General features: G+C 71.5%; 51 protein-coding genes (1 of these 51 only partly in view). 23 read left to right on the top strand and 28 right to left on the bottom strand.

All coding sequences use genetic code 11. The annotated features are described in order from the left end of the window. Positions 1-366, bottom strand: the 5' portion of a protein-coding gene (locus IEZ27_RS48885) for an FAD-dependent monooxygenase (protein ID WP_189653515.1). 780 nt of this gene lie to the left of the window's left edge; the window shows 366 of its 1,146 coding nt (coding positions 1-366); it begins with the start codon at positions 364-366; its stop codon lies beyond the left edge, outside the window. A gap of 58 nt (positions 367-424) precedes the next feature. Here IEZ27_RS48885 and IEZ27_RS48880 point away from each other — a divergent pair, with 58 nt between their 5' ends. Continuing rightward, the gene (locus tag IEZ27_RS48880) at positions 425-1,003 is read left to right on the top strand and encodes a TetR/AcrR family transcriptional regulator (RefSeq protein ID WP_189653514.1); all 579 of its coding nucleotides are present in this window, start codon (positions 425-427) and stop codon (positions 1,001-1,003) included. Between the two features lie 15 nt (positions 1,004-1,018). Here IEZ27_RS48880 and IEZ27_RS48875 read toward each other — a convergent pair whose 3' ends face one another. Next, complete coding sequence (locus tag IEZ27_RS48875; protein WP_189653513.1) at positions 1,019-1,963, bottom strand: GlxA family transcriptional regulator; 945 nt, start codon at positions 1,961-1,963, stop codon at positions 1,019-1,021. A gap of 70 nt (positions 1,964-2,033) precedes the next feature. On the opposite strand from IEZ27_RS48875, the gene IEZ27_RS48870 reads away from it, so the two are divergent. Further along, entirely contained in the window at positions 2,034-2,990 is a 957-nt protein-coding gene (locus tag IEZ27_RS48870; RefSeq protein WP_189653512.1) for an NADP-dependent oxidoreductase, read from the top strand. A gap of 15 nt (positions 2,991-3,005) precedes the next feature. Here the strand turns inward: IEZ27_RS48870 and IEZ27_RS48865 are convergent, their stop codons facing one another. Then, positions 3,006-3,593, bottom strand: coding sequence for a TetR/AcrR family transcriptional regulator (locus IEZ27_RS48865; protein ID WP_221762648.1), 588 nt, complete (start codon positions 3,591-3,593; stop codon positions 3,006-3,008). Between the two features lie 129 nt (positions 3,594-3,722). Between IEZ27_RS48865 and IEZ27_RS48860 the strand changes: the two genes are divergently transcribed. Next, entirely contained in the window at positions 3,723-5,483 is a 1,761-nt protein-coding gene (locus IEZ27_RS48860; protein WP_189653510.1) for a beta-N-acetylhexosaminidase, read from the top strand. 107 nt (positions 5,484-5,590) lie between these two features. Continuing rightward, positions 5,591-6,526 (top strand): DUF2332 domain-containing protein, encoded by a 936-nt coding sequence (locus tag IEZ27_RS48855; RefSeq protein WP_189653509.1) that lies wholly within the window; start codon positions 5,591-5,593, stop codon positions 6,524-6,526. On the opposite strand, the gene IEZ27_RS48850 is transcribed toward IEZ27_RS48855, so the two are convergent. Continuing rightward, complete coding sequence (locus tag IEZ27_RS48850) at positions 6,519-7,370, bottom strand: hypothetical protein (protein ID WP_189653508.1); 852 nt, start codon at positions 7,368-7,370, stop codon at positions 6,519-6,521. The genes IEZ27_RS48855 and IEZ27_RS48850 overlap by 8 nt on opposite strands. Before the next feature lie 466 nt (positions 7,371-7,836). Between IEZ27_RS48850 and IEZ27_RS48845 the strand changes: the two genes are divergently transcribed. Together IEZ27_RS48845 and IEZ27_RS48840 are read left to right on the top strand one after the other, a co-directional pair. Further along, positions 7,837-8,487 carry a hypothetical protein gene (locus IEZ27_RS48845; RefSeq protein WP_189653507.1) on the top strand — a complete coding sequence of 217 codons (651 nt, stop codon included), beginning with the start codon at positions 7,837-7,839 and terminating at the stop codon, positions 8,485-8,487. 56 nt (positions 8,488-8,543) lie between these two features. Next, entirely contained in the window at positions 8,544-9,095 is a 552-nt protein-coding gene (locus tag IEZ27_RS48840; protein WP_189653506.1) for a hypothetical protein, read from the top strand. A 66-nt stretch (positions 9,096-9,161) separates the two neighbouring features. Here IEZ27_RS48840 and IEZ27_RS48835 read toward each other — a convergent pair whose 3' ends face one another. Beyond that, complete coding sequence (locus IEZ27_RS48835) at positions 9,162-10,268, bottom strand: serine hydrolase domain-containing protein (protein WP_189653505.1); 1,107 nt, start codon at positions 10,266-10,268, stop codon at positions 9,162-9,164. Positions 10,269-10,456: 188 nt separating this feature from the next. Here IEZ27_RS48835 and IEZ27_RS48830 point away from each other — a divergent pair, with 188 nt between their 5' ends. Further along, on the top strand, positions 10,457-11,161 hold the full coding sequence (locus tag IEZ27_RS48830) for a GbsR/MarR family transcriptional regulator (RefSeq protein WP_189653504.1): 705 nt from the start codon (positions 10,457-10,459) through the stop codon (positions 11,159-11,161). 408 nt (positions 11,162-11,569) lie between these two features. On the opposite strand, the gene IEZ27_RS48825 is transcribed toward IEZ27_RS48830, so the two are convergent. Beyond that, the gene (locus tag IEZ27_RS48825) at positions 11,570-12,589 is read right to left on the bottom strand and encodes an aldo/keto reductase (RefSeq protein ID WP_189653503.1); all 1,020 of its coding nucleotides are present in this window, start codon (positions 12,587-12,589) and stop codon (positions 11,570-11,572) included. Between the two features lie 55 nt (positions 12,590-12,644). Here IEZ27_RS48825 and IEZ27_RS48820 point away from each other — a divergent pair, with 55 nt between their 5' ends. From IEZ27_RS48820 to infA, 3 genes are all read left to right on the top strand, one after another. Continuing rightward, a complete protein-coding gene (locus IEZ27_RS48820) occupies positions 12,645-13,271 on the top strand; it encodes a TetR/AcrR family transcriptional regulator (RefSeq protein WP_189653502.1) in 627 nt (208 codons plus the stop codon). A 208-nt stretch (positions 13,272-13,479) separates the two neighbouring features. Beyond that, positions 13,480-14,277: a GNAT family N-acetyltransferase gene (locus IEZ27_RS48815; RefSeq protein ID WP_189653501.1), complete on the top strand. Its 798-nt coding sequence runs from the start codon at positions 13,480-13,482 to the stop codon at positions 14,275-14,277. A 44-nt stretch (positions 14,278-14,321) separates the two neighbouring features. After that, on the top strand, positions 14,322-14,546 hold the full coding sequence (gene infA / locus IEZ27_RS48810; RefSeq protein ID WP_125646029.1) for a translation initiation factor IF-1: 225 nt from the start codon (positions 14,322-14,324) through the stop codon (positions 14,544-14,546). Between the two features lie 18 nt (positions 14,547-14,564). Here infA and IEZ27_RS48805 read toward each other — a convergent pair whose 3' ends face one another. The 4 genes from IEZ27_RS48805 to IEZ27_RS48790 all read right to left on the bottom strand — a co-directional run bounded on the left by IEZ27_RS48805 (position 14,565) and on the right by IEZ27_RS48790 (position 16,663). Continuing rightward, positions 14,565-14,711: a hypothetical protein gene (locus IEZ27_RS48805; RefSeq protein WP_189653500.1), complete on the bottom strand. Its 147-nt coding sequence runs from the start codon at positions 14,709-14,711 to the stop codon at positions 14,565-14,567. A gap of 8 nt (positions 14,712-14,719) precedes the next feature. Then, entirely contained in the window at positions 14,720-15,070 is a 351-nt protein-coding gene (locus tag IEZ27_RS48800; protein ID WP_189653499.1) for a DoxX family protein, read from the bottom strand. 64 nt (positions 15,071-15,134) lie between these two features. Continuing rightward, on the bottom strand, positions 15,135-15,572 hold the full coding sequence (locus IEZ27_RS48795; protein ID WP_189653498.1) for a luciferase domain-containing protein: 438 nt from the start codon (positions 15,570-15,572) through the stop codon (positions 15,135-15,137). A 479-nt stretch (positions 15,573-16,051) separates the two neighbouring features. Further along, positions 16,052-16,663: a TetR/AcrR family transcriptional regulator gene (locus tag IEZ27_RS48790; protein WP_189653497.1), complete on the bottom strand. Its 612-nt coding sequence runs from the start codon at positions 16,661-16,663 to the stop codon at positions 16,052-16,054. Between the two features lie 137 nt (positions 16,664-16,800). On the opposite strand from IEZ27_RS48790, the gene IEZ27_RS48785 reads away from it, so the two are divergent. From IEZ27_RS48785 to IEZ27_RS48765, 5 genes are all read left to right on the top strand, one after another. Beyond that, on the top strand, positions 16,801-17,022 hold the full coding sequence (locus IEZ27_RS48785) for a hypothetical protein (protein ID WP_189653496.1): 222 nt from the start codon (positions 16,801-16,803) through the stop codon (positions 17,020-17,022). Next, positions 17,019-18,584, top strand: a complete 1,566-nt coding sequence (locus tag IEZ27_RS48780) for a carboxylesterase/lipase family protein (RefSeq protein ID WP_189653495.1) — start codon at positions 17,019-17,021, stop codon at positions 18,582-18,584. The genes IEZ27_RS48785 and IEZ27_RS48780 overlap by 4 nt, the downstream gene beginning before the upstream one ends. 256 nt (positions 18,585-18,840) lie before the next feature. Continuing rightward, positions 18,841-19,251 (top strand): hypothetical protein, encoded by a 411-nt coding sequence (locus IEZ27_RS48775; protein ID WP_229825035.1) that lies wholly within the window; start codon positions 18,841-18,843, stop codon positions 19,249-19,251. A gap of 75 nt (positions 19,252-19,326) precedes the next feature. After that, positions 19,327-20,463, top strand: a complete 1,137-nt coding sequence (locus IEZ27_RS48770; protein ID WP_189653494.1) for a sensor histidine kinase — start codon at positions 19,327-19,329, stop codon at positions 20,461-20,463. Beyond that, entirely contained in the window at positions 20,460-21,125 is a 666-nt protein-coding gene (locus IEZ27_RS48765) for a response regulator (RefSeq protein ID WP_189653493.1), read from the top strand. Before IEZ27_RS48770 ends, IEZ27_RS48765 begins: the two co-directional genes overlap by 4 nt. 89 nt (positions 21,126-21,214) lie before the next feature. Here IEZ27_RS48765 and IEZ27_RS48760 read toward each other — a convergent pair whose 3' ends face one another. Both IEZ27_RS48760 and IEZ27_RS48755 read right to left on the bottom strand, forming a co-directional pair. Continuing rightward, complete coding sequence (locus tag IEZ27_RS48760) at positions 21,215-22,123, bottom strand: CU044_5270 family protein (RefSeq protein ID WP_189653492.1); 909 nt, start codon at positions 22,121-22,123, stop codon at positions 21,215-21,217. A gap of 3 nt (positions 22,124-22,126) precedes the next feature. Then, entirely contained in the window at positions 22,127-22,711 is a 585-nt protein-coding gene (locus tag IEZ27_RS48755) for an RNA polymerase sigma factor (RefSeq protein WP_189653491.1), read from the bottom strand. Between the two features lie 64 nt (positions 22,712-22,775). On the opposite strand from IEZ27_RS48755, the gene IEZ27_RS48750 reads away from it, so the two are divergent. Continuing rightward, complete coding sequence (locus IEZ27_RS48750) at positions 22,776-23,102, top strand: hypothetical protein (RefSeq protein WP_189653490.1); 327 nt, start codon at positions 22,776-22,778, stop codon at positions 23,100-23,102. 119 nt (positions 23,103-23,221) lie between these two features. Here the strand turns inward: IEZ27_RS48750 and IEZ27_RS48745 are convergent, their stop codons facing one another. The 5 genes from IEZ27_RS48745 to IEZ27_RS48725 form a co-directional block, all read right to left on the bottom strand. Continuing rightward, positions 23,222-24,151 (bottom strand): hypothetical protein, encoded by a 930-nt coding sequence (locus tag IEZ27_RS48745; RefSeq protein WP_189653489.1) that lies wholly within the window; start codon positions 24,149-24,151, stop codon positions 23,222-23,224. Positions 24,152-24,164: 13 nt separating this feature from the next. After that, a complete protein-coding gene (locus tag IEZ27_RS48740) occupies positions 24,165-25,130 on the bottom strand; it encodes a hypothetical protein (RefSeq protein ID WP_189653488.1) in 966 nt (321 codons plus the stop codon). An 8-nt stretch (positions 25,131-25,138) separates the two neighbouring features. Further along, complete coding sequence (locus tag IEZ27_RS48735) at positions 25,139-33,796, bottom strand: RHS repeat domain-containing protein (RefSeq protein WP_189653487.1); 8,658 nt, start codon at positions 33,794-33,796, stop codon at positions 25,139-25,141. Positions 33,797-34,006: 210 nt separating this feature from the next. Continuing rightward, on the bottom strand, positions 34,007-35,248 hold the full coding sequence (locus IEZ27_RS48730) for an RNA polymerase sigma factor (RefSeq protein ID WP_189653486.1): 1,242 nt from the start codon (positions 35,246-35,248) through the stop codon (positions 34,007-34,009). Next, positions 35,245-35,568, bottom strand: coding sequence for a YciI family protein (locus tag IEZ27_RS48725; protein WP_189653485.1), 324 nt, complete (start codon positions 35,566-35,568; stop codon positions 35,245-35,247). Before IEZ27_RS48725 ends, IEZ27_RS48730 begins: the two co-directional genes overlap by 4 nt. 382 nt (positions 35,569-35,950) lie before the next feature. Between IEZ27_RS48725 and IEZ27_RS48720 the strand changes: the two genes are divergently transcribed. Beyond that, complete coding sequence (locus IEZ27_RS48720; RefSeq protein ID WP_189653484.1) at positions 35,951-37,261, top strand: FAD-dependent oxidoreductase; 1,311 nt, start codon at positions 35,951-35,953, stop codon at positions 37,259-37,261. Here IEZ27_RS48720 and IEZ27_RS48715 read toward each other — a convergent pair. Then, on the bottom strand, positions 37,258-41,991 hold the full coding sequence (locus IEZ27_RS48715) for an NACHT domain-containing protein (protein WP_189653483.1): 4,734 nt from the start codon (positions 41,989-41,991) through the stop codon (positions 37,258-37,260). The genes IEZ27_RS48720 and IEZ27_RS48715 overlap by 4 nt on opposite strands. Positions 41,992-42,260: 269 nt before the next feature. On the opposite strand from IEZ27_RS48715, the gene IEZ27_RS48710 reads away from it, so the two are divergent. Continuing rightward, positions 42,261-43,385, top strand: a complete 1,125-nt coding sequence (locus tag IEZ27_RS48710; protein WP_229825034.1) for an alpha/beta hydrolase family protein — start codon at positions 42,261-42,263, stop codon at positions 43,383-43,385. Here IEZ27_RS48710 and IEZ27_RS48705 read toward each other — a convergent pair. The 3 genes from IEZ27_RS48705 to IEZ27_RS48700 are packed head-to-tail and all read right to left on the bottom strand — an operon-like array spanning position 43,350 to position 45,988. Beyond that, entirely contained in the window at positions 43,350-44,066 is a 717-nt protein-coding gene (locus IEZ27_RS48705) for a response regulator (RefSeq protein WP_229825033.1), read from the bottom strand. The genes IEZ27_RS48710 and IEZ27_RS48705 overlap by 36 nt on opposite strands. Continuing rightward, positions 44,063-45,211 carry a sensor histidine kinase gene (locus IEZ27_RS54595; RefSeq protein ID WP_229825032.1) on the bottom strand — a complete coding sequence of 383 codons (1,149 nt, stop codon included), beginning with the start codon at positions 45,209-45,211 and terminating at the stop codon, positions 44,063-44,065. Before IEZ27_RS54595 ends, IEZ27_RS48705 begins: the two co-directional genes overlap by 4 nt. A 60-nt stretch (positions 45,212-45,271) precedes the next feature. Next, complete coding sequence (locus IEZ27_RS48700; protein ID WP_189653480.1) at positions 45,272-45,988, bottom strand: TetR/AcrR family transcriptional regulator; 717 nt, start codon at positions 45,986-45,988, stop codon at positions 45,272-45,274. A gap of 76 nt (positions 45,989-46,064) precedes the next feature. Between IEZ27_RS48700 and IEZ27_RS48695 the strand changes: the two genes are divergently transcribed. Together IEZ27_RS48695 and IEZ27_RS48690 are read left to right on the top strand one after the other, a co-directional pair. After that, a complete protein-coding gene (locus IEZ27_RS48695; RefSeq protein WP_189653479.1) occupies positions 46,065-46,379 on the top strand; it encodes a DUF1330 domain-containing protein in 315 nt (104 codons plus the stop codon). 44 nt (positions 46,380-46,423) lie between these two features. Further along, positions 46,424-47,185 (top strand): metallophosphoesterase family protein, encoded by a 762-nt coding sequence (locus tag IEZ27_RS48690; protein WP_189653478.1) that lies wholly within the window; start codon positions 46,424-46,426, stop codon positions 47,183-47,185. Between the two features lie 2 nt (positions 47,186-47,187). Here the strand turns inward: IEZ27_RS48690 and IEZ27_RS48685 are convergent, their stop codons facing one another. The 6 genes from IEZ27_RS48685 to IEZ27_RS48660 are packed head-to-tail and all read right to left on the bottom strand — an operon-like array spanning position 47,188 to position 52,530. After that, entirely contained in the window at positions 47,188-47,421 is a 234-nt protein-coding gene (locus IEZ27_RS48685; protein WP_189653477.1) for a hypothetical protein, read from the bottom strand. Positions 47,422-47,468: 47 nt separating this feature from the next. Beyond that, entirely contained in the window at positions 47,469-47,714 is a 246-nt protein-coding gene (locus IEZ27_RS48680; protein WP_189653476.1) for a hypothetical protein, read from the bottom strand. 59 nt (positions 47,715-47,773) lie between these two features. After that, entirely contained in the window at positions 47,774-49,822 is a 2,049-nt protein-coding gene (locus IEZ27_RS48675; protein WP_189653475.1) for an iron ABC transporter permease, read from the bottom strand. Further along, on the bottom strand, positions 49,819-50,790 hold the full coding sequence (locus IEZ27_RS48670) for an ABC transporter substrate-binding protein (protein WP_189653474.1): 972 nt from the start codon (positions 50,788-50,790) through the stop codon (positions 49,819-49,821). Before IEZ27_RS48670 ends, IEZ27_RS48675 begins: the two co-directional genes overlap by 4 nt. Before the next feature lie 8 nt (positions 50,791-50,798). Further along, positions 50,799-51,629 carry an ABC transporter ATP-binding protein gene (locus IEZ27_RS48665; protein ID WP_189653473.1) on the bottom strand — a complete coding sequence of 277 codons (831 nt, stop codon included), beginning with the start codon at positions 51,627-51,629 and terminating at the stop codon, positions 50,799-50,801. Between the two features lie 7 nt (positions 51,630-51,636). Continuing rightward, positions 51,637-52,530, bottom strand: coding sequence for a siderophore-interacting protein (locus tag IEZ27_RS48660; RefSeq protein WP_189653472.1), 894 nt, complete (start codon positions 52,528-52,530; stop codon positions 51,637-51,639). 208 nt (positions 52,531-52,738) lie between these two features. On the opposite strand from IEZ27_RS48660, the gene IEZ27_RS48655 reads away from it, so the two are divergent. The 3 genes from IEZ27_RS48655 to IEZ27_RS48645 are packed head-to-tail and all read left to right on the top strand — an operon-like array spanning position 52,739 to position 55,046. Continuing rightward, positions 52,739-53,638, top strand: coding sequence for an alpha/beta fold hydrolase (locus IEZ27_RS48655; protein ID WP_189653471.1), 900 nt, complete (start codon positions 52,739-52,741; stop codon positions 53,636-53,638). A 25-nt stretch (positions 53,639-53,663) separates the two neighbouring features. Next, positions 53,664-54,266 (top strand): TetR/AcrR family transcriptional regulator, encoded by a 603-nt coding sequence (locus IEZ27_RS48650; protein ID WP_189653470.1) that lies wholly within the window; start codon positions 53,664-53,666, stop codon positions 54,264-54,266. Between the two features lie 42 nt (positions 54,267-54,308). Beyond that, positions 54,309-55,046 carry a hypothetical protein gene (locus tag IEZ27_RS48645; RefSeq protein ID WP_189653469.1) on the top strand — a complete coding sequence of 246 codons (738 nt, stop codon included), beginning with the start codon at positions 54,309-54,311 and terminating at the stop codon, positions 55,044-55,046. A gap of 121 nt (positions 55,047-55,167) precedes the next feature. Here IEZ27_RS48645 and IEZ27_RS48640 read toward each other — a convergent pair. Beyond that, positions 55,168-56,847: M4 family metallopeptidase (locus IEZ27_RS48640; protein ID WP_189653468.1), on the bottom strand; the 1,680-nt coding region annotated here is incomplete at its 5' end.

Genomic DNA, 56,847 nt, shown 5'->3' with positions numbered 1-56,847 from the left:
CGGGGTGGAGGTCAGTACGAGTTCGGCGGGAAGCGGGGCGCGTAGTGCCCGGTGCAGGCGCGCCCGGTCGATGATGACGGGGGTGCCGATCTGCTGCCGCACCCGGTCCAGGTCGGTGATCAGCAGTGGGCGTCCGCGCCGGTCGCGCAGTCCACCGCGGCCTTCACGCATGGCGTGCTCGCGTACGCCCTCGGCCAGCCCCACCGCGTCCAGCGCCCGGAGCCCGTTGGGCATGACCACGATCCCGGTTCCCGCCTCCCTGAGCTCGGCGCCGCGCTCGATCAGTGTCACCTCGTGGCCCAGGCGATGCAGGCCCACCGCGGCCGCCACTCCCCCGAGCCCGGCGCCGACCACCACGATCCTCACAGGATCACCTCGATTCACTACGATCGTACTAGTACGGCTATTGGTATAGCATGGCCGCATGCCGCCCACCAATCCAGCCCGTCGCCGCGCCCTGACCGATGCCGCCATCGCACTGCTGGCGTCGTCGGGGGTGCACGGGCTGACCCATCGCGCGGTGGAGAAGGAGGCGGACCTTCCATCGGGAACCGCCTCCAACTACTTCCGTAACCGGGAGGCACTGCTGGTGGCCGCCGCGGAGCGCATCATCGAGCTGCACCACGCCGACACCGACCGGGCGGTCGACCGGTCCGTCGAGCAGCCCGCGACGCTGGCCGACCTGCTGACCGAGTCGCTGCTCACGGCGGCGACCACACTGCGCGACCGCTACCTGGCGATCTTCGAGCTCCAGCTGGAGGCCGTACGCCGTCCGGTGCTCGCCACGGCGCTCGCCGGCCTCTGGGACGCGGCGGTGCAGGTCACCGCCGGGCAGCACGACAAACTCGGTCTCGTCCTCCCCCGCGAGAGCATCCACTCCCTGATCACTCTCTACGAGGGCACGCTGTTCACCCTGGTCACCGCCGCACCGGAAAGCGTCGACAGGAACACCGTCCAGGCCCTGGTCCGGAGCATCCTGGACGGTTGCGGCCCTCAGCAGTAAAGCCCCGACGCGGGGTCAGCGGTCGCCGGCGGTCTGGAAGGTGTGGCGGTACGCCTGCGGCGAGACCCCGATCGCGGCGTGGAGATGCTGACGCAGAGACGCGGCGGTGGCGAATCCCACCTGGCGGGCGACCAGCTCGACGGGCAGGTCGCTCGACTCCAGCAGCTCCCGCGCCCGGTTGACCCGCTGCTGGGTCAGCCACCGCCCGGGGCTGACCCCGACCTCGTCCTGGAAACGGCGGGCGAACGTACGAAGGCTCATCCGGGCGTGTGCGGCGAGGTCGGTCAGCGTCAGCGACTCGGCCAGCCGTTCGAGCGCCCATTCCCTCGTCGCGGAGGTCCCCGCCACGGACGGCTCGGGCACGGGCTGTTCGATGTACTGCGCCTGGCCGCCGTCCCGCCAGGGTGGCACGACGCACCGGCGCGCGACGTGGTTGGCCAGCCGGCTGCCGTGGTCCTTGCGTATGAGGTGCAGGCACACGTCCACGCCTGACGCGGCGCCGGCCGAGGTGAGGATGTCGCCGTCGTCGACGAACAACACGTCCGCGTCGAGAGTCACCTGGGGGAACAGCTCGCTGAAGCGGGCCGTCTGGTTCCAGTGCGTCGTGACCCTGCGGCCGTCGAGCAGCCCTGCCGCCGCGAGCGCGAACGCCCCGGTGCAGATGGACACGATCCGGGCGCCCGCCGGGATCAGTTTGAACGCGTCCGCCACACCGGCCGGGAGCTGCGCCGAGAGGGAGGCCGAGGCGTACGGGGGGATGACCACCGTGTCCGCCGTGGCCAGGATCTCCGGGCCGTGCCGGGTGCTGATCGTGAAGTCCGCGGACGTACGCACCGCGTGCCCGTCGACCGAGCAGGTGAGCACCTCGTAGAGGCCCTGCGCGGTGCCGAAGACGCGCTGCGGGATGCCGAGCTCGAACGGATAGACCCCGTCGAGCGCCATGACGACCACACGATGCATGGCACGATCCTATCGACGAATGACATTCCTGCCACTCCCGGCGGGCGGCCGGGCACAGCAGGCTGGGTCCATGAACGACATCACCACCATGCGCGCCGTCAGCCAGGACGTCATCGGCGGCCCCGAGGTGCTCAAGGAGATCCGGCTGCCGCGACCGGCGGCGGGCGTGGGCGAGATTCTGGTGCGGGTGCACGCCGCCGGCGTCAACCCGACCGACTGGAAACACCGCGCCATCCCCGGGCTCATGCTCGGCGAGCCGCCGTTCGTCCTCGGCTGGGACGTCTCCGGAGTGGTCGAGGCCGCCGGTCTCGGGGTCACTCTCTTCAAGCCGGGTGACGAGGTGTTCGGCATGTTGCCGTATCCACAGGGGGCAGGTTCGCACGCCGAGTACGTCACCGGGCCCGCTCGTGCCTTCGCCCCCAAACCCGCCGCCATCGACCACGTGCAGGCCGGCGCCCTGCCGCTGGCCGCCCTCACCGCCTGGCAGGCCCTCGTGGACACCGCGCGCGTCCAGGACGGGTCTCGGGTGCTCATCCACGCCGCGGCGGGCGGCGTCGGCCACCTCGCCGTACAGATCGCGAAGGCCCACGGTGCGTACGTGATCGGCACCGCCAGTGCTCCCAAGCACGACTTCGTCCGCAACCTGGGTGCCGACGAGGTGCTCGACTACCGCACCACGGACATCACCGAGGCGGTCCGCGACGCCGACGTCGTTGTAGACGCCCAAGGCAGCGAGCACGCCATGGGCTCTCTGCGCAGCCTGCGCGCGGGCGGTCTCCTGGTCTCCCTGCGCCTCGACGACGGCATTCCGGCGCTCGCCCGAGAAGCGGCCCGCCTCGGCGTGCGGGCGGAGGTCATGCTCGTGGAGCACGACCACGCCGGGATGCTGGCCATCGCCCGGCTCGTGGCCGAGGGCCGGTTGCGCGCGGAGATCGCCGGCACGTTCGAGCTGGCGGACGCGGCCAAGGCGCACGCGCTCGGCGAGACCGGCCGCACCGCGGGGAAGCTGGTGCTCACCGTACGGTAGCGAGGTCCCGCCGGGTCAGGTGCTCGCGGGCGGCTCGCCTTCCACCACCGTGGCCAGGAACGCCCGGAACAGCTCGCCGATCGCCACGTCCCGGGAGTTGAGCAGCCATTGGAGCTGAAGCCCGTCGTTGACCGCGATGATCAGGGGCGCGGCCTGTTCCGGGGTCAGCCCGCCGGGCAACCGGTCGCCGTGCTCCGCGCGCAGGCTGTCGGCCAGGGCCCGGCGGGAGCGGTCGTAGCGCGTGGTGAAGAACTCGTGGGCGGGATGGTCCTCGGCGACGCTCTCGGCGGACAACACCGTGTAGGAGTGCACGAGCCCGCGCCAGTCGAGGTTGAAGTCGACCAGCCGGGCCATCGCCTCGACCGTCAGTCCCATGTCGGCGACGATGCCCAGGTTGTGCAGGTCACGGTGTTCCAGTACGGCGACCAGCAGGTGTTCCTTGGTCGGGAAGTGGTGCAGCAGGGTCTGCTTGGAGATGCCCACGGCCTCGGCGATGGCGGCGAGCGAGCCGGCCCGGTAGCCGCGTTCCGCGAAGACGCTCTCGGCAGCGGCCAGGATCTCCGCGCGTCGCTCGTCGGCACGCTTGCGCCGCTTCTGCTGCACGGCAACCACCTCCAAATATAACGAACACATAACGCAATCTACCGCTCGGTCGATTAAGCGGCGATGCTGTCCATGTACCTCCACGACCGTGTGCGAACGCTACCCTTCGACCGCTTCAAGGGGAGTCCGATGATCGAGCTGTTCCCCCGCCCTCGGCTCATGACCGTCACAGAAGAGGGCGCCGCCCTTTCCGCGCCCGTCGCCGAGATTCTCGACGAAAGCCTTCCGGCCCAAGGCTTCACCATCGACACCACCGGACCGGACGTCACCCTGCGACACGCCGACGACGCCGGACTCCGCTACGGCAGGGACGTCCTTGAGCAGCTGCGCGCCCAAGGCGACGGCACCTGGCCGGCGCTGCACATCGCGGACTGGCCGGACCTCCCCGTACGGGGCTTCCTGCTCGACGTCAGCCGCGGCCGCGTCCCCACCAGGGAGAGCTTCGTCCACCTCATCGAGGTGCTGCGCATCGCCCGCTACAACCAGCTCCAGCTCTACACCGAGCACACCTTCGCCTACACCGGCCACCAGGACGTGTGGCGCGACGCGTCCCCCATGACCGCCGCCGAGATCCGCGACCTCGACACGATGTGCGCCGAGGCCGGCATCGAGCTGGTGCCCAACCAGAGCACGTACACCCACATGGAGTCCTGGCTCTCCCACGACACCTACCGCCACCTCGCCGAATGCCAGGACGGCTTCTCCGTGGCCGGATTCTCGATGCCCTCCTTCACCCTCAGATCGGACGAGGAGAGCGCGGCGTTCGCCCACGGCCTGCTCGCCGAACTGCTGCCCAACTTCACCAGCCGCCAGGTCAACGTCAACTGCGACGAGCCCCTCGAACTGGGCAGGGGCGCCGGCGCCGCCCAGGTGGCCGAACTCGGAGCCGGCGAGGTCTACCTCAGGCACCTGCGCCGCCTGCTGGAGCCCCTGATCGCCCAGGGCTACCGGCCGCAGTTCTGGGCCGACTTCATCACCCACCATCCCGAACTCGTCGAAAGACTCCCGGCGGGCTGCACGGCCGTCGCCTGGACCTACGAGGCTCCCCGCCCGGACGGCGAACGCATCGAGATCCCGCCGGACTTCCAGCAGGTCATCGACGAGCTGGGCATCAACATCGCCTTCGACGGCTTCTCCGAGGCCCTCAAGGGGCTGCCGGGCAGCGGGGTGCCGTTCCTGGTCGCACCGGGCACCGGCACGTGGAACTCGCTGGTGGGCCGCATCGACAACGCGATGGGCAACATCGCCGACGCGGTGGGCACCGGCCTGACGAGCGGAGCCTCCGGCCTCCTGCTCACCGAATGGGGCGACAACGGCCACTTGCAGGCGTTCTGTACGTCCTACCCACCCATCGTGTACGCCGGCGCGGTGAGCTGGTGCCTGGCCGGCAACGCGGACATCGACGTGCCCGCCGTACTCGACCGGCATGTCTTCCGCGACCACGCCGGTGTGCTCGGCGGTGTGCTCGACGCCGTCGGGCGGGTCTGGGGGCGTACCGGGCGGCGCTCGTTCAACGGCAGCCCGCTGCAGGCGGCCCTGATCCCCGCGCAGCAACATCTTGTCACGCACGAACCCGACGCCGGCCTGGTCGAGGCGGTCATCACGACGCTGGACCAGGCGCTGGCCGACCTGGAACGGGCCCGGCCGGCCTCGGGTGACGGCGCGCTGGCGGTACGCGAACTCGCCGCGGCCATCGGGCTCGCGCGGCACGGCGCCTGGCGGCTGGGCCGTACGGCGGGGCTGGCCACCCCCGGAGACGATGAGCTGCGCGCGGACCTCGACACGTTGATCACGGAGTACCGGCGATGCTGGCTCGCGCGCAACCGGCCGGGCGGGATGGAACGCGGTTTCGGACCGCTGACCTCGACGCTGAAGTCCTACGCGCAGTGACGGCCCGGCCCCGGGGCCGAGATCACGTGTGCCTGTTCCGGACTCGGAGGTCCATCCGGGGCCACGTCCGGCTGGGTGCGGGAGGAGTTCGCTGCGATCATCGGATTATGACGATCGCCGCGATCTACGCTGATTTCGCCGCGCGGGAGGCGCATGGTGTGTCGCCCACCTACGAGCGCCTGGCGTACGCGGTGACGCGGGATCCCGAGCTCATGGCTCTGCTCGCCGGGCTTCCGCCGGCCAAGCGGCAGCCGAACCTGCTGTTCGGCGTGGTCCGGTTGCTCGGCGGGCCGGTCGAGGATCCGGCCGCGTTCCACGACTACACGGTGGCGAACTGGCCGGTGATCGAGGCGGAGACGCGCACCCGGACCACGCAGACGAACGAGGCCGGGCGATGCGCCGTCCTGCTCCCGGTGCTCAACGCGCTCCCGCAGCCGCTCGCGCTGCTGGAGGTCGGCGCGTCCGCCGGGCTGTGCCTCTACCCCGACCGGTACGCCTACCGTTACGGCGATCACCCGGTCGGCTCCGGCGACCCGGTCCTCGCCTGCACGCCCACCGACCTGGCGCCGCCGACCAGGCTGCCCCAGGTGGTGTGGCGGGCCGGCCTGGACCTGAACCCGCTCGACGTGACCGACCCCGCGGATCTGGCCTGGCTCGACGCCCTCATCTGGCCCGAACACACGCACCGCCGCGCCAGGCTGCGGGCGGCGGCGGCCGTCGTCGCGGCCGACCCGCCGCTGCTCGTACGGGGCGACCTGGTGGACGACCTGCCGGCGCTGGCCGCGCAATCCCCGCCCGACGCGACGCTGGTGGTGTTCCACAGCTCGGTGCTGTACCACGTGCCGATGCCGCGACGGGCGGCGTTCGCCGAGACGGTACGCGGGCTCCCCGGACACTGGATCGCGAACGAGGCCCCGGACGTGCTGCCCTACGACACGCTCCCGGCGCCGCCGGGCGAGGCACTGCACAACGTGCTCGCGCTGGACGGAAGGCCGCTCGCCTGGACCCGATCCCACGGCCAGGCGATCACCTGGTTCACGTGACGTGTCCGGTCCTGCCGGTCGCCAGGTCGAGGAAGAAGTCCCTGCGTTCCTCCGCCCCCGCGTCCCGGCGGACCTGGAACGAGCCCTTGCCCGACCAGCCGGCGCCCGACTCGACCGGATCCCCGTCGGGGAGCCGGGGGCGTACACGATGGATCCGTTCGCGGGTGGTGAGGTCGTAGGTCTCGACGAGGTCGCCGTCGTCGCTGATGACCACGAGCCGGCTGCCGTCCGGTTTGAGGAAGGCGGTACGGGACTCCAGGAGCAGGGAGGGGACGGCGATGCTCAGACGTTCCTTGCCGCGACGGTCGTAGACGATCAGGCGGGAAGCCGTCGTGACCACCACCCCCGGCGAACTGACCTCGAGCACCTTCAGCACGCCGGGGAGCGTGATCTCGCTCCGGGAACCGGTGTCGATGACGCGGGTGCCGTTCCTGGTCAGGGCGACGTACCTGCCGCGCTCGCTGATGCTCACCTCGGGCACGTCCGCGTCGGCGAGCGTCCCGCTGAGGTCACGCCGGTTCCCTCCGTGCTGGTGGACCACGCGGCGCGAGGTCCGGTCCAGGTAGACGACGGATCGCCGGTCGGGGCTCACCACGAACGGCGCCGCCGTCGGCGCCCCGCCTTTCATGACGACATAGGGCGCGGCCTGCGGGAACGGCTCGTCGTCGACCAGCCAGTAGCGGCACGGGTCGTCCACCTGGTCGATCCACGGACAGGTGGGCGCCTTGACCTCGCCGATCTTCTCGAAGGAGACCTGCCGCTCCGGGAACTCCCTGGGCATCGTGTACCGCGGCGATTCGCTCGGCAGCGCCCGCCCGGGAGTGACGAGAACACCGGCGAGCACAATCGCGCTTCCCGCCAAATAGCCGGTGCGAACGGACCATCGGCGAATGGCTGCCCCTGTTTCGTCCGGCATTTCGGCCCCGGTTTTCCGTTCGGCGTACGATATCGCCGCCACCACCGCGACCACGACGACAACATGGGCAATCCGCGTCGGTGTGATTCCCCGCGCCACGAGAAGACAGGAGCCTGTAACGACGGCAGCGGAAACGGCGAGCAACCAGGCCCGGCGATAAATGTCGTCAGCGACCGGCGGCCGCACGACGCGGAATACCGGAACGGCGCACCAGCCGACGACAAGATAGAACGGATCCCCCGTCAGACCCGCCACGGGAGCCGCCAGGACGACGGCCGCCAGCCGCCATCGGCGCAGCCCGGCGAAATGGCCGACGACCCGGCGGGCATCGGTCTCGTCGACCGTGAGTCCCGTCAGGGCGGCGAACCTGCCGAGACGCCCCTGGCTGAGGGGCGTGGCCGCCGCGAGCACGGTGATCACCGCCGCCACCCAGAAGATCAATGGGGGTATCGTCACAAGGCGCCACGATATATGGTTCCGTCTCGTGAGTTCAGCGGATATATGGCAGCAATTTGGCGTCGCCCCGCGTACACGATTACCGTTTGTGGTGTCCAGTTGCCTCGTGCTGATGTGCGTCGCGGCCGGCTTGTGGTGGTCGGGGTCGATAACGCCGCGCATCCGCTGGGAAATCGACAGCTTCTTTCTCAGTGCCCAGGTGGACGACAATGGTGTGCTGTCCACCAGCGCCTGGGTCGAGCTCGAGAACCAGGCGTTTTCCCCGTTCACCGTCACGGATATCTCGATGGCCATACCGGGCCTGCGTCTGCTCCCTTCCGAGCGCACGGAGGACGATCCCGCCGAGATCACCGTTCGGGGTGACGGCACCAGGACGGTGACCCGGCGGATCGTCATCACCGACTGCGCGGCGGTGCCGCACGAGCCGCAGCCGATCCGATTCAGCTACCGGACCTGGCTGGTCTCGGGTTCGTCGGAGGTCATGCTGGACCCGTGGCAGATGACCGGGAGCGGGGGCAGCGTTCCCGTGGCCTGGCAACGCGCCCTGGCCAACGTGGTGTGCGACAAGGCAGTGAGCGGCGAATTCTGACGTCCGTCCCATGAGGGCCGCCCGGCGAGAGACACCAGGAGAGAAGGGCACTGCACGTGCGTCCTGTCACGAAGATCGCCACCGGGCTTGTCATCGTCTTCGGCACGGTCCGGTTCAATGGCCTCGACCTGCTGTTCGACCCCGTCGGCTGGGGCATGTGCGCCGCCGGGCTGCTCCTGTTGCAGCGGCCGGGCGACGCCTTCGCCAGGGCCCAGGCATCCGCCCTCTGCATGGTCGTCGTCTCGCTGCTGGCCGTCCTCGCGAGCGGCGCACGTACGGATGAGCCGTTCAGGCACGTGATCGACATCGCCGCCACGGCCGGCGCCCTGGTCACGGTCTGGCTGATCGTGGACGCCCTCATGACCCGGATGCGCTCACGCGGCGACAACTCCCGGGTCGCCCTGCTGGACGTACTGCGCTGGGCGGTGGCCGGCCTGGGCGCGGCCGGCCTGCTGGCCGGTTACGGCTACGCCGAGCTGTCATCCGTCCTGGTCGTCGGGTGGTTCGCCGCGCTCGTCGTCCTGACCGTCGTGCTCTATCGTTTGGCCCACCGGCCGTACTTCGCCGCCACCCGGCCGGCCTCCGACGGCGAGGTCAGCTCGACATAGCGCGAACACCCTTCTTGTTGCGCTCAGGCCGAGGCGCCGGCGAGCGGGCGGTCCGTACGGGCGTGGTCAACGCGGCCCCTTGGGGCAGAATTCGGCCGACAGGACGTCGGAGAAGACGCTCAGGCCGCTCCAGTCGCCGTTGATCTCGGTGGTGAGCATGTGCCGGCCGTCACGCGCCCCCATGGCGTACGTCCAGGAGCCGTACGTGGCCCCGGCGGCGCCCCAGACCCAGACGCCGCACGGGAGCTTCTGGGCGAAGACGCCGAGGCCGTACCGGGTGTCGGGGATCCACCCCTGGGTGGCGACGGTGGTGAACATCTCCTTCTGCTGGGCGGCGGGCAGCAGGCGTCCCCCCAGCAGGGCGCCCATGAACCGGTTGAGGTCGCCGACCGTCGAGACCATGCCGCCCGCCGACCAGGCGCCGGACTGGTTCATGTCGGTGGCGTCGTAGATCGTGGGGTCGGGGTCCTGGGAGAACAGGGTGGAGTAGTGCACGGGGTGCGGCCCTCGGATCTTCGCCTCCAGCGCGGGTAAGTAGGTTCCGGTCAACCGCAGCGGCCGGATGACGCGCCGCGTCACCTCCTGGCCGAAGGTGTGTCCCGTCGCCTTCTCGACGATCATGGCGGCCAGGATGTAGTTGGTGTTGGAATAGGCGAACCCCTCGCCCGGGCCGAAGTACGGCGGGTTGCGCAGCGCGATCTTCACCAGCTGCTCCGGGGTGACGGTGTCGTAGCGGTGCTCCAGCCAGGCCGCGCCCTGCCCCTGGGCGAAGAACTCGGTGTCGCTGGTGTAGCTGAAGATCCCGCTGGTGTGGTTGAGCAGCTGCCGGATGGTGACCTGGCCGCCGTCGTAGCCGTTGCCCTGGAGGAGGCCGGGCAGCCAGCGCTCCACGGAGTCGTCCAGGTGCAGCTTGCCCTCGCCGGCCAGTTGCAGGACCACGGTGGCGGTGAACGCCTTGGTGGCGCTGCCGATCCTGAATCGCTCGTTCGGCCTGCGCTTGCGGCCGGTCTCGGTGTCGGAGACGCCGGCGGAGCCGAACCACCGCTCCCGCCCGTCGCGCACTTCGGCGGCGATCCCTGGCGCGCCGCTGTCGGTGACCGCCCGGTCGAGCGCGCTCTGCACTCCGGGGGAGCTCACCGCCGTCACGGCGGCGAGCAAGAGGTGCGTGACCATGCCGAACTCCTTCGTTCAGACGAGATAGTACGTGTTTATTCAAAAATAAAAGCTACGTTGCCTTCACCGTGCTGTCAATCATGTTTCCGCAGGTGATTGCAATGACGATGCGGCCAAACGCAAAAACAATTTGCAATGAGATGTCGCCGAACGCAATACTGGGCAGTCACGCAGGAGGGAGATCGCCGATGCCGGGCGGAAGGCTGACCCACGAAGAACGTCGTCAGATCGCCGCAGGGCTGACCGACGGGCTCACCTACAGCGAGATCGCCGGCCGTCTCCAGCGCCCGGTCTCGACCATCACCCGCGAAGTCACCCGAAACGGCGGAGCCGGCGGCTACGACGCCGACCGCGCCCACCATGCGACCGCGATCCGAGCCCGCCGCCGCAGACCCGCCGCCCCTCCCCCGGCGCCGGCCGTCCTCGACGGGCGGGACCCGCGCACCACCGGGGAGCTGGAGGAGACCTTCACCGCGATGCTCGTCGACACCGGCCTGTCGCGCACCGCCGCCCGGGTGCTCGTCAGCCTGTACGTCACCGACAGCGGCAGCCTCACCGCCGCCGAGCTCGTCCAGCGCCTCCAGGTCAGCCCGGCGTCCGTCTCCAAGGCCGTCGGCCTGCTCGAACAGCACCAGCTGATCCGGCGCGAGCGAGACCCGCGGCGCCGCCGCGACCGCTACGTCATCGACGGCGACATCCTGTACCCGTCCTGGATGGCCAGCGCCCGCAGGAACGCCCAGCTCGCAGCCGCCGCTCTCCACGGAGCCGAAGCCCTCGACCCCGCCTCTCCCGCCGGAGCCCGGCTCAAGAGCATGGGCCGGCTCCTCCAGCACCTCAGCAACGAAATGATCCGCGCCGCCGAGCACTGGCACGACACCTTCGACGACCGCTAGCCAGCGGCCCCCGGACGACCGACCGAAGATTCGAGGACTCCCTCACACCCCAGCTCGCCGCCGAGATCGGCCAGGTCAGCCTCGCCCACCTCGACGCCGACCTGGAATCGGCGACCACATGCGCCCTCGACTGGCTCACCCCCTTGCTGAGCGGGGGCAGCCTGCTGCTGTTCGACGAGTTCTTCGGCGAGGACCCGGCGGAATCGCGTGCCTTCGTCGACTGGAGCGAACGCACTGGCACCCGTACGGCGCTCCTCGCCGTCTTCGGCCGAGAGCCGAGCGGCAAGGGCGACATGACCGACCGGCGGGCCTTGTTCCAAGTGATCGGCGACGAGCGGCACACCAAGGCGCCGCTGCTGCCCGTACGGCTGCGCCCGGATGGACGTGGCCGTCCGCCGTGGCCGTCGATCAGGGCACTCGGCGGTCGAAGCGGGCGGCCGAGGGGCCGTAGACGAACTCACGCGACATCTGGATGAAGTTCTGCGGGAACCCGAGCGGAAAGGCGCTGGCCTCGTCGAGCCGTTCCACCGTCTCCGGCGGCAACCGCAGGTCGCAGGCGGCGAGGTTGTCGGTGAGCTGGTCGAAAGTCCTGGCGCCGGAGATCGGATGGATCCAGGTGCGGTGCGCCCGGGTCCAGGCGAGGGCGACCTGGGAGGAGGAGACGCCGAGCTCGTCGGCGACGGCGTCGACCTCGGCGGCGATCGCCAGGTGGCGCTCGGGTACGGCGTCGCGGCTGATCCGGGACCCGGCGGTGGCGTCGGTACGGGTGAACTTCCCCGACAGTACGCCGCGGGCCAGCGGCGCCCACGCGGCCACCGACAGGCCCAGCGTTTCGGCCATCGGCAGCAGTTCGCGCTCGATGTCGCGTTCCAGCAGGCTGTACGACAGCTGCAGGCCGATGAACGGCGTCCACCCGCGCAACTCGGCGATGGTGTTGGCACGCGCGATCACCCAGGCGGGCACGTCGGAGAAGCCCAGGTAGAGCACCTTGCCGGCGCGTACCAGGTCGTCGAGGGCGCGTAGCGTCTCCTCGATCGGGGTGTCGGGGTCCCAGATGTGCACCCACAGCAGGTCCAGGTAGTCGGTGCCCAGGCGTCGCAGGCTCTCCTCCACCGACCGCCTCAGGTTCTTGCGGTGGTTGCCCGCGGTGTTGGGGTCCTCTCCGTCCATGGACAGCGTGTACTTGGTGGTGAGTACGTAGCGGTCCCGCTCCTTGCCGATCAGTTCACCGACGATGCGCTCGCTGGAGCCCTCGGTGTACCTGTTCGCCGTGTCGATCACGTTCCCGCCCGCCTCGGCGTACGCGGTGAACATCCTGCGGCATTCCTCGGGCGGAGCGCCCCAGCCCCAGTCCTCGCCGAAGCCCATCGTCCCGAGGATCAGCTCGGAAACCCGTAACCCGCTCGTTCCGAACGTCGTGTATCTCATGGCGAGGACTGTACATAGCGTCTAGACAGGCTGTCTAGACGTTAGGATTTCGAGAATGGAGGCGAGAGCGGGCCGGCGAGCCCCACGGCCGAAGGACGACGACCGTGACCTGCGCGAGGTGATCCTGGCCGCCACACGCGGCCTCCTCGACGAACGGCGCTTCGACGAGCTGAGCGTGGCCGACATCCTGGCCGCCGCCCAGGTGGCGCGCGGCAGCTTCTACTTCTACTTCGCGAGCAAGCACGAGGTCCTGGCCGAGCTCGTACGCCGCGCCATCGCCCGTGGTCACGAGGTCGCGCAGCCCTGGCTCACGCACGACGAACCCGACCAGCGGCGGGCCTCCGTACGACACGGCATCCTTCAGGGGGCCCGCCTGTGGCGCGAGGAGGCGCCCGTGTTGCGGGCCATCGTGGAGAACTGGCGGACCGATCCGGAGCTCACCGCGCTGTGGCACGACCAGATGGCGGGCTTCACGGCCGTCACCACCGAGCGCATCACGAGCGAGCGCACCACCGGGCCGGACGTGGATCCAGCCGCCCTGGGGGCGGCGCTGACCTGGCTCGGGGAGCGCCTCTACTACCTCGCCGCCCTCGACGTGGCCCCCTTCGCCGACGAGGACACCCTCGTCGAGGTCCTCACCCACATCTGGATGACCGCCCTCTACAGCGAGCCGGGATCATAGGCGCCGATCCGACGGCCGCCGTCCGAAAAATGGTTGGACGCGATGATGTTCACGTTGGTAGCGTTCCGCGCACCGTGACAGCACACGAGGAGGTGAGACCCATGAACGTTGTATCGACGTGGGTGCTCCCACTCGTCGTCACGGTCGGGCGAATGACGTAGGTGTCGCCGGGAGCGCCTTGACCAGGCAATCCCGAAAGGCAACACCTATGCATTCTGCGCAATTCACGTCCGGCGCGGGCGAGCCTGCCGTAGTCGTCACGCGGGTCTCGGAGACGCGATGGCACGCCGTGGAGGACGACCGGGTGGTCGGCCACGGCGACACCTCGGGCAGGCCCGACGGCCGGATGTTCATCAGCGTCGACGCATGGCACGGCGCGGCCTTCGCCCGGCTCGCCGACGCCATGCTCGCGGACCTGCCGAGGCCGCTCCACACGCTGGTCGACGAGGACGACCTCGACCTGGCAGCCCATTGGGAACGAGCCGGGTTCACGACCAGGCGCCGCGAACGGGAGTACCTCCTGCCCACTGACCCCGAGGTCACGGGCCTCGGCCCGGTGCCGCCGCCGGAGGGCGTGACGATCGTGGCGGCCGGCGAGGTCGAGGAGGGTCCGCTGCGCACGCTGGACCGCGCGATCCGCGACGAGGTCGAGGCCACCGTCGGCTGGCAGGAGATGCCGGCCGAGGTGGTGCCTCTCCCGGCCGGCGTCACCGTGCTGGATCCGTCGAAGTACGTGGTGGCGGCACAGGCCGGAGAGTACGTGGGCCTGCTGCGACTCGCGCCGGTGGTCCGGCAACCGCGGATCGGGCTGGTCGCGGTCCGCTCCGACAGGCGACGCCGGGGTGTCGCGCGGGCGCTGCTCGCCCACGTACTGGGTTCGCTGCACCGGCAGGGAGTCGAAAGGGCCTCGGCCGAGGTGAACGAATCCAACCGGGCGGCCATGGCGCTGTTCGAGGGGGTCGGCGCGCGGTGTACGAGCCGGAACCTGGAGTTGGTGCTGCGCTGACGCCCCACTCCGTCACCGTTACCGAGCAGAGAAAAGCGAGAGTCATGCCAAGAACAGCAGGCGGCATCGAAGTAGAGGGCACCGTCGTCGAGTGTCTGCGCAACGCCACCTTCAGGGTGGAGTTGGAGAACGGCCACAAGGTGCTGGCGCATATCAGCGGGAAGATACGCAAGAACTTCATCAAGATCCTGCCGTACGACCGGGTCCTGGTGGAGCTCAGCCCGTACGACCTCACCCGCGGCCGGATCATCTTCCGATACCGGACGTGATCGCGGGCGCGACGCCCATCACAGGTCGGCCGGTGTGGCGAAGCCGCGGCGCCTCGCCACGCCTTCCGCCGGCCTCCTGGCGTCCCGCTCGTCCCCCGGCAGTTCGTACGCCTGGCCCTTGCCCCGGGCGCCCCGGGCGCCGGTGAGATCAGGACGTTCGTCCACGGGGCCCGTCAGACGGTGGCGAGCCCCAAGGCCACGGGCGCGACGGCCACCAGCAGCAGGACCGCCGGGACCGGTGCGCCCTTGACGTCACGCGCCCGCAGGTGAGTCACCAGCGCCCCCGCGAAGTACAGCACCACACCGACGCCCGCGGCGACCCCCAGCGGCCGGAACACGATCCCCGCGAGCAGTCCCAGCGCTCCGGCGATCTCCAGAGCCGCCAGCCGCGGGAACCACTCCTCAGGCACCCCCACCGCGGTCAACCCCGCGGTGATCTTCGCATCCCGGACCAGCTTCGCCCGCGCCGACCCGGCCAGCACCACCGCCATCAGGACGGCCACCACGATATAAGCAACGAACATGACAAACACGTCGAACCTCCAGCTCACACCGCGACCGAGACGGCGATCTTCCTGAGCGTCCCGCTCACTTCTTCTCTCCGGAGACGCCGGACGCCTGTTCCCATGACGCCCGGAGCACCGCCACCGCGACCGCCAACTCGTCCTCATCGCGCGGGGCGTAGAGCATCACGATCGTGTCCGGCCACTCCGGCCGCAGGCTGATCGGGTGCGGCTCCGCCCACCCTGCCTCCACCAGCGGCGCGACCAGCGGCAACGGCACCGTCAGATGCATGAAGCCCGCGCGGTGGATGTGCCCGAACTCGTCCTGGCTCGGATGCAGGAACGCCTCCCACGGCCCCACCGGACGCCGCAACCGCAACGCCAGCGACGACGGCTCCGACACCTGGCTCGGCCCGGTGAACACCCCCGGCAGGGCCTCCGCCTCACCCACCAGCGCCGCCCTCACCTCCGGCGGCGAGAACTGGTCCAGCTGGTCATGCGGAATCTCCCGCCCCGTCGTCACCGGACGACCCCCCGGACGACGCCGCAGGGTATCGACGTTCAGAATCACCAGAAACCACACTTTCTGTGCGTTGGTTACGTGTTGTTCGCACAGAAAGTGTCAGCGACAGGGCCCGTATGACGGAAGAAGGCACTTTGCCCTGCGTAACGCACACCGGTGTTCGCCCCCTGACGTACCCACCTGCCGTCCCCGCAGCGCTGACAGGTGGTTGCCCGGCCGGGAGTTCTCAGCTCCGGGTCAGGCCGGTCTGCTGGGCCCAGGTGGCCAGGAAGACTGCGACTGCTCGGACGTGGTCGTGCTGCACCCGGCTCCTTCCTGCCGTCGATGTTCGTGGGGGCCCTGCACCGGTGAAGTCCTCGTTCACGCGGCCGGACCGTCCCACCGCCACGCTCGCCGTCGCCACCGCACGTCCCGCCGCCTTCCTGCCGGTCGATGCGCCGCCTCTGACAACCGCCGGTCTGCGTCGAGGCTCATGAGGGTCATTCGTGGTTCGTCGTGGTGAAGACGCGGGCGAGCTGGTGGTCGATCAGGGCTACGGCGTCTGCTGCGGATCGCTGCCCCAGCAGGACGCTCGACTGAATCCCCTCGGCGCCCGCCAGCAGGAACACGGCCTCGGCCGCGGCGTCGACGTCCTGTGGCACCTGGCCGAGCTCCTGCCCTCGCGCGATCAGGCCGGCGACGAGGTTCTCCAGCGCGAGCGGCGCGTCGCGGGCGACCTCGGCCAGGGCGGGGTCGGTCAGGAAGCGGACGAAGTAGGCGGCGTACACCAGGTGCCGGTTACGCCGTTCCTCGTCCAGCGGCAGCAGCTCCAGCAGCACTCCCCGAACGATCGCATGCATGCCGGGCGCGTCGCCGAGCAGCGCGAGGCGTTCGCGAGCCCGTTGCTCGGCGTCGTCGTTGAGGATCTTCAGCGCCCCGAGCAGCAACTGGTCGCGGGTACCGAAGTAGTACTGCAACAGCCGGGCGGAGACCTCGGCCTCGGCGGCGACCTGCCTCAAGGTGACGTCCTCCAGGCCGCCACGGGTGGCCAGGCGCCATACGGCTGCTGCGATCTGGCGGCGGCGCTGATCATGGTCCACCAGTTTCGGCATGCGGTCCCTCCCTTGCGACCCGTTTGTGGTGCGATCGTATCAAGACCGGTGTTATGGTTCGAACGCACCATAAACAGTGAAAGGCGTGTTCGCGCCTGCCATCACGGCCCTTCGGGGCGAGAGGAGACGACCCCCTCATGAAGCACGTCACCGTGCTGATCATCGGCATGCTGCTCCTGGTCCTGGGAGCACAGGGCGCCATCCGGCTGCTGACCGACCACGACAACGCCGGACTGCTGGCCTGGCTGCCCGGCGGATTCGCGACGCGGCTCGCGGGCTTCGCGCTGGCCGTCGTCCTCGGAGCACTGCTGGCCGGCTGGGGCAGCAAGAAGGCCAAGCAGAGCGGCCGCGGACGATGACCGGCCCCACACGAGCGGCCGCGGCGCTCCTCGCCGCACTGGCGAGCCTTTCGGCACTCACGGCGGGCGCTCTCCCCGCCCAGGCCGACCGGCTCACGGCCCCCGCCGCCATGACGACCTCGGGCGAGGTACGAGGCACAGAAAAGGACGGCGTTCACCGCTTTCGCAACATCCCGTACGCCGCCCCGCCCGTCGGGGAGCGGCGCTGGCAACCGCCTCAGCCGGCGAGCTCCTGGACAGGCGCCCGCGACGCGACGGAGGCAGGACCGGCGTGCCTGCAGCCGGAGGCGCCCGACATGCCCAAGGGCACCCCGCAGAGCGAGGACTGCCTGACCCTGGAGGTGAGCACGCCCGCCCGGCCCGGCAAGGGACGCCCGGTCATGGTCTGGGTGCCCGGCGGTGGTTTCATCACCGGCGCCGGCTCGATCTACGACCCGACCCGGCTGGTCGAGGCCGGAGACATCGTGGTCGTGACGGTCAACTACCGGCTGGGCGTGTTCGGCTTCTTCGCCCATCCCGAACTCGGCGAGGTCAGCAATTTCGGCCTGCAGGACCAGGTGGCGGCCCTGCGCTGGGTGCGCGCCAACATCGCCGCGTTCGGCGGCGATCCCGGCAAGGTCACCCTCGCCGGGGCCTCGGCCGGGGCGATGAGCGCCTGCACCCTGATGACCTCACCGGCCGCCCGGGGCCTGTTCCAGCGGGCGATCGTCCAGAGCGGGTCGTGCCGCACCAGGCACCCGGCCGGCGCGATGGGCGCGGGCATGCCCGCGATCTCCTCCTGGCACCCGCTCAGCACGGTCCAAGGCGCCGGACGGGCTCTGGCCGGGCAACTGGCCTGCGCCGACGTGGCCTGCCTGCGCCGCAAGAGCGCCGGTGAGCTGCTGCCGTACACCGCCGGGTTCCCGCTGGCGGCCTACGGCACCAGCCTCGTCCCGCAGGAGCCGGCCAAGGTCTTCGCCGCGGGCGGGCAGGCGGCCGTACCGCTGCTGCAGGGCAACGTCCGCGACGAGCATGTCGAGTTCACCCTGGCCGTCTATCCGGAGGGCATCACCGCGGGCCAGTACCCGGCCATGCTCAGGACCGCCTTCGCATCGGCCGCGCCGCGGATCGCGCGACGCTACCCCTTGCGCGGCCACCCCTCTCCCACCGCGGCGATCAGTCGCGTGTTCAGTGACAGCGGCTGGATCTGCCCCTCCTGGAAGTCGGGCCGCGAACACGCGAGGAAGGCGGCCACCTACGCCTACGTCTTCGCCGACCCGTCGGCACCCACGCCCAGTGGAGAGCCTCTGCCCGCGCACGTACGGCCCGCGACCGCACACGGAGCCGAGACCTTCTACCTGTTCGACTTCCCGGACGCGCCGGGGCTCAGCGCCGAGCAGCGGCGCCTGGCCGACCGGCTCGTCGGATACTGGACCAGGTTCGTACGAACCGGCGACCCCAACGGGGTGGGCAACACGAGATGGCCCCGCCTGGGCGCCGCCGACCGCGCGCTCGAGCTCGCTCCTGAAGCGGTACGACCGATCAACCTGAAGAACGCCTACCACTGCGGCCTCTGGCCCTGACAGCCGGCGCCCAGCACTGGACACTCGCACCCGCCTACTCCTTTTGATGTAGGGCGTAGCGCGTTCGGTGCAGGTTCAAGTGACGAGCCATGGACGACGCGGACCCGGTTCAGCCTGACCTAGCGTTCGAACGAACCTGAAGGCGAACCCGGTGGCGGCCCTGCCTGTCATCCAGTGCGGGAGCCGCGATCGGCGAAGGATCGCCGCAGGTGTACGGACGATGGCCATTCGAAAGGGAATCCACATGATCAAGAGAATGATCACCGCGATCGTCGGCGTGAGTCTGACGGTTGGCGTGCTGGGGTTGGGGGGCGCCAGTGCGTCCGCCAGTGACCGGTCCGGCACGACTGGGGCGAGTGCCGTCGCGGCGGCGCCGAAGCCGCCGAAGGGCGCCAGAGCGGTCGTTCAGGTCAGCCCCAATCCCACCGTCAAGCAGGGCCAGGAGGTCACGATCACCGGGAACTGCGGCGGAGGCGAGAAGCTGCGGGCCGTGGTCGCCGAGATGGGCGGCAGGTCTGTGTTGCGGAACATCCGCATCCTGGAGGACAACCCGAAGGGGTTCGTGGCGAAGGCGACGCTTGATCCCAAGATCGGCAACGGCGTCGGTCCCGTTTTCGTGGACTGCGGCGGAGAGGCCGGTGTGACGCTCCTGGTCACCCACCTCTGACCCGGACGTACGGCCGGTCCTGTCGTTGCGCCGGCGAACCGCAGCAAGCCCGTCATGAAGAAGGCAAGGGTCCCGATGAGTCCGCAGTTCTCACAACGCGTGCCGACGTCGGTGCGGCACTCCGCTCGGCGGGGTGATCTGGCGCTCGCCGCCCTCACCGTCGTCGGCGTCGTCACCGGGGTCATGGCAGCCGAGGTCCGCGAGTCACCCTGGCAAGGTCTCATCCCCCTCGCGTTGTTCCTCGGTGCGCTGCTGTTCTTCAGGCGCCGCCGGCCGATGACCGTGCTGATCCTGTCGATCGGTGCCGTCTTCGTCTACCGCTGCAACAGCCACTTCGAAGGTGGCTGGATCTGGCCGGCATCGGCCGCCTACTTCAGCGCCGCCTGCACGGCGCGCGTACGGTGGGTGGCGGTCATCGGTGTCGCCCAACTCGTCTACGCCACCGCCGACTTCTGGTGGGTGCTCCAGAAGAACACGGGCCGCTTCGTCATCCACGTCGCCGGTGAGGGACTGCTGCTGGCCGCTCTCATCGGCGCGGGCCTGAGCCACGCCGCCGTCATGCGATGGCGTGAGCAACTGCGCGAGACCGACAGTCGTGCTCGCGCCGCCGAGGAACGGCTCCGCGCCTCCCACGAGGTGCACGACATCGTCGCCCACACCCTGGCGGCGGTCGGCGTCCATCTCAACCTCGCGGCCGACACCCTCCAAGAAGCCCCGGAGGAGGCCGCGGCCGCGCTGCACGTGGCCAAGGAGGTCAGGAACCGGGCGATGGCGGAGCTCAACTCCCTCATCGGCGTCCTGCGTGACGGCTCCGACGACACCGTCCCTCAGCGCGATCTCGCTTCCCTGGGCACGCTCATCGCGGACGCCCGCGCCGCCGGGCTGCACGTGATCCTCGCTCAGCGCGGCGACCCCTCATCCGTCCTCGGCGCACCGGCCGTGGCCGCGTTCCGCGTCGTCCAGGAGGCGCTCACCAACACGCTCAAGCATTCGGCGGCAACCCAGGCCGAAGTGACGATCGACTATGGGCCGTCCTCTGTCACCCTTGAGATCAAGGACGACGGCCGGGGTTGTGCGGAGATCGTCGAGGGGCACGGGCTGGCCGGCATGCGGGAACGGGTGAGCCCCCTGGGAGGCACGCTCACCGTGGGATCGACGCCCGGGGGTTTCTCGGTGAGGGCGGAGATTCCTGTGGCACGCTCACCAGCATGACGATCAAGGTGCTCCTCGCCGATGACCATTCCCTGGTACGGGCCGGCTTCCGCGGACTGCTGTCCCGCACCCGGGACATCGCCGTCGTCGGCGAGGCCGCCACCGGTGACGAGGCCGTACGGCTGGCCACGGCCACCCGCCCCGACGTGATTCTCATGGACATCCGGATGCCGGGCATGGACGGCATCACCGCCACCCGCCGCATCATCGCCGACCCGGCCGTCCCCGGCTGCCGCGTGATCATCCTGACCACGTTCGACACCGACGACCACCTCTTCGGCGCGCTGCGCGCCGGCGCCAGCGGCTTCCTCACCAAAGAGATCGAACCAAGCGAACTGCGTCGCGCGGTCGCCGCCGTCGCCGCCGGCGACGCGCTGCTGTCCCCGGACGCCACCCGCAGGGTGGTGGAACGATTCGCCGCCTTGCGGGGGCCAGCCGCCGTCGCCCGGCAGCGGCTGGACGTCCTCACCTCCAGGGAGCGGGAGGTGGTTCACCTGGTCGCGCTCGGCCTGTCCAACGAGGAGATCGCCGAACGTCTCACGATCAGCCCGTTCACCGCCAAGACCCACATCACCAGAGCCATCGCCAAGCTGGCGGTACGCGACCGCGTCCAGCTCGTCATCCTGGCCTACGAGAGCGGCCTGGTCCAGCCGGGCGGCTGAAGCCCGCAGCCGTCACCGCCGCGGGCGAGGCGCTCCACCACTGACCGGGGACGCTGCGAGCGCCCGTGCCCTGATCGACCGGCACTGACTCAGGGCGTGTCCCCCGCCCGGTCCACGACCCCCGAGCCGAGCACGGACATCCCCATGCTCTGACCGTCGCGTACGGTCTTCACCCCCATGTAGCGGTAGTCGCCCGGATTGAGCACGTAGTAGAGCTTGCCGGATTCGCCCGCGTCGAAGACCACGCCGACGCCGAGGCGGCCGTCCATGTCCGTGGCGTTCTCCTCGACGGAGACGTGCGGGATCTTCGCCAGCGCCCGGAACATGGCCGCGGCCGTGTCCTGCGGGATCACGGGCCCGAACTTCAGGTACCACCCGATCGTCCCGAACGCCTTGGCGTCCTGCGCGATCTCGGGCGGGCAGGACGGTCCGCAGATCGACAACGGCGCACGCTCCGGAACGTCGCCACGGACGTATCGCAGCAGCGCGTCGGGGTCCGTGGGCAGGGCCGCCACCTCCTGCTGGGTGCGCCGCACGGTCGTCGGTCCCTTCTCGGCCGGGCCCACCTTCAGCTCCCGGCCCTCCGGGCGCAGCGCCGACCTGGTCCCGTCCATGCGGTCCCAGCTCTCGAACGTCGGCAGATCGGCTCCCATGTGCTGCGACTCCTTGAGATAGAACCACTGGTCGGGCCTGATCTCGACGGGTGTGCTCCGGGTCGCCATGAGCGCGGCCCGTTCCAGCACCGTCGCCGCGCTCGGCGAGGTCGGCCGCGTCTCCGGCTCGCCCCCGCGGTCCGGGACGAGGACCGCCGCGGTCGCGGCCGCCAGCACACCCGCTGTGGCCAGCGCGAGCCCGAACCTCAGCCGGTACGCGGGTCGCGGCCGTCGCGCGGGAGCCTGCTCCAAGTACACGGTCATCCTGAGCCGGACCTCCGACACGTCCGGCTGCTCGGGAACCTCGTCACGCATCTGGCGCAGCATCTCGATCTCGTTGACCATGGTCTACCCCTCTTCCGGATCGGCGTCGGACAGCACCCGGCGCAGTTTGGCCCTCGCCCTGTTCACCCGCGACCGGACGGTCCCCACGGGCACGTCGAGCGCCGCCGCGGCCTCGTCGTACGTCAGCTCGGCCCAGACCACCAGCAGCAACGTGTCCCGGTGCGCCTGGGAGAGCCCGGCCAGCGCCTTCGCCAGCCGCCTGTTCGCCACGCCCGCGCTCACCCGCCGGTCCACCTCGTCCGTGAACGGCTCGATCACAGGGTCGGCGCCGGTGCGGCTCAGCGCCTTGTACAGGCCGATCTCGCGGCGCCGGTGCCTGCTGACGAGGTTGGTGGCGATCCCGTAGAGCCAGGACCGTTCGTTGCCCTTGCTGCCGTCGTACGACGCCAGGTGCTGCAGGGCCACGGCGAAGGTCTCGGCCACGATGTCGTCGGCAGGCTCAGGGCCCAGGCGCCGGATGACGTAGCGCTTCAGCTCGGGGGCGTGACGGGTGAACAGGATGGCGAACCGCTCGGATTCGTGCCAGGGCGACGGGCCCTCGGCAGTGTGGGGCCAGGAGGAGGGAGCCGCCTGGCTCTCGTGTCGCATCTGTCGCCTCTCGGATGTCCTCGAACATGACACGAGTAATTGCCATGAACGCCGACAAAGTTCCATGAATCTCGCCCTCAGACGACGCCGCAGCCGGGCCAGTCGGAATTCGCGATCGGCAAGTCGCCATCAAGGCGCCGATGGCCGGCCTGGCCTGTGCGGCAACGCTGACGCTGGGTCTCACCTCGTTCTCGACGCCCGTGAGCGCGACGCAGGCGCCCAGGGTCACCGAGAACGTGAAGAGCACGCCAAGGACGGCAAATGGGATGCACCGGCGCCAACGGCTACGTTCGCGTTCACAACGCGGAAAATCGGCGGCACCTACCGCGCCACCTTCGTGCTCAACCGCAAGCAGACCATTGAGTACTGGGCGCAGAACTGGATGCCCTGAGCCGGGCCGCAACCGGCTCGCGCCCCGCCGACGTTCCCGACCGTCTCAACACTCTGGCGGAGCATCCCGGCGACGTCCTCGTGGTCCTGCCCGGTGCTGCCGGACTCCCTGCGGAAGGGTCATGAGCATTCCACGAGGAGGTAGTTCACGAGCGCGTTCGAGGCCGTGACCGTCGACCCCGACCCGTTGTAGTCATTGTCCTGGAGTCCCTGCTCGGAGACGGCGGTCACGTCCCCGACGTCCGGGTCGTTGAGCCTCACCGACGTCGGGGACACTCCGAAGCAGATCTGCGAGATGTCCGGCGTGGGATCGAGCGTGGGGTCGAACTGGGGCCAGAACGACTGCAGCAGGAAGGCCGCCGAGGCCACGCTCGCGCCCCCGAGGGCGGGCAGCGGCCCGATGGTCTGGGTCACGGGGGCCGCGTTGGGCAGGTAGGCGAGGCCGAGGCCGAGGCCGGTTCCTTCGGGGGTCATCGCGATGACGGCGGCGTCGACCGTGCCCGAGAAGGCCGAGTCGCCGGTCCAGATGCCGGTGGCGACCGCCGACACCGCGGGTGTGCGCGACGTGAGCGGGTACGTGACGCCCACGCCGACGCCGAGACTCAGGAAGTCGGAGTCGTCTTCGGCGAAGGTGTAGGAGAAGCCGGAGATGGCCGCGACCGCGTACACCGGCGGATACGACGTCGGCAACGGCTTCTGCGCCGCCTGCGACGACATCTGGTCGACCGGGATCCCGTGCTGGTTCTGCATGATGAGCCCCGGCGGATCGTCCGAGCCGATCCAGGCGACGACCGTGACGTAGGTGTAGGACTCGGAGGGGTCGACGTCGTCCATGAGCAGGGTCTGGTCGATGATGACGGTCGCCGGGTCCGCTTCGGCGTCGCTGCCCACCTGAAGGGACACGCCGATGTTCTGGATCTGCGCGTTGGGCGGCTGCGTCTGCCAGTTCAGGTAATTCAGCGCGTAGACGAAGGGGCCCACCGTGTCGGTGAAGGTGAAGGTCCCCGAGTTGCTGCCAGTGATCTTCTGCGTCTGGATGGCGATCGGCATGGTAGCGCTCCTGTCAGGCGAACTGGGCGATGACGGCCAGCGTCGCGGTGCTGTCTGAGGTGATGTAGGTTCTGGCGCCCCAGTCCGGGTTGTAGATGTTGAGGATGAAACTTCCCGAGACTTGGGCGCCGGAGATGGTCAGGTCGGACGACTGCATCGCCCCGATGAGCTCCAGAGTGGTGGTGTCCCCGTAGACGATCGTGACGTCCTGGAGCAGGATGGCCGCGTTCGCGATCTGCGAGTAGCCGTCGGGGATGGTGAACGTCGCCTGGAACGTTCCCGTCATGCCGTTCTCCTTGTCGGGAGCGGACCAGTTCACGTCCACCGTCCGCGCCACGTCGAAGCCCGTCAGGTCGGGGAGGTAGGACAGCAGGCCGACGTCGACGGTCCCGTCGGACTGGAAGTCCGTCAGGGCGGTGGTGCCGTTGACCTGCACCTGGTCGTTCAGCGGCGAGGAGACGCCCGAGCTCAGCGTGAGGCCGCCGATGTAGCCGCGCGAGCCGGTGGCGCTGGCGACGGAGAACCCGGAGAGGAACGCCAGGTTCTCGGCGCCGTCGGGGACGTAGATCGGCGGCGAGTCCGCGCCGGACTTCAGGCCGAAGGTCGTTCCGCAGACCGCGGTCGTGGTGGAGGTGCCGATCACGGCCAGCGCGGTCGCCTGCACGACGCTGGCGGGGTCCGACTCCCCGTCCCAGAAGCAGCGCGCGGTGTCGCCGTGGTAGTCGGTGAGCATGACGTTGCCGCCCAGGACGACGGTGTCGCCGAACAGGCTGGGCGTCAGGGACGCGCCGACGGCTCCCACCGGTTCGGCCCAGTCCACCGAGTTGGTCACGTAATTGAGCAGGAAGCCGCTCAGCGCGACGCCGTAGGCGAGGATCTGCTCGCCCTGGCCGATGTCGCCGCTGAAGTCGAACACGACCGGCGACGCGAAGGCGTTGCCCGAGGGCATCTTCTGAGTACGGACACTGAGATGAGCCACTACTCCTCCTAGGAGCCGAACCGTAGATTCGTGTAACACAGGTAGCCGCCGCCGAGGAGCACCAGCGGCAGGGCGGGGATCGCGACGGTCGCCCATGGGTCGTTGGTCCAGGCCGTCTTGAGGGTGCCGGCGTTGATGTCCCCCCACTCGGCGCCGCTCTGGGCCACCACGCCCAGCAGCGACGTCCCCATGCCGAAGCCCAGGTAGACCAGGCTCTCCATGCCGACGCCCTGGCGCAGCGGCCGGTCCTCGGCCACGTTGCACATCACCTGTTTCACCGCCCCCTGCACCGCGCCGCCGGGCCCGCCGGACGTCACCGCGATCAGGCCGCGGACCAGCCCCGGCTTCGCGTACTGCAGAGCGCGGGTGGCGGCGGAGGCGGGCCGGGCGGGCGCCGGCGCCCGCTCCTGCGCCGCGCCGGCCTGTTGTTGCGCCCCGGGCGGCTCGGCGTCCGCGGTCGGCGCGACCTCGTCGATGGCGCCCCCGCCTTCCTGCGTCACCTGCGCCAGCGGCGGCGCCGCGGCCTCGGCAGCCCCCGCGGCCTCGGCGGACTCGGCACCCGGCGCCGCGGCCGCCCCGGCGGCCGCCGCCGGCTCCAGCATGGACGACAGCCCCCCGCTGATACCGCCGGTCACCAGCCCTCCGGCGGCCCCGGCGGCCAGACCGATGCCGAACTCCAGGCCGAACGCCTTACCGCTCCAGTTGCCCGGCGGAGTGGTCACGGCGTATTCGAGCCCGCTGCCGGCCGCGCCCATGATGCCGCCACCGGCGGCGCCGATGCCGGCTCCCGTCGCCGCCGCGGCGGCCAGGCCGCCGAAGACGCCCTCGGCCGCGAACGCCGCCGGCACCAGAGCGGCGGTCGCCCCGGCGGTGGCGATCGCCGTGGCCAGGATGAGCAGGGTGAGGGCGGCCTCGATGCCGGCCTCGCCCATCGCGGTCATCGCGCCGGTCGGGTCCGTCAGCAGCGCCGGCTGGTTGCCCGCGTAGACGTACGGGCTGGCGTACTGGCCGGCCGGGTCGGGGTTGAGGAAGCGGGCGATCGACGGGTCGTACAGGCGGGCCGGGAACGCGTACAGGCCGGTCTCGGCGTCGAGTTCCTGCCCGGTGAACAACATCGGCACGAAGCCCGGCGACGGCTCGTGGGCCAGCACCTGACGGCCGAACACGTCGAAGGAGTAGGCCGCGACGAGCGTGCTGTCACCGTCGAGGACCAGCCGGGGCGAACGCAGGTGGTCGGTCACGATCGTGTGGCGCAGGCCGCCGCGCGTCATCGCGACCAGCCCGGTGGGACCGTACACCCAGGCGGTCGGGGTGCCGGACGCGTCGACGGTGAGCAGCGGGCCCGGTGTGCCGGCGTGCACGTAGAGCGCAGGCGTGTCGTCGCCGGCGGACTGTTTGACCCGGCGGTATCCGTTGACGTCGTAGGCGAAGGTCAGCGTCGTCCCGCCCGTACCGCCGGTGATCGTGGCGGGCAGGGCGGTGGCGTCCAGGTAGGTCAGCGTGAGGTCGTCGCCGCCGCGCCGGCTGAGCAGGCCGTTGGCCTGGTAGGTGTAGGTCGCCGGGCTTCCCTTGGTGGGGGTCACCGAGGTGAGCCGGTTGGTGCCCGCCGCGTAGCCGAAGCGGGCCGGATCGCCGCCGCCGCGCGCGAGCGTCTGGATGTTGCCGTTCTGGTCGGTCAGGCCCGCGGTGGTGGTGTAGCCGACGCCGACCGTGCGTGTCCCGTCGGCGTCGTCGGCGCTCAGCAGCCGCTGCAGCGGGTCGTGGCTGTAGCGCACGGCCGCGGTGTCCTTGACGCCGTCGCCGCTGATCGACTCGACGAGCGTCTGCGGGTTCCCGGCGGCGTCGTAGGTGAGTTCGAGCGAGAGGGCCGTCTCTCCGGACGTGACCGCGAGGGAGCCCAGCCGGCCGAGCGGGTCGTAGGAGGCCGCTCCGGCGCAGCCGCCGGGGTAGGTGTGCGTGACGGGCCGCCCGCGGGGGTCGTAGACGTAGGACGCCAGCAGGGTGCCGCCGTCGTCGGCGACGCCCACGATGTTGTCCCGGCCGTCGAAGGTGTAGCGCACGGCCGTGAGCCCGGTGGCGGCCGCGCACGGGTAGCCGACGCGGGTGGCCCGGCCCTGGTTGTCGAACTCGTAGGTGGTGGTGAACGTGCCGAGCGTGCTCCCGCCCTGGCTCATCCGCACCGTCCGGCTCGCGAGCGTGCCGTCCGGCGCCCAGCCGAAACTCTCGGCGACCTCGTACGACGACGCGCCCGAGCCGGTGACCGCCACGGTGCCGACGACGTGGTCCAGCGCCGCGAGATCGCCGCCGTCGCCGTCGTACGTCCAGCGCCGCGTCACCTGGTACGGCGTCTCCGTCTGGTCCTCCGGCCACGACGGCTCGTCGGCGTACTGCTGGAGCGAGCCGGAGTCCCAGCCGAGGGTGACGGTGCCCGACGACAGGCGCCGGCCGAGGACGTCCCAGGTGTGGTAGGCGAACAGACCGGCGGCCGCCGCGGCCGCGTCCTGGACGAAGCGCACCCGCCCGCCGCGGTCGAACAGGTAGCGGGTGGTCCCGGTGTCCGGCGAGAGGTCCTCGACCACCTGCCCGACGGCGTTCTCCCGGTGGGTGAGCGACTGCGCCGGCTCGCTGTAGGTGTAGGAGTCGGGCAGCGCCGTGACGGTGTCGGCCGTCCCGTTCGCGTACTGCGGCGCGACCGTGTCGAGTGCCGCGTCCGCGCCGGCGGGGGTGTAGCGTGCGGCGGGCCGGCCGCTCGCGTCGCGCAGCGTGGTCATCGCGGTCTTCGTCTGGCCCGTGCGGGTGGTGAGCCGGAACGTCGCGTCCGGCGGGTTCAGCCCGTACGGCAGCGCCTCCTCGTTCGCGTCGTACCCGAACTGGACGGTCGCCCGGGCGGCCGGCGTGGTCGATCCGCGGTCGATGACGGCGTGGTCGATGCCGGGGAAGCCGAGTTCGACCGGGCGGGCGTGCCGCGCCGGTTCCAGGACGGTGCGCGTGTACGGGTAACCGCCGTCGTCGGTGTCGTGGGTCCCGTCGTACCAGTCGGCGACGTCCCCGGTCATCGTCGCGTCGCCGTCGAGCCCGGCGAGGAAGGCCGGTACGTCGACCAGCCCGCCGCGGTAGGCCAGGACCGGCAGGGACGCGCCGCCGCCGAACAGCCCCGGCGCCGGTTCGGTGCGCGCGATCTTTCGGGCGCGCCCGTCGCGGATGGTCTGCGACACCAGGTAGTCCTCGTTCGTCAGGATGTGATCCTGGCGGGCCGCTCCCGTCGCGTCGCTGTGCTTGAGCCGCAGCGCCGGGCCGTCGAGGAGCACGAGGTTGGCGATGGCGAGCCCGTTGCGGCCGACGACGACGGCCGGCGCGCCGCCCGCCTGCGTCTGCTCGGCGAACAGCTGCCGGCCGTCGGCGTAGAAGATCAGCCGTCCGCCGATCAGGACGAGCAGGCACCACGTGGGCGGGCCCGTGACGGAGACCGGTGAGCCGGCCGGCGTGCCGTCGAGCGTGAGCCGCCACTGCGTGGTGGCGGGGTCGAAGGTGACTGCGGCGTCGTCGCCGGCCGTGATCGCGAAGTCGTCGGTGAGCTGGAGCGGGCCGTCGCCGAGCGGGGCCAGCTCGACGTAGAGCGCGTACGTCGGCCCGGGCGGCGCCGCGTGGCCGAGCGAGTCGCTCTGCGCGGACGGCTGATGGGCGAGCACGCCACCGGCGGCGGTGAACGCCGTGGCGGCCGACGGCGTCCAGTCGGCCTGCCATCCGGTCCCGTCCCGGAACGTCTGGTGGCTGCCGCCGGAGAAACACCTCACCGCCAGCGACCCGTTGGGGTCGGCGCAGTCGAATCCGTCCGGATTGCCCTGCCGGGACAGGTATTTGAGCTGCAGGGACGACGGCGCCCCCGTCGAGGTGGTGCCGCCGATCACGCGCAGGAAGGTGTCGCGGATCATGTGCCAGGTGTGCCCGGCGCGGTCGATGCGGGCCAGCGGCAGCCGGCTCGCGGCGTCGTAGGACCGGGCGGTGAACTGCGCGGTCAGCGGCACCACGGTGACGTCGTCGGCGTGCACCGCCGCCGTGGTGGTGTTCGCGGCCGCGATGGTGAGCGTGATGTCGCCGCCCGCCGGCACGGCGATCGCCGCCGACTGGGGCGCCCAGGCGCCACCGGTGTCGGGGAACGGCAGGAACTGGGAAGCGGGCGTGCCGTCCGCGGTGACGGTGAACGTCCAGCCCGAGGTGCCCGGGGTGAAGCCCGCGCCGGTCTTGCACCAGGCGGTGAAGACGTAGGTCTGGTCGGCCTTCGGCGACAGGGCCGCGCGGGTGGCCGCCGCACCCGCGCCCGGCAGCGCCAGGCTGCTCGAACCGGTGTGCGCGTCGGTGTCGTCCCAGTCCGCCCCGCCGGTGAGCGTCCACCCCGTCAGGTCCTCGTAGGTCTCGAACCCGGTGTAGGCGGCCTGACCGGCGGTGAAGCTCGCGTTGGCGACATGCGCGATGTCGAGCAGCCCGTCGGCGGAGGCCAGCGTCGCGTGGACCGTCCCGGCCGGGTCGGCGGACTCGGAGACCGCGCCCCGGGCGCTCACGGCCGTCGCGGTGCTGGTGGTCACCCAGTACGCCGGGTCCGGAGTGCCGTCGAACGGAAAGCTCCCGTCATCGCCGCCCGAGGGGTCGCCGGTCCACGCCCATTGCCGGGCGGCGGCCATGACGCTCAGCCCCGTGCCCGGCTGCGACCAGGACGACCAGGTCGTCGCCGTGGAGCTGACGGTGACCGTCGCGGCGCCGTCGACGCTCACGGTGTGCAGCGCGGCGACCACCGGCTTCAGCAGGTTCGCCGCGAGCAGCCCCGGATACTGCTCGTAGCCGTAGGTGAGCCGCTCGGCGTGCGTCTCGACGCTCCCGGTGATCGTGGTGAGCTGCCAGCCGCGGCCCACGACGCCGCCGGAGAACGGAGCCGGGACGAGGAACGGGCGCAGCGGGTCGATCGTGGCGTAGTCGAGCGTCGTCGTCATCGGCACGCCGTCCCGGCGCTCGACGACCTCGGCCGGGCGCACGTAGGTGCCGTAGATCGGCTGCGGGGCCGGATCCTGCGGCGACCGGCCGCGCTGATCGAACAGCGTCCACGTGGTCGTGCGGCTGTGCACCGGCGTCCCGGTGAAGACGCGCACCGCGTCCGGCGCGCTCGGGTCGCCGGTGTAGTCGATGTTGTAGACCTGGCCCGACGCCGGGTCGGCCACCGCCCAGTAGCGGTACGCGCCGTCGATCTGCAGGTACTGCAGCGTGGCGCCGCTGCCCAGGGTGCTGCCCGCGCCGGCGAAGGCCTGCGCGAGGCCGTCGGGTACGGGCTGCGGCGGGCCGGGCGCGGCGTCCGGGTCGAGCCCGAGCGTGCTCGACATGGCCGTCGCGAACGTGAACGCGCCGGCGAACGCGGCCGTCTGCCGCAGCAGCCCGTCGAAGCACAGATCGCTCGCCCCGGGCAGGGTGCCGTTGAGGTAGGAGTAGACCGTGCGCCCGAAGGCCGAGGTACGGGCATCGGCGGCGCCGTCGTACACGGCCGACCGGTAGTACTTGACGACCTGCCCCGTCGGATCGCACGCCGCCGTCGCCGCGTCGAACTCGTACGCGGTGGTGTACGTGGCGCCGAAGCCGTCGCCGATGACCAGCGTGCTGACCGGGTAGGCGGTGACCGGGCCGCTCATCGCCTGGCCGGCGTACCGGTACACCCGGTAGGACGCCGCCTGGCTGAACCCGCCCTCCGTGGCGGCGTAGGCGACGAGGGAGAACGGCCCGGCGGGCCACTGGCCGTCCGCGGAGCCCGGCGACACGCCCGGGACGTAGTACGCCGAGCTCCCGAGCGTGTCCGGCAGCGGCTGGAGCACGCCCCCGTTGCGCAGGACGAGCAGCTGGACCGCGTCGTCCGCGGCCACCGCCGCGTCGCTGACGAGATAGGCCAGGAAGGCCGGCGCCTGGTTGACGATGCTGCGCGAGTCGACGTCCGTGGCCAGCTGCGAGGTCGACGTCAGCGCGAACACCGGCTGCCGCACCGGCTCGGCCCAGGTCGTCGACGTGCCCCGGTAGAAGACGGAGTTGCGGGCGACGATGAAGTCCCCGCCCGACGCGGACGGCCAGCCCTGGGTCTCGATGTCGCCGCCTTGCGGCAGCGCCGTCGTGATCGGCGTCGGCTGGGCGGCGAACCCGTCGCCGTCCGGGTCGTAGGCCATCAGCTCGGTGGCCGCGTCGGTGTAGTCGTTGACGACCTGGACCGCGACGTCGTCGCCGTAGGCGAACGCGAGCCAGCCGCACCCCTGGCCGGAGGTGGCGAAACTCGTGCTGTGCCAGGTTCCCGCGTCGAAGCGGAACAGGTTCTGGCGGACGGCGACGAACGCGCCGTCCACCACCTCCGGCTGGGGCGGCCACGACACCGGCTGGTCGGAGTCGATCGGCTCCGCCTGCAGCCCTCCGGCGTAGGCGGTGTCGGTGAAGTGGTAGGTCAGGTCCCAGCGCAGCAGCTGAACCCCGTACGTCATGCCGGGCTGGCCCTCCGCGAACGACAGCGCGGCCACCGACGGGCCGGCGTCCCAGAGCACCTGATGGTCGTCGTTGTCGCCGACGGTGTGTCCCGGCAACGTGATCGTGTCGCCGTCGTGCCAGGTCGCGTACCCGTCCAGCCAGGCCAGCGACACGTCGGTGCCGTCGACGGAGGTCTCGGCCACCAGCAGGCACTCCGCGGCGCCGAGCGCGAACAGCGGCGAAGATCCGCTCTGCACCGGTTCGTCCGTCCCGGACCATCCGGTCCGCCAGTCCCACGCCCACCGGTAGAGGTCGTAGGACGAGCCGTCGGCCAGTACGGCGGCGATGAAGGCGCTGCCTGCGGTGAGGGTGGCCACGCCGGTCAGCGCCGGCACGCCGGTCGCCGCCCACTGGTCCGGTCGCGTCGGAGTGCGGCTGCAGAGCGTGACGTGGCTTTGGCTGTCGTCCTCGGCGACCAGTGCCAGCGCGAACGTGTCGTCGCCCGTGACGACCTGGGTGTCGCCCGCGTCGAGCGGGTTGTCCTGGTCGTCGTAGACGGTGCCGCCGGACCAGTGCGACCAGCGGCCCAGCCACGTGTACACGTCCAGCGTCGCCATCGTCCGCTCGGCGTTGAGCCAGACCGACACGACGTAGTCCGCACCGCTCCACACCAGCGGGGTCGCGCCCGCGCCGAGCACGGCCGCCGGCGCGATGTCCGGCGTGGCGCGATCACAGACGTCCAGGCTGGACTCGGCGTAGGACCAGGTGGCGACGGCACCCTGCGGGTGGGTGACCGATCGCAGCGCGCCGAGGTTCGGGCCGTCGGCGGCGTCGACGTAGTAGTCGAAGGCGTAGCCGGGCAGCGTCGCCCCGGCGGCGTTGCGCTCGCTGACCCCGGCGAGATATCGCTTGACGGCCGTCGCCGACAGCTCCGCCGGCGTCGTCGACACCACCCGCGGCGCGGTGTAGTCCAGGTCGACCGCGAACAGCGGCGCACCGGTCGAGGCGCTCACCTCGAGACCGCTCAGGTAGAGCGTCTCGTAGCGGTCCTGATAGGCGTTCGCCGCGCCGAGATCGGCCGGCGGCGTCTCCGGCGCCCCGGCCGGTTGCAGTTGCTTGTGCGGGTCCAGGTACTCCTGCGCGTCGGCGGTGAACGTCTTGTCGCCGTAGCGGAACGTCACGACCTGGCCGGCGACGCTGGTGATGCTGGTCGGATAGATCGCCTTGGTGTACGGCAGGCCGGTGCCGACCAGCTGCTCGGCGTTGTTCCCGAGCAGGCCGTCCGCGCCCCTGGGGAACTCGTTGTAGGCGTAGGACACCGACGATCCCCAGCGGTCACGGCGCGTGCTCAGGTTCCAGGCCCTCGCGTACTGCTGCTGATCCGTGGCCATGGTCGACGGCCCGGTCCACGTGCCCGACGGCCCGCCCCATTTGACCGCCCACTCGACGCTGTTGCCCGCGCTGGTCGCATACTGCTTCGCGGTCCTGCCGAGCCCGCCGCCGAACGTCCGCACCTCGCCGGAGTCCGTCGTGATCTCCCATTTCTCATAGTCCGCGTAGTAGGAGATCTGCCAGAACTCGTAGTCCTGCAACTGGAAGCGCGAGCCCCCGTCGCACACCTCGGCGCCGGTGCCGGTCGTCGCCACCGAGAACACGCGCTCCCAGGTGTCGTCGCTGATCGTCCAGTCCGTGCCGCCGCCGGCGACCGTCGCCCCCGCGTCGAGCGGCACGCCTTGCGCGGCGAAGGCGGCCACGACGTCCGCCGACACCGTGCCGACGGCGAGCGTGGCGGTGGCGGCCGCGTCCAGGCTCACCCGCGGCCATGGCGTCGAGTCCGCGACCAGCGCGTTGGAGACACCGGCCGACCAGTAGACGTACCGGGTGGCGGCGCTCACGGACCCGGTGCCCACGGCCTCGATCCTGTCCCAGGCGAGGTACCAGCCCAGACCGGCGATCCCGGTGGGGGCGTCCAGGTTCCATTGGGTGACCTGGTCGCTGACGTTGCTGCGGTAGTGCAGCGCGACGCCGACCGCGAGCGTGTCGTCACCCGGCACGCCGGGCAGTTGCACGAGCTTCTGCGGATAGTTGACGTCACCGCGGAACAGGTTCACGTCCCGTGAGAGCCTGCCGATGTCACCGGTCTCGAACTGCCCTGGTCCGATCGGCGGAGTCGCGTTGCTCATCAGATCCCATCCACACGTACGCGCAGCGGCGGCCCGCGGTCCAGGCAGCCGCACGCGTTTATGCCCCACGCGATCTTCCTGGACGCCGCCGCCGGGTAACGTTCGCGGACCGACACGCCAGGGCAGCGCAAACCGGAGTCCAGGTCACTGACCGGCCCCGACTCCCTGAGGAGGCGAAGCCGAGTCACGTGCGATCTTCGAGCGCGGACGCTAGCGCAGCTGGTCGCGGCGGCGGGTGAGGTAGGCGGTCTCGCCGGTGTTGCCGGCCAGCTCGATGGCCCGGTCGTAGGCCGCGCGTGACTGCAGACTGCGGCCCAGCCGGCGCAGCAGGTCGGCGCGGGTGGCGTGGTAGGCGTGATAGCCGGCCAGCACCTCGGCGAGGCCGTCGAGGATGGCCAGTGCCACCTCCGGCCCGTCGAGCTCGGCCACGACGATGGCCCGGTTGAGGGCGACGACCGGCGAGGCGTCGAGGCGGACGAGCTGGTCGTACAGGGCCAGGACCTGCGACCAGTCGGTGTCGCGGATGTCGCGGGCGGAGGTGTGCACCGCGTTGATCGCGGCGAGGATCTGGTAGCGACCCGGAGCCACCCCGGCGGCGGCAGCGGCCAGGCGCTCGCGCACCAGCCGGTGACCTTCGGCGATCAGTTCCGCGTCCCAGGCCCCGCGGTCCTGCTCGGCCAGGGGGACCAGTTCGCCGCTCATCGAGACCCGGGCGCGACGGCGGGCCTCGATGAGCAGCATCAGCGCCAGCAGCCCGGCCGCTTCTCCGTCCCGCGGCAGGAGCGCGCGGATCAGGCGGGTGAGCCGGATCGCCTCGGTGGTCAGATCGTGTCGTACGGGATCGGTGCCGGGGCCGCTGGCCAGATAGCCCTCGTTGAAGACGAGGAACAGCACGGCCAGGACGCCGGAGACACGAGCCGGCAGGTCGTCGGCGGACGGCATCCGGTAGGGGATGCGAGCCGCCTTGATCTTGGCCTTCGCGCGGGTGATGCGCTGTTCCATGGTGGTCCCCCGTACCAGGAACGCGCGGGCGATCTCGGGCACGGTCAGACCGCCGACCAGGCGCAGCGTCAACGCCACCCGCGCTTCCACCGCCAGCGCCGGGTGACAGCAGGTGAAGATCAGCCGGAGCCGGTCGTCGTCGACGGCGCCCAGCGGCTCGGGCGGGGTGTCGTCGTGCAACATCTGAGCCTCCCTGTGCTTGTCGTCGCGTCTGTTCTCGCGCCGGAGCCGGTCGATGGCCTTGCGGGTGGCGGTGGTGGTCAGCCAGGCGCCCGGGTTGGGCGGCAGGCCGTCGGCCGGCCACCGCTCCACGGCCGTCGCGAACGCCTCGGCCGCCGCCTCCTCGGCGATGTCGAGATCACCGAAGCGCCTGGTCAGGGCGGCGACCACCCGGGCCCACTCCTCGCGGTGGACCCGGGTGACCGCCTCGCGTACGTCGATCCCGTTCACAGGAACGGCCGAACCTCGATCTTCCGGTTGCAGGCCTTCGACCCCTCGGCTGCCAGCTTGAGCGCCACGTCGAGGTCGGGGGCCTCGATGATCCAGAAGCCGGCGAGGTACTCCTTGGACTCCACGAAGGGCCCGTCGGTGACCAGCGCCTCCGCACCCCGGTTGTCGATGACGGTGGCCGTGTCGGGCGAGGCGAGCCCACCGGCGAAGACCCAGTGGCCCTCCGTCCGGAGCCGGTCGTTGAAGACGTCGATCGCCGCGTCCTCGTCCGGGGTGGCGAGGCCGGCCTGGTCGTGGATCACGGAAATCAGGTACTGCATCTGAAGATCATCTCCTGTGGTGTCAAGACATTGTGGTTCATCGTGCAGGCACTTCGGCCGGCGCGCACCGCGCTCGAGTCGTTCCTGTGCTCCTTCATCAGCTTCACGATCGCGATTCCTCTGGTGCCCCCTCGTGGGTGGCCTCACCCCTGCCACGAACACCACCACCCCGATCCGACACCGCCACCCGGATTTCTTCATCGAAGTTTCCGGACGCCGGTCGTCAGCGCTTATCGATCTTCGGGCTGTGGCGGACATGGTCAATCTAGCGGCGCTAGACATTCTGCCTTCGGTAGGACTACCATCGCTATCGCAGCTAGCGCCGCTAGAACATTCGGCGCATTTCTGCACATTTTGTGAGAACTCGATGAAGGAGACGACGATGACGATCAACGACCTGCGCGGTGCCCTCAAGGGGCGTGTGCTCCTGGCCGGCGACGACGGCTTCGAACAGTCGGCCGCCGCATGGAACCTGACTGTCAGGCAGCCGGTGGCGGCCGTGGTGGAGGCCGCGGATGCCGACGACGTGGCCGCGCTCGTACGTCACGCGCGGCGGACGGGTTTGACGGTGACCGCGCAGCCGAGCGGGCATGGCGCGTCGGGTGATGTGGAAGGCCTGATCCTGCTGCGTACCGGCCTGCTGAACCAGGTGGAGGTACACGCGGACGAGCGCGTGGCCCGCGTGGGCGCGGGCGTGAAGTGGGGTCAGGTGCTGGCCGCGGCCGGTCCCCTGGGTCTCACCGGCCTGGCCGGCAGCGCGCCGGGGGTCAGCGTGACCGGCTACACCCTGGGCGGCGGGGTCGGCTGGTTCAGCCGCAAGTACGGCTTCGCCTCCGACAGCGTGCGGGCGTTCGACATCGTGGACGCCGACGGCGAGCCTGGCCGGGTGACCGCCGAGTCCGATCCCGAACTGTTCTGGGCGCTGCGCGGCGGCGGCGGGGACTTCGCGATGGTGACCGCCCTCGAACTGGACCTCTATCCCGCGCCGTCCCTGTACGGCGGCCGCGTGATCTGGCCGGAGCACCGGACCAGGGAGGTGTACGACGCGTTCCTGGAGATCACCGCCGAGGCGCCGCGTGAACTGAGTGTCTGGATCAACCGCTTCCAGCCCCCCGGCGCGCCCCCGATGGTGACGCTGGACCTGGCCTACCTGGGTGAGGCGGCCCAGGGCGAGGACCTGTTGAGACGCCTCGACAAGGTCGAGGGCGCGATCTCCGACAACCGCGGCGTCGTCCCGGTTGCCGACCTGGGTCGCATCACCGCCGAGCCCACTGATCCTGTCCCGTCCATCACTCGTGCGGAGCTGCTCACCGGCCTGGACGCCGACGCGGTGGACCTCCTGCTGGCCAAGCCGGTCGAACCGCTCATCAACCTCCAGATCAGGCACCTGGGTGGGGCGCTCGCCGAGCCGGGTGGAGGGGCCGGTGCGAGCGGCGCGGTGGCCGAGCCCTACCTGCTCGGCCTGCTGGGGCTCGGCCTGCCGCACGTGGCCGATGCGACGCGCGCCAAGCAGGCCGAGGTCGTGGCCGACCTGGAGGCCTACGTCAGCGGCCGCAAGCCGTACACCCTGCTGGCCCCCGGTGAGACGGCGGAGAAGTCCTTCTCCGGCAGCGCGCTCGCGCGGCTGCGGGAGATCAAGCGGGCCCGCGACCCGCACAACGTGTTCCGCGCGAACTACCCGGTGCTCGGCTAGCTCGGTTCCCGGCAGGTCACGGCCTCTCCGCCCCCTGAGGGCCGCGCCGAACCCGCGTGACAGATGTCGCCGGGCCACGTACGACGGTCCCGTCGCCGGCGGCGGGCCGGTTCCGCGCTGAGCGCGTACGGCAGGTCGAGCGCCGTGACGCATTCGGTGACCAGCCGCAGGTGGCGCCTGAGGCGGGTCGGTGTCCACGGGCCCAGGTCGATCAGGAGCGCGAGCCGTTTCTCGCCCAGCCAGCGGATCGCGGTCTCCACGTCCATGCCGTGCTCGCGGGCCAGCTCCCCCGCGACCCAGGACGTGACCCGGCGGCGCGCCGGTCCGGTACGCGGGAAGGCACGCGGTGCCGGCAGGACGACGGGGACGGGGGCGGTGGGCTCGGCTTCGGCACGCCGCAGCAACTCGGCGGCGAGCACGTACAGCGCCTGGCGCCGGTCGTACCGGGTGTCTGAGAGAGCGTGCGTGCCGGCTGCGGCGTCGAAGCGCCGAATCAGGCCGGGATCGGCGGGCACCTCCGGCAGCCCGGCCCGCACACTCGCGATCAGCTCCGCCCGTACGGCGGCGTCGTGCCCGTACGGCGGCGGCAGTCCCTCGTCCGGATCGATGCGCCGTACGAACGCGTGGACCAGCGGATGGTTCGGATCCAGACCTTCCGCGCGCAGCCCGGCCAGGAACCGGTCGGACCGGAACCGCAGCACCCCCGGCAGAGCGCGCACCACCATGTCCCAGACAAGGAAGATCGGCGTCGTCAGCAGCAGCGCCACAGCCCCTCCGACCGGTACGCCCAGGAGCAGCAGGAGCAGATCACCGGGTACGCCGGGCAGCAGACCCCGCTCGACGGCCGCGGCGAGCAGAGGGATCACGAGGAGCGCCGCGAGCACGGACCGGTTCACCCGCGGCCGGTCCGGCGATCCGGTCTCCTCCCCCTCGGCCAGCCTGAGCCACAGAACGGGAACCACCATGGACGCGCCGAACGCCGCCCCCAGCCAGAAGGTGCCCGTGAGCCGCGCCGGGGACATCCCGTCGAACAGCAGGAAGACCGCGCCCAGCACCAGGAGCTGCACCACCAGCCTGGCGCCGAAGTCCAGCCGCCCGTGGAACAGGTCGGCGAAGTCCTGGACCATGACCCAGAACAGCAGCATGACCAGCACACGAAGATCCGGGCCGGTCCAGGCGGAGATCTCCGTGGCCGTCCAGCCGAGGGCCGCGAAGGCGGTGCGGAAGATGTTCAGGATGGGCGCGAGGACATCGGACTGCCCCGTGACGTACCGGGTCAAGGCCGGGATCGCGAGCCCCAGCACGTGCGCGAGCGGCGCGACCATCAGGCCCAGCGCCACGCCCGGCGGCACGCCGCACAGCCCGTACACGATCCGCCGCCACCGGCCGGCCGTGGCGATCGCGCAGCGCGAGCGCGGCCGGAGCTGGGAGGCGGCCGTCAGCCAGGCGGCCAGCATCGCGAGGGGTGTCCAGACGGCTGCCGCCGTCCACCCGTACCGGTGCGCCAGGGGCAGTCCGAGCCCGGTGATCACCGCGGCGACGTACACCACCGGAAGGCACAGGCGCCGGACCAGGTCGGCGCTGACCGGCGACACCGCGGTCGACAGGAAGGTCGCGCGGGCGGCCAGGGACAGGGACCGCATCATCCGTACGGGATCGTCGCCGGGGCGGCGGGCCAGGCCCTGGGCCACGAAACCGGCCAGGAACCCGTAGCGTGCCGGATGCCGGCCCGCGCCCCGGGCGATCGGCAGCAGCCAGCCCGGCCGGATCAGCAGGTCCCACACGCCGGTGTCGCCGGCCGCGATCCTGAGCAGCTCCGGCGTGAGGTAGGCGGCACGGACCGGTCCGGGCAGCGGCAGGATGGTGAACGCCTGCGGTCCCTTGACCGCCGTGGGCGACAGGGCGGCGTAGCGCAGCCCGTACCGCTCGCACAGCTCGGCGAGGAGGGCCAGCAGCGGCTTGACGCGTCGTTCGGGCAAGGTGCCCAGGCCGTCGATGAGCAGGGTCGGGCGTCCGGCGCGCAGCCACCGCGCGGCCATGTCACGCGGGATCCGGTGGCCGGTGGCGATGCGCGTCGCCAGCCAGGCCACCAGCGGATGGTCCGCGCTCTCGCCCCGCCGCCACTCCGGCGGCGGCCTCCAGGAACGGACATCCACGAGGACAGGCAACCCGCCGAGCACCGCAGCGGCTCCCGGTGGCGTGCCGTCGGCCGGGCCCAGGAGGGCCGTGGCCAGTTCGGCCAGGACGATGCGGCCGCCGCTGTCGGGCGGTCCGACCAGCAGCGTCTCCGCCTGGAGCCGGCCCGGCAGGTCGGCCACGGGGATCGGCTCGGCGGGCCTCCCGTCCGCTGCCTGCTGCATCACGACCATCCCGAGCCGGTCCTGCCCCGCCAGGAGGTCGCGGACCCGGGCGGCCAGCAGCGCGTGGTCGGCCGGGTAGCCGGCCGCGTCCCCGGCGGCCCGCCGGTCGAGTGCGCCGGCGAAATGCTCCTTGATCAGCGGGTGGCGGAATCGGTACTGGCCCAGCGCGCCGACCAGCAGGTCCCGCTCGGCGCCGAAACGCAGGACCGGCATCAGCCGCCACGGCAGCCAGCCGCCCAGCGGCAACGCGACCCGCATGATCAGGTGGTGCACGGCCCTGACCGGCGACCTCGGCTCGATCATCGCGATCGGTACGAGCCAGAAGACGGCCAGCGCCAGGACCGCGATCGACCACAGTCCGGCCCCTCCGTCGAAGTCGCCTTCGTCCGTCACCAGGACCACCGCCGCCCCTGCCGCCGCGGCCAGCACGCCGATCCGCTTGCTCACCGCGTTCTGCAGGACGCTCCGGCTGGTCACCGCCTCGGGGAAGGCGTCCACGGCGCGGGCGGGGCCGTCGTCGCCCTCCGCCCCGGCCGTGGCCGGCGGGACGAGCAGGACGACCGCGGCGGCGAGGACCACCGCGGCCAGGAACGCCACCAGCAAGGCCGCGTAGATCTCCACGTAGAACACGGGCAGGGCGGGCAGCAGGAAACACGCCGTCAACAGGCCCGCCAGGATGACGCCCGTCACGACCCGGCCCGCCGGAGTGGGCGCGGTGACGGTCTCCCACCCTGATGCCGTCACCAGGGCGGACAGCAGCAGAAGCCAGTGAACGGGCCCGGGCAGCGGGCGCGCCAGCTCGGTCAGCGCCCACGTTCCCAGCCAGAGCAGGCCACCCGACGTGACCCCCAGCGCCGCGCCCACCGCGTGCACCGCGATCAGATGCCGCGTCCCCGTCGACGGCGAGCCGGTCACGAACGGCAGCCGGGCGAAGACCTCCCGGGCCGCGCCCACCAGCACGAAGATCGCGACGAGGTAGGCCATTCCGGCCACGGTGAAACCCAGCCGGCTCGCCAGCGGCAGTGCCAGGCCGGCCGCCGCCCATGCCGCTCCCGCCCAGGGCAGGCCGTGCAGCAGCGCCAGAGTCCTCGCCTCGGGGGACGGGTCGATCCAGCGGTACACCGTGCGCAGATCGTCTTCCCCGTCCACGGCCGCGAGCCGGCGCAGCGAGCGGCGCGCCCGGCCCGGCGGCATGCGCGGCGACGGGCGTGAGGTGATCATGGTCTGCTCGTACAGAGCCAGAAGCTCGCCAGGCAGGACGCGCCGGGGCAGCCCGGAAGCGGAGCCGCCGGTGCTCGCGTCGGCGGCGATCTGCAACCACAGGGGTGTGGTCACCAGCGCGTCGAGGTCGCTGTCCTGCCGCAACAACGCACGCAGCGCTTCGAAGCGTTCGTCGCCCGCGTCCGCGTAGGCACGCACCTCCTCGATGGTCAGCGCCTCGATGCGTACGGCGCCCTCCAGCCGGAGACGCGCGTCCAGGCTCTCGTACTCGCCGCTGCGGCAGGTCAGGACGACGGGCGGAGCGGCATCGCCCGCATGCAGCTCGTTGACCAGCCGTACCATCACCTCCCGCTCCCCGGGAGGGATCTCGTCCAGGCCGTCGAGCAGCAGCACCAGCGCGCCGTCGGCCAGCCAGCGCTTGGTGACGCCGGCCGGGATCTTGTAGCGGGCCCGCGCGGCCCGCGCGATCCACTCCTTCAGGTCCTCCACCGTCAGCGCCGGCGGACCGGCGGGCCGCTGCCGGGTGTCGCGCTCCCGCCTCCGGAACGGCCACACCTTGGACCAGCCGGACCACCGCCGCAGCCAGGGCACGCCCGTCAGCCGTCGGCGCGGCGAGACCTCGCCGCGCAGCCCGGACCGGCTGGCCAGCGAGAGCACGATCGGTACCGGTTCGCGATCCTCGGGTTCGGCCTCGGCCCGCTCGGCCAGGGCCAGCGCCAGGCGGTGCAGTTCCGTGGTCTTGCCCGCTCCCGGTGCGCCGACCAGCAACATCGACCCGCGGAGGTCGTCGAACACCGAGACGATCTCCGCCTCCGGCCGTGGACGCAGCGTCCGGTGCCCGGCGTCCTCCACCGGCGCGAGCACCAGCTCGGGGGCCTCCCGGAAGCGCAGGCGCAGGGGCGGGAGCCCGATCTCCAGGCGTTCCGACGCCTCGCGGCGCACGTCGCCGAGCGCGCGTGAACGCGCTTTCGAGGCGGGCGGGCCGCCGTCCTGCGCCGAGGGCGCTTCCCCGCTGGCCAGCATGCGGACCGCCAGCGTCGCGCTGATCACCGTGACGGCCGCCAGCGCCACGTAGGTCAGCCACGGGCTGGAGGCGAACGGCTCCGGCGGCGGGCCGGCGGTGGCGAAGTTCGTCAGCAGGGCGGACACCGCGGCCACCCCTACCGCGGCAACGGCCAGGGCGGCGGCCCTCCGCCTGCCTCGACGCCCCGGCATGGACCTTCGTCGCCTCCGTTCGCGGTCTCGCCTCTCACGGAGTTATCGCGACGGTACGCGACCGCGTTGCACGCCGACCACGGCGCGTGCTCGGTTCGTCCGTGAGCGCCATTCCTGAGAGCGGCCTCTACCCTCCTGGGTTGAGCCGGAGATCCTCCCCACGCCAGAGGCGGCGGCCGTACACGACCGGCAACGTAAATGGGGTGAAACGTGCACTCATCATCACCGCCCTGGCCCTCACACTGGCCGGATGCGGCTCCACCCCACCGCAGCGCCTGACGGTCCCGAAGCCGACGGGCCCGCACCCGGTGGGGACCGTCTCGGTCCATCTGGTCGACCGGTCCCGCCCGGATCCCTGGAACGGCTCAGGCAGGAAGCGCGAGCTGATGGTCAGCCTGTGGTACCCGGCCCGGGACGTGCAGGCCCACCCGGTCGCCCCCTGGATGCCGAAGGCGGCGGCGGATCAGTACCTGAAGATGAACGACCTGGAGCCGGGCTCGGTGCTGCTGGACAGGACCGACGGCCACGAGGGCGCGCCCGCCGACACGAGCCTGGGCAAGCTGCCGGTCGTCCTGTACTCGCCGGGCGCCAACGCCTCCCGCGCGTACGGGACCGGCCTCGCCGAGGAGCTGGCCAGCCGCGGATACGCGGTGATCACCATCGATCATCCCCATGACGCGGCGGTCGTGGAGTTCCCCGGCGGCCGGGTGGAGGCGGGCGGCGAGCTGACCGACTTCGCCAAGGCGGTCGACGTCCGGGTGGCCGACGTACGGTTCGTCCTGGACAGCCTGCCCTCCCTGGAGGAGAAGCTGCCCGGACGTGACGGCAGGCCGCTGTTCGACCTCGCGCGGATCGGCATGTTCGGGCATTCGCTCGGCGGCGCGGCCACCTCCTCCGCCATGTACGCCGACCCGCGCATCAAGGCCGGGCTCGGCCTGGACGGCGCCGTGTTCGGCAAGGTCGCGCAGTCCGGTCTCGACCGGCCGTACATGGTGGTCGACACCGCCGGGAAGGGCGGCATGGTGACCAACCCGACGTTGCGCAAATTCTGGGACGGATTGCGGGGCTGGCGGCTCAACGTGACGCTCAAGGGGGCGGCGCACAACTCCTTCGGCGACGACGTCCTGCTCATCCCCATGTCGGCCGGGCCGCTGGGGCTGGGGAAGGAGCAGCTTGAGGAGGTCGTCGGCACGATCCCGGCCGAACGGGCGCTGGCCTTCCAGCGCGCCTACCCGCCGGCCTTCTTCGAGCAGCACCTGCGCGGCCGTCCGCAGGCGTTGTTGCAGGGCCCGTCAGCCGCCTTCCCCGAGGTCTCCTACCGCCGCTGACGTCGCCTGCCCGCCGGCCGTGACCACGCCGCCCTCGTAGGCGGCGATGACGAGCTGTGCCCGGTCGTGCGCGGCGAGCTTGGCCAGCAGGCTGCGGACATGGGTCTTGACAGTCGCCTGCCCGATGCCGAGTCGTTCGGCGATCTGCGGGTTGGTCAGTCCGCGGGCCACCAGCACGAGCACCTCCCGCTCCCGGCCGGACAGCCGGGCCAGCCCCGCCGCCGGCCGGGCCGGGATCCCGGCGGACGCGCGCCGGGCGAACTCCCCGATCAGGCGCGTGGTGACCGACGGGGCCAGCAGCGCCTGCCCCTCCCCCACGATGCGCAGCGCCTCCAGCAGGTCGCCCGGCCGGGTGTCCTTCAGCAGGAATCCGCTGGCTCCGGCCCGCAACGCGCCATAGACGTACTCGTCGAGATCGAACGTGGTCAGCATCACCACCCGCGTCCCGGCGGTCACCGGGTCGGCCCGGATCAGCTCGGTGGCCTTGATCCCGTCGAGGCCGGGCATGCGGACGTCCATGAGCACCAGGTCGGGCCGGAGGCCGCGGGCCAGCTCCACGGCCCGCTCCCCCGTCCCGGCCTCGCCGACGGTCTCCAGGTCGGGGGCTGTGTCGATCAGCCGGCACAACCCCGCGCGCAACAACGCCTGGTCCTCGGCCACCAGCACCGTGAACGTGCTCACCTCTCGTCCTTCCCGGAACCGTCCGGCAACGGCAGCCTCGCGCGAACGGCGAAGCCGCCTGCGGGCTCCGGTCCCGCCGAGAACGTCCCGCCGTACAGGGTCACCCGTTCTTCCAGCCCGGCCAGACCGTGGCCGCCCGCACGCGGCGTACCCCCGCGACCGTCGTCGACGACCTCGACCAGCAGCTCGGCCTCCGCCCGGGTGCCGACGGCCACCCGGCATCGGGCCGGCCCGGCGTGTTTGAGCACGTTGGTCAGCGACTCCTGCACGAGACGGTGGACGACGACGGCCGCCTCGTCGCCGAGCGTCAGGCCGGGCTCGACGTCGAGCTCCACCCGTACGTCACCGGCCGGGATCGCCGCGACCAGCTCGCGCAGCGAGTCCGACACGTACGTCGGACGGTCCCGGTCCCCTGAGGCGTCGCGGAGCAGGCCGAGCAGCCCGCGCAGGTCCACCAGCGCCTTCCGGCTGGTCTCCTCGATGATCGCCAGGGCCTCGCCCGCCTCCTCGGGGTGCGTGGCGGCGACGTGGTTGGCGATGCCGGCCCGCATGGAGATCAGGCCCATGCTGTGGGCGACGACGTCGTGCACGTCACGAGCCAGACGCAGCCGTTCCGCCGTGGCCGCGGCCTGCGCCGACCGTGCGACGGCCTGCGCGGCGTACGCGCGCTGCTCCCGTACGGCGAGCCCGATCACCCACGCCAGACCGAGCGCCGTCCAGGCGAATCCGCACGCCGACACCGCCTCCGTCCACGAGGGCGCGCCGATCGCGGCGCCGGCGGCGGTCACCCCCATTGCGGCCGCCAGCGCCGCCACCGCCGTCCGGCGCGCCTCCAGCAGCGCCACCGCGTGCAGCGCGACCGCCAAGGGCACGAACGCCTCCTCCCACCCGGCGAACGGCGCGAACACCGCCGCCACCAGGACCAGCACGCAGACCGGCACCGGCCACCGGCGCCGCCCCGCCAACGGCAGGCAGGCCGGCACGATCACCGGCACGGCCGCGTACGGCGACATCCGGGCGGACTCCGGCACCAGCACCGCGGCCACCGAGAACCCGGCCGCCAGGACGACGGCCACGAACACGTCGACGGCGACCCAGTGTCCCGGCCGCAGCCTGCGCATGATCAAGGGACTCCGTTCGGCCACGCGCCCACCCTAGACGGGACGGCACATGTGCCGGTTCGGGTCCGCCGTCGGCTGAAGGCGTCAGGCCAGGCCCAGTGACCTGACCAGGTCGAGCATCTCGGCGCGGTGCAGCGCGGCCGGGTTGCCCGCGACGGGATGGATGTGGCCGTCGATCTCCAGGGCCACCAGGCCGTGCATCCGGCCCCAGACGCGCAACGCGAGCGCCGCCGCGGCCGGCGGCACGTCCGGGAGGTCTGCCCGGATCTTCGCGACGTAGTCCGGGTGAAGATCGGACCAGGAGGTGTCCTCGGGCTGGTGGTGCCGGGCGTGGGGCCATGCGGCCGCCACCAGGCGGGTGAGGTCGCGGCACACCCGGCGTGCCGTCCGGTCCACCGGCCCGTCCTCGGGGGGCTGGTAGCCGGGGATGGGCTGGCCGTAGAAGAGCCGGAAGCTCTCCGGGTGGGCCAACGCCCATTCCCTCAGGGCCTGGCCCCAGGCCATCAGCCTGCCGCCGGGATCGGTGTCGGGCACGGCGTCGCTGGCGCTTTCCAGGGACTCGGCGAGCGAGGCGGCGATCTCACTGATCAGTGCCGTGATCAGGTCGTCCCGGGTGGGGAAATAGCTGTAGATCGCCCGTGGGGTCATCCCCATCTCGCGGGCGATGCCGCGCAGCGAGATGGCCCCCGGCCCTCCGTCGGCCATCTGCCGCACCGCGATGGCCTTGATCTCGCGGCTCGTCTCCGCCCGCAGGCGCTCCCGGCGGCTCGCCACGACGCCTTCGCCCTCTTCCTTGCTCATGTTGACTCAGGTTACAGCAGTACATTAGGTTCCAGCGTGTCAAAAGTACACGCCGTGTCCTAGATGTGGAGAACCCATGCCTGCATACGTCATCGTCGGAGTCGACGTGCTCGACCAAGAGGCCGGCCTGGCCTACGCCGCCGTGGCCCAGCCGTCCATCCTCAGCCACGGCGGGCGATACCTCGTGGCGGGCCCCACGTCCGAGCCGGTCGAAGGTGTGTGGGACTTCTCCCGGCTCGTGGTCATCGAGTTCCCCGACATGGACCGGATCAGGGAGTGGTACGACTCTCCCGAATACCGGCGGGCCCGGGAGATGCGGAAGGACACCGCTCGGGTGCGGATGTTGTTCGCCGAAGGCTCGCCGCCCGAGGGCTTCTCCCTCCCGTCCTGACGCCGCAGGCCGACGTACGAGCCGATCCGGTCAAACTGGTGGCCATGCTGAACCGAGTAGCCGTCCTGTCCGACATCCATGGAGTCCTGCCCGCCCTGGAGGCCGTGCTCGCCGAACCGGACGTGCGCGCCGCCGACCGTATCGTGCTGACCGGCGACATCACCGCCGGCCCGCAGCCGAACCAGGTCCTCGACCTGCTGATCGGTCTCGGTGACCGCATCGTCTGGATCAGCGGCAACGCCGACCGCGAACTCCTCGAACACCGCCGTGGCCGGCGCGACTCGATCCCCGATCCGATCGCCCCCTGGGCCGCCGGACAACTGCGCGAAGACCATCTCGACCTGCTCGGCCGACTGCCCCGATCGATTGCCCTGCCGGTGCGCGGCCTGGGGAAGGTGCTGTTCTGTCATGCCACCCCTCGTGACGACGAGGAGGTCGTACTGGTGGATTCACGCCTTGACCGCTGGCGAGAGGTCTTCGGCGGCCTCGACTCCGACGTCCGTACGGTGGTCTGCGGTCACACGCACATGCCGTTCGTCCGCCTCGCCCATGGTCGGCTCGTGATCAACCCCGGCAGCGTCGGCATGCCCTATGGGCGGGCGGGAGCCCATTGGGCGCTTCTGGGCCCCGGCGTCGAACTCCGATCGACCGACTTCGACGTGGAGGCCGCCATCAAGCAGATCACGCGGGACTCCTCCTACCCCGACGTCGCGGCGTGGGCCGACTACTTCCTTCACGCTCGGGCCACCGACGCCGACGCCCTCGAAGCCTTCGCCCCGCGGGACGGACGCGGTGACGCACCGTGACATCACACATCGCCGTTCTCCGGAACCTCCCGGCGAGCAGCATCGGCGGGACGATGCCGGGCGGTGCCGGACAACCAGCCGACCACCGCGGCCAGGGTCACGACACCGACGGCGACCAGCACGGGAAAGTGCCACTCAGGGACCATGCTGTCCAGAGCGCTGTCATCGTTGAGCTCCCACAGTGAGGTCGCGGGATTGGCCCCGATGACCAGGGCGAGGCTCAGCAGGTAACCCATGCCCACGACCGCACGCGGCAGGACGCGGGCGACGCTGGGACGGCGGTTCAGCCAGTCGTGCAGGGCACCGAGAAGGCCGCCTCGGCGGCCAGGATGAAGGTGATGCCGAACGTCCACGCCCGCGCCGACCCGAGCTCCCTGTCCAGTTGCCGCAACATCCAGTCGTTCCAGGGCTCTTCGAAGCTGGGGTGCAGCCCGGTCGGGTGTGCGGCCGCCTGGATCGCGACCAGGTTCGCCACCGCGTAGAGCACGGGGGCGGCCATGGCGCACAGCAGCGCCGGCGATCGTTTCACACTCTGGTTTCCCATGATCGATTGGACGGCCGCCCCGGCCGTTGGGTTCGATGTCGTTGTCAGGGACGGCCGGCGCGTGAGCGCCAGAGCAGCCACACGAAGTACGGCGTGCCGAGCAGCGCGGTGACCAGCCCGGCCGGCACCTGGGCCGGTGCGATGACGGTACGCCCCAGCGTGTCGGCGAGGCTGACCAGCACCGCCCCGAGCACCGCCGCGGCGGGCAGGAGCCGGACGTGCCTGCCGCCGACGAGCGCGCGGGCGGCGTGCGGGGCGACGAGGCCGACGAACCCCACCACGCCGACGGCCGAGACCGCGGTGGAGGTGAGAAGGACGGCGCCGCCCAGCGCGAGCAGCCGTACGGGTTCGAGCGGCACGCCGAGCACCCGGGGCGTGTCCTCGTCCAGCGCGAGCAGGTCGAGGTCGCGCCGCAGCCACAGAGCGAGCGGCAGGAAGAGCGCGAGCGCCACGGCGACCGGCAGGAGCTGGCCGGGCACCCGCCCGTACGTGGAACCGGACAGCCAGGTGAGCGCCTTGGCGGTGTTCCACGGGTCGGACTTGACGATGATCAGTACGGTGACCGCGCTGAACAGCGCGTGCGCGCCGATGCCCATGAGCACGAGCCGGTCGGAGCTGAGCCCGCCGCGCCAGGCCAGCAGGTAGACCAGGGCGAAGGCGGCGAGCGCGCCGAGCCCGGCGGCGCCGGACACCACGGCGATCCCGGCCATGGGCACGAGGGTGAGCATCGCGACGGCCGCCGCTCCGGCGCCCGCGGTGATGCCGAGCACGCCCGGCTCGGCCAGCGGGTTGCGGGAGACGGCCTGGAAGGCCGCGCCGGAGACGGCGAGCGCCGCGCCTGCCAGGACGGCCGCCGCGACGCGGGGCCAGCGCTGGTCGAGCACGTACGTCAGGGCCTTGCCGGTCCTGCCCTGCAGCCAGTTGGCGACGTCGCCGAGCAGCAGCCAGGTGTCGCCGCCGAGCAGGCCCAGCACGACCGCGCCGATCAGCAGCGCCGTACCGGACAGGAGGATCACGCCGAAGGCGGCGCGGCCGGGGTCGGCGGTGCGGACGGCCGGCGGCTGCCTGGTCGGGCCGGCGTCGCGATGACGGCGGGCCAGCCACATGAGCACGCCCGCGCCCAGCATCGCGGTCACCACGCCCGGCGGCACGTCCACCCCGGCCCGCGCGCCGAGCACGAAGCGCAGCGCGATGTCGGAGGCGAGCAGGATGACCACGCCGGCCAGCGCCGAGAGCGGCACCAGGGCACGGTGCCGGCTCAGCTCGGGCAGCCGCCGGGCCAGGAGGCGGACGATGACCGGCGCGCACAGGCCGATGAAGCCGATGGGCCCGGCGACGGTGACCGCGGCGGCCGAGAGCATGACGGCGAGCACGATGACGGTCAGCCGCAGCCGCCGGACGTTGACGCCCAGCACCATGGCGGTGTCGTCGCCCAGGCCGGCGATGTCGAGACGGTTGCCGAGGGCGACGGCCGCCCCGATCGCCACCACGACGACCGGGGCCATCTGGATGACGCCGCCGAGGTCGCTCTGCACGAGCGAGCCGCTGCCCCAGGCGAACAGGCCGGTGTTCTCCTCCTGGAAGAGGATCATGAGCAGGGTGGTCATCGACTGCAGGGCCAGTGCGGTCGCGGAGCCGGCGAGGATCAGCCGGGTGGTGCCGGTCCTGCCGCCCGCCGACAGGGCGAGCACCAGGGCGGCGGCGGCCAGGCCGCCGAGGAAGGACAGGCCGCCCGCCAGGAAGGCCGGCAGGCTCAGGCCGAAGGTGGCGGCCAGCACGACCGCCAGGTAGGCGCCGTTGCTGACGGCGAGGGTGTCGGGCGAGGCCAGCGGGTTGCGGGCGACCGACTGCAGCAGCGCGCCCGCCGCGCCGAGCGCGAGGCCGACGCTGACCGCCGCCAGCAGCCGCGGCAGCCGGGAGGCGACCAGCACGTTCATCGCCTGGTCGTCGAGGGCGAACAGGTCGGTGTCGGAGGTGCCCTGCGTCAGGTGGAGCGCGGCGAGGGCCGTGATGACGGCCAAGGTCACGAGGAAGGCCCCCGCGACGCCGAGCCTGCGCAGCGGCGTCGCGGGGGCCTCGACTGCGGTGATCACCCGGCGTAGGCCTTCACCAGGGCGTCGGCGTACTGCCGGCACGACAGCGGGCCGCCGAAGGTCCAGATGCCGTCGGGCAGTTTGCTGATCCGGTTCTGCTTGACGAAGCTCAGCGACTTCCACAGGGCGTTGCCGGCCAGGCCGGCGAAGACGTCGACGCCGTCGGAGGCGTTGTAGAAGAAGCGGAGGTTCTCGTCCTTGACCGCGGTCATGCCCTCGACGTCGGTGCTGCCGAGGCCCCACTGCTTGTCGACCTCGCCGGTCCAGGCGTTGGCCAGGCCGAGCCGCTCGGCCACGTCGGAGACCAGGGAGCCCTTGCCGAACGGGCGGATGGAGATCTTGCTGCCGTCCTTCCAGCCGTCGGCCATCATGAACTTCTGCCCGGCCGAGCCGGAGGCGGCGATCTTGGCCTTGCCGTCGGCCATCGCGGCGTCGAAGTCGGCCATCACCTTGGCCGCCTCCTCCGTCCTGCCGACGGCGGTGGCGAGCATGGTCAGGTCGGCGCTCATACGGGTGAGGTTCGCGGCGGCGTCGCTGCCCTTGGCGACGATGACCGGGGCGATCTTCTCCAACTGGCCGATGAGCCCGGCGTCGTCGGACTCCATGACGACCAGATCCGGCTGGAGGGCGGCGATGGAGTCGACGCTGGGCTCCTGGCGGGTGCCGACGTCCTTGACGGAGGGGGCGAGCGGGGCCGCGGTGACCCAGGTGCCGTACCCCTTGACGTCGGCCGCGCCGACCGGCTGGACCCCGAGTGCGACCAGCATCTCGACCTCGCCCCATTCCAGGCCGACGACGCGGGTCGCGGGCCGGTCGAGGGTGACCTGCTTGCCGCGGGCGTCGGTCACGGTGATCGGGGCGGCCGCACTGGCCGACGGCTCCTGAGTCGCGGGGGCCACGGGGGCCTCGGTGGTGCCGCACGCGGTCAGCAGCAGCATGGCGGCCATGACCGCCGGGAGGGAACGCATGGGATCTTTCAGCCTTTCATCGCCAGGTGGCGGCCCAGCGGCCTGGTGCGGACCAGTCCGGTGCGGGAATCGATCGTGGCCTCGACGCGGATGCCGTAGGCCTCGGTGAGCAGGTCCTCGGTGAGCACCTCGTGCGGCGCGCCGTCGGCGCGGACCCGGCCGCCCTGGAGGAGTACGACCCGGTCCGCGATCTCGGCGGCCTGGTTGAGGTCGTGCAGGACGACGCCGACGGCCACGCCGTGCCGGTCGGCGAGGTCGCGCACGAGTTCGAGCAGCTCGACCTGGTAGCGCAGGTCGAGGAAGGTGGTGGGCTCGTCGAGCAGGAGCACGCCGGCGTCCTGGGCGAGGCAGGTGGCCAGCCACACGCGCTGCATCTCGCCGCCGGACAGCTCGTCGACGGCGCGTCCGGCCATGGCGCTCACGCCGGTCAGCTCCATGGCGTGCTCGATCGCCGCCGGTCCGCCGGGGTCGCCCGCCCGCCAGCGGCCGCGGTGGGGGTGGCGGCCGTAGCCGACCACGTCCTTGACGCGTACGCCGGCCGGGGTGGGACGGCTCTGCGCCAGCAGCGTCACCCGGCGGGCGAAGGCGCGGGCGGACAGGGCCAGGGCATCGGCGCCGCCGGCCAGCCGTACCTGGCCGGAGTCGGGGCGGTGCAGCCGGGCCAGGGCGCGCAGCAGGGTGGACTTGCCGCTGCCGTTCGGGCCGACCAGGGCGGTGACGGCACCGGTGGCCAGGCTGATGCGGGCGCCGTCGACGACGGGGCGGCCCGCGTAGCCGAGGCACAGGTCGGTGCCGGTGAGCGCGTGGTCGGGGCGGCCTGCGAGCAGGGGGTCGGTCATGGCGGGCTCACGCGTCCTCGGAGCGGCCCTGGCGCCAGTACCCCATGAAGGCCACGGCCTTGCGGTCCATGCCGCGTTCCGAGACCAGGTGGCGGCGCAGGCGCTTGATCACCGCCGCCTCGCCGGCCAGCCAGGCGTAGCAGGGACTGTCGCCGTCCTCGGGGACCTCCCAGAGGATCTCGGTGTCGACGTCGACCTCCTCGGGCTCGACGCCTGCCGCGCCCGCGGGAAGGATCCTGGCCGCTGCCTCCACGACGGCGGGCTCCAGGCGAGCGCCCCAGGGGGCGTCGCCGCGCGCGAGCCAGGTGATCTTCACGGCCGACTCGGTGACGACCGGGAGGACGTCCTCCTCGTACGGCACCTCCAGCAGGGCCTCGCCGGTGACATGGGCGGGCAGGCGCTCCAGGATGCCGACGATCGCCGGGACTGCGGTCTCGTCCCCGGCGAGCAGCACGTTGCCGAATCCGGCGGGCGGCCGGAACTCCAGGCCGCCGTGAAAACCGTCGTAGAGGCCGTTCGGGCCGAAGAGGGCCGCCTGCGAGCCGGATTCGGCGGCGGCGATCCAGCGGGCGGCCGGTCCGGCGGGTCCGGCGCAGTCGTCGTGCAGGACGACGTCGATGTCGACCTCGGCGGCCTCGGGGCGGACCGCGCGGACGGTGTAGGTGCGCAGCGGGTTGCGCTCGTCGCCCTGGGCGTACCACTGCTTGAACCAGTCGGCGCCGCGCGGGAAGCGCGTCACGCCCGCGCCGGGGATCGGCAGGACCAGCTTGATGCGCTGGTCGTAGCCGTTGTCCGCGAACTCGTGCAGGTCATCCCCTGTGAAGGTCACGCGGAGAAACGACGGGCTCAGCCGCCGCAGGCCTCGAACCTGGACATCGAAGGCACGAAAAGGGTCAACCACCACAGGGCTCCTTAGTTAGGTTAGGCTAACCTACATTGAATCCTCCGATCGGAAAACCCGGCGATCCGGCTCACGAAGCCGGGCCCGTCCGTGACGGTCCTCGCCTGGCCGGCGGAGACGCCCGCAACGGCCGTACCGCCTGACCCTCGCGGCCTCGATGGCGGCTTGTTAGGATACGACTGTATCCATTCAGGAGATGGAGGTCACGATGCGCACGCCTGACCGACCGTCCGCCTTCACCAGCGACTCCGCCCGTGCCAAGTACTACGCCGTCTACGACCGGGTGCTCGGCGAGCTGTGGCCGGTGCCGGTGGACGCCTTCGACGTGGAGACCCGCCTCGGCACCGTGCGGATCCACCGGGCCGGGCCCGCCGAGGGGGATCCCGTGGTGCTCCTGGCCGGCGCCGGCGGCAACGCGCTGGCCTGGTACCGCTACATCGAACCGCTGGCGCGTACACGCCCGGTCCTCGCCCTCGACCCTCTCGGCGAGCCGGGCCGCTCGGTCCAGAGGCGGCCGCTCGCGACCGGCGCCGACGTCGCCGACTGGGTCACCGACGTGCTGGCCGCGGTCGGGGCCGAGCGCGCACATGTGGCGGGTTTCTCAGCCGGCGGCTGGGCCGCCATGGAACAGCACCTCCGCAGGGGCGGCCGGGTCGCGGCGCTGACGCTGGTGGACCCGGGCGGCTTCGCGCCCTTGCCCAGGCGGTTCGTTCGCTGGGCCCTCGCCGGCGCCATCGTCTCCATGCTTCCCCGTACGCTGCGACACCGCATGGCCGGCGTCGCCGACAACGGGGTGCTGCGCGAGGACCGGCTGGTGGAGCTGATGCGGGCCGGCTGGGCCTTCCGCCGGCGTGTGCCCATCCCGCCCGCCTACACCGACGAGCAGATCCGCGCGGTGTCCGTGCCCGTGCAGATGTTGCTGGGTGCCCGCAGCGCGCTGTTGGACGCGCGGGCGCTGGCCGCGCGGCTGGCCGACGTCGTGCCGTCCTGGCGCGTGGAGATCGTGCCCGGCACCGGCCACGGGTTGCCCGTCGAAGCTCCGGACCTGGTCGCCGAGCGCATCCTCGCCTTTCCCGGCCGGGCGCGGCCCGGGACCTCGAACGTATGACACGAACAACAGGTAGGAAACCGGCATGCCCCGACAGGTGGATCATGACGAGCGGCGGCGCCGGCTGACCGCCGCGCTGCTGCGCATCGCCGGCACCCGCGGCCTGCGGGCGGTGTCGATGCGTGAGATCGCCGCCGAGGCCGGGGTCTCGCTGCGCGTCGTCCAGTACTACTTCACGAACAAGCAGGCCCTGCTCGAGTCCGGTCTCACCGAGCTGGGCGCCCGCATGGACCGCCGGGTCAAGCAGCGGGCCGCCGCGGGCGAGCTGACACCGCGGGGCGTCTTCGCCGCCGTTCTCGGCGCGATCCTGCCGTTCGACGAGCAGAGCGAACTGGACTCCATGGCCTGGACCGCCTACTACACCGCCGCCCTCACCGACCCGGCGCTCGCCGCGGTCGGGCTCACCCTGCCCAACGCACTGGAGAACTTCCTCACCGTACGGTTGACCGCCGCGCAGCAGGCCGGGGACATCGCCCCCGATCGTGACCCGCGTACCGAAGTCGCCGGCCTTCTGGCTCTCGCCAACGGCCTGACCTCCAGCGTCCTGAGCCGGCAGCGCAGCCACGAGGCCGCGACCGAGATCATCGACTACCACCTGGACCGCCTGTTCGAGCCGGCAGCGACTTGATCCGGCGGCCGATGCGCCCTCCGGAAGGATCCGCTGGCCGCGTTGCGGGCGCAACTGCGCGCGGGCAGGGGCGTGACCGTCCGGCAGGAGACGCCCGGCAGGGCCACGACCTCGCTCACCCGTGGCGGACGGCTGCAGTTCGACCGGCACGGCATCGCCGCCTCCGACCTGACCGCCAAGCTGACCTTCGCCGGCAAGGACGACACGGCCGACGAGTTCGACCCCACCCCCAAGGAGGAGGAGACCCAGGCCACCTCGCTCGACAAGCCGGAGCGGATCGTCCGCATCGGCCGTACGTCCTACCTCAAGGGCGGCCCGATCGGCGCCGTGCTTCCCGCCGGCAAGACCTGGTACAAGCAGTCGCCGGGCTGGACGAGCGGGGTCACCGCCATGCGGGGCGACTTCATCAACCCCGTCGAGCCGAGCACGCTCAAGGCGATGCTGGCCCGCTCCAAGAGGAGCGGCAACACGTACAAGGGGAGCATGACGGTCACGGAGCTGCTGCGGGTCTCGGCCTGGACGCGCGCCACACTGTGGTGGAAGCTCGCCTCCGGCGTAAAGGTCAACTGGACGCTCACCGTGACCCCCGCCGGGCTGCCCCGCACGATGAGCACCAGGCTCTCCAGCGCCAAGGCCGGGCTCGGCCCGGTCACCTTGGAGACCAGCTACTCCGGGTGGGGTGCCAAGGTCTCCGTCAAGGCCCCGCCCGCGTCGCAGACGACCACCAAGCTCGACTCCGACAAGGCCTTGATCCGGCTTCCCCCGGGCCCCAAGCGCTGAACCCCGGCACGGCCTCCAGCCCACGCCAGGCCCCGGTCCACGGCTTGCCGGCGCCCTCACCTCGCTGGTGCATCGCTCCGCCGCCAGGGTGCCCGGTGGGAACCCTGGCGGGGTCATCGGCTCAGGACATCACGGTCAGGGTGAGGGTGGCTGTGTGGTCGAGGGCGACGCCGTCGCCCAGCACCGTGATCGCATAGGTTCCGGGCACGGTGCTCGCGCCGACCGTGAACGTCAGCGTGGAGGTGGCGCCGGTGGTGATGCTCGCCGGGCTGAACGAGGCCGTCATTCCCGCCGGAAGTCCCTTGGCCTGCAGCGAGATCTGCTGAGGGCTGCCCGAGACGGTGGCGCTGGTGACGGTGACGCTCACCTGCCGGCCAGGCTGTACGGTCGCCGCGGCAGGGGTGACCCCGACCGAGAAGTCGCACGTGAACGGCTCGCCGGCGCGGGGAGGCACGCGGACGGCGTTCCACGCGGCCTTGACCGTGTTGTACTCAAGGCACGACCCGGGGAACAGATCCAGGGCCGCCTGCATCGAGGCTCGGCGGGCCGCGGTGTGCGACCAGCTGGTGGTCTTGCGCAGCAGCGTGCCCATGTAGATCTGGCCCGCCTTGCGCGCGCCGAGCCCGACGATGGTCGAGGAGTCGCAGGTCGGGCTGGGCGGCTGGCCGTTGGTCGGGTTGCTGCCTTCGGCCAGGAGGTAGAACCAGTGGTTCTGGACCCCGGCCCCGACATCGGGCGGCATCGACGGCACCGCGCTGCTGAAGCAGTCGGGGTGACCGGGGATCACCGACGGCTTGTACATGTAGCGGATCGGCCCGGTTCCGTCGATGTTGACCTCTTCGCCGACGGTGTAGTCGGGCGGGTCGAGCGTGGCGGGCTGGTTGGCGTACTGCTCGGTCAGGGCGCCGAAGATGTCGCCGGTGGACTCGTTGAGTATGGCCTTCTCGTTGTCGCCGAGGTCGATGCCGGGCGTGGTGGCGAAGACGGCGTGGCCGTACTCGTGCGCCACGACGTCCATGGCGGTGATCTGGCGCAGGTTGTCGGTGGTGTGGCCGAAGACGGCGTAGTTGCCGTTCCAGTAGGCGTTGACGGCGTTCAGGCCGACGCGGGCGGGGTAGCCGTCGCCGACGCCGTTGAAGCCGACGCGTCCCAGCCAGGTCTTGAGCATGTCCCACTCGGTGTCGATCGCGTAGAGCACGTCGACGCAGGCGGTCTCGAGGTTGGTGCCGGTGCCGTTGCCCCAGTTGTCGTCGGCCCCGGTGTAGGCCGAGCCGTTCTGGCCGCCGCAGCGCACGCTCCGCCGTACGGGGTCCACCATGGAGAAGGAGGTGCCGGTACCGGTGGTGCCGATGGTGACCGGGTTGCCGTTGTAGTAGCTGTTGCCCAGCCCTGCCCTGACCTCGTCGGACTTCTCGATGACCGCGCCGGTCAGGGCGTCGACGAAGACGTGCAGCTTGCTCTGCCTGCCGTCGATGGCGCCGTGGACGGTCACCTCGTAGGCCAGCCGGCCGCGTCCTTGGGCCATGACCACCAGGCGGGGCGTGGTGACCGCAGAGATCTGAGGCAGTTGGCTCCTGGCCACCCGGACGGCGTCGGCGGCGTCGAGTTCGGGTGTGGTGGCCACGTCCAGGGCGCTGTCCTGGGAGACAGACGTGCTCAGGACCTCGCCGTCGGCGGTGCTGACCACGACGAAGTCTCCGCCGTGGACGGGCAGCCCCGCGTACGTGCGGGTGTAGGTCGTGTAGCGCAGGCCGCCCTGCCCTTCGATCAGGCCTTGGCGTACGTACGTGTCCTTGGGCGA

It is taken from the genome of Nonomuraea spiralis (assembly GCF_014648435.1).
GTDB classification, from domain to species: Bacteria; Actinomycetota; Actinomycetes; order Streptosporangiales; family Streptosporangiaceae; genus Nonomuraea; species Nonomuraea spiralis.
Note: the sequence above shows the minus strand (reverse complement) of the source record. Positions and strands in the feature narration are given on the sequence as shown.

Excerpts from the sequence above, each read along its gene's own strand:
- IEZ27_RS48745 (WP_189653489.1), bottom strand. The coding sequence starts at position 24,151 with ATGCCGATCGCCATCCAGACGCAGAAGATCACTGGCAGCAACTCGGGG.
- IEZ27_RS48800 (WP_189653499.1), bottom strand. The coding sequence starts at position 15,070 with ATGTTCGTTGCTTATATCGTGGTGGCCGTCCTGATGGCGGTGGTGCTG.
- IEZ27_RS48750 (WP_189653490.1), top strand. The coding sequence starts at position 22,776 with ATGAATCTCGCCCTCAGACGACGCCGCAGCCGGGCCAGTCGGAATTCG.
- IEZ27_RS48835 (WP_189653505.1), bottom strand. The coding sequence starts at position 10,268 with ATGGTCACGCACCTCTTGCTCGCCGCCGTGACGGCGGTGAGCTCCCCC.
- IEZ27_RS48880 (WP_189653514.1), top strand. The coding sequence starts at position 425 with ATGCCGCCCACCAATCCAGCCCGTCGCCGCGCCCTGACCGATGCCGCC.
- IEZ27_RS48815 (WP_189653501.1), top strand. The coding sequence starts at position 13,480 with ATGCATTCTGCGCAATTCACGTCCGGCGCGGGCGAGCCTGCCGTAGTC.
- IEZ27_RS48695 (WP_189653479.1), top strand. The coding sequence starts at position 46,065 with ATGCCTGCATACGTCATCGTCGGAGTCGACGTGCTCGACCAAGAGGCC.
- infA (WP_125646029.1), top strand. The coding sequence starts at position 14,322 with ATGCCAAGAACAGCAGGCGGCATCGAAGTAGAGGGCACCGTCGTCGAG.
- IEZ27_RS48775 (WP_229825035.1), top strand. The coding sequence starts at position 18,841 with ATGATCACCGCGATCGTCGGCGTGAGTCTGACGGTTGGCGTGCTGGGG.
- IEZ27_RS48655 (WP_189653471.1), top strand. The coding sequence starts at position 52,739 with ATGCGCACGCCTGACCGACCGTCCGCCTTCACCAGCGACTCCGCCCGT.
- IEZ27_RS48725 (WP_189653485.1), bottom strand. The coding sequence starts at position 35,568 with ATGCAGTACCTGATTTCCGTGATCCACGACCAGGCCGGCCTCGCCACC.
- IEZ27_RS48785 (WP_189653496.1), top strand. The coding sequence starts at position 16,801 with ATGAAGCACGTCACCGTGCTGATCATCGGCATGCTGCTCCTGGTCCTG.
- IEZ27_RS48820 (WP_189653502.1), top strand. The coding sequence starts at position 12,645 with ATGGAGGCGAGAGCGGGCCGGCGAGCCCCACGGCCGAAGGACGACGAC.
- IEZ27_RS48755 (WP_189653491.1), bottom strand. The coding sequence starts at position 22,711 with ATGCGACACGAGAGCCAGGCGGCTCCCTCCTCCTGGCCCCACACTGCC.
- IEZ27_RS48770 (WP_189653494.1), top strand. The coding sequence starts at position 19,327 with ATGAGTCCGCAGTTCTCACAACGCGTGCCGACGTCGGTGCGGCACTCC.
- IEZ27_RS48670 (WP_189653474.1), bottom strand. The coding sequence starts at position 50,790 with ATGCGTTCCCTCCCGGCGGTCATGGCCGCCATGCTGCTGCTGACCGCG.
- IEZ27_RS48690 (WP_189653478.1), top strand. The coding sequence starts at position 46,424 with ATGCTGAACCGAGTAGCCGTCCTGTCCGACATCCATGGAGTCCTGCCC.
- IEZ27_RS48855 (WP_189653509.1), top strand. The coding sequence starts at position 5,591 with ATGACGATCGCCGCGATCTACGCTGATTTCGCCGCGCGGGAGGCGCAT.
- IEZ27_RS48765 (WP_189653493.1), top strand. The coding sequence starts at position 20,460 with ATGACGATCAAGGTGCTCCTCGCCGATGACCATTCCCTGGTACGGGCC.
- IEZ27_RS48720 (WP_189653484.1), top strand. The coding sequence starts at position 35,951 with ATGACGATCAACGACCTGCGCGGTGCCCTCAAGGGGCGTGTGCTCCTG.
- IEZ27_RS48780 (WP_189653495.1), top strand. The coding sequence starts at position 17,019 with ATGACCGGCCCCACACGAGCGGCCGCGGCGCTCCTCGCCGCACTGGCG.
- IEZ27_RS48870 (WP_189653512.1), top strand. The coding sequence starts at position 2,034 with ATGAACGACATCACCACCATGCGCGCCGTCAGCCAGGACGTCATCGGC.
- IEZ27_RS48700 (WP_189653480.1), bottom strand. The coding sequence starts at position 45,988 with ATGAGCAAGGAAGAGGGCGAAGGCGTCGTGGCGAGCCGCCGGGAGCGC.
- IEZ27_RS48860 (WP_189653510.1), top strand. The coding sequence starts at position 3,723 with ATGATCGAGCTGTTCCCCCGCCCTCGGCTCATGACCGTCACAGAAGAG.
- IEZ27_RS48665 (WP_189653473.1), bottom strand. The coding sequence starts at position 51,629 with ATGACCGACCCCCTGCTCGCAGGCCGCCCCGACCACGCGCTCACCGGC.
- IEZ27_RS48735 (WP_189653487.1), bottom strand. The coding sequence starts at position 33,796 with ATGAGCAACGCGACTCCGCCGATCGGACCAGGGCAGTTCGAGACCGGT.
- IEZ27_RS48760 (WP_189653492.1), bottom strand. The coding sequence starts at position 22,123 with ATGGTCAACGAGATCGAGATGCTGCGCCAGATGCGTGACGAGGTTCCC.
- IEZ27_RS48685 (WP_189653477.1), bottom strand. The coding sequence starts at position 47,421 with ATGGGTTACCTGCTGAGCCTCGCCCTGGTCATCGGGGCCAATCCCGCG.
- IEZ27_RS48825 (WP_189653503.1), bottom strand. The coding sequence starts at position 12,589 with ATGAGATACACGACGTTCGGAACGAGCGGGTTACGGGTTTCCGAGCTG.
- IEZ27_RS48875 (WP_189653513.1), bottom strand. The coding sequence starts at position 1,963 with ATGCATCGTGTGGTCGTCATGGCGCTCGACGGGGTCTATCCGTTCGAG.
- IEZ27_RS48830 (WP_189653504.1), top strand. The coding sequence starts at position 10,457 with ATGCCGGGCGGAAGGCTGACCCACGAAGAACGTCGTCAGATCGCCGCA.
- IEZ27_RS48790 (WP_189653497.1), bottom strand. The coding sequence starts at position 16,663 with ATGCCGAAACTGGTGGACCATGATCAGCGCCGCCGCCAGATCGCAGCA.
- IEZ27_RS48650 (WP_189653470.1), top strand. The coding sequence starts at position 53,664 with ATGCCCCGACAGGTGGATCATGACGAGCGGCGGCGCCGGCTGACCGCC.